61 protein-coding genes and 2 riboswitches (2 of these 63 cut by a window edge) are annotated in these 56462 nt (G+C 49.7%); of the genes, 19 read left to right on the top strand and 42 right to left on the bottom strand.

The window, feature by feature from the left end:
- The 5 genes in view from N3Z11_RS09970 to N3Z11_RS09950 are tightly spaced (at most 25 nt apart) and all read left to right on the top strand, a layout consistent with a single transcriptional unit that may run on beyond the window.
- Window positions 1–1267, top strand: the 3' portion of a protein-coding gene (locus N3Z11_RS09970) for an RNA polymerase factor sigma-54 (protein WP_409566863.1). 179 nt of this gene lie to the left of the window's left edge; only the last 1267 of its 1446 coding nucleotides appear in the window; its start codon lies off the left edge, out of view; the stop codon is at window positions 1265–1267.
- 25 nt (window positions 1268–1292) lie between these two features.
- Window positions 1293–1580 (top strand): ribosome hibernation promoting factor, encoded by a 288-nt coding sequence (hpf, locus tag N3Z11_RS09965; protein ID WP_260657028.1) that lies wholly within the window; start codon window positions 1293–1295, stop codon window positions 1578–1580.
- A gap of 10 nt (window positions 1581–1590) precedes the next feature.
- Window positions 1591–2061, top strand: a complete 471-nt coding sequence (gene ptsN, locus N3Z11_RS09960; protein WP_260657027.1) for a PTS IIA-like nitrogen regulatory protein PtsN — start codon at window positions 1591–1593, stop codon at window positions 2059–2061.
- Complete coding sequence (rapZ, locus tag N3Z11_RS09955) at window positions 2058–2915, top strand: RNase adapter RapZ (RefSeq protein ID WP_260657026.1); 858 nt, start codon at window positions 2058–2060, stop codon at window positions 2913–2915. Before ptsN ends, rapZ begins: the two co-directional genes overlap by 4 nt.
- Window positions 2905–3180: an HPr family phosphocarrier protein gene (locus N3Z11_RS09950; RefSeq protein WP_260657025.1), complete on the top strand. Its 276-nt coding sequence runs from the start codon at window positions 2905–2907 to the stop codon at window positions 3178–3180. The genes rapZ and N3Z11_RS09950 overlap by 11 nt, the downstream gene beginning before the upstream one ends.
- A 13-nt stretch (window positions 3181–3193) precedes the next feature.
- Here N3Z11_RS09950 and N3Z11_RS09945 read toward each other — a convergent pair whose 3' ends face one another.
- The 8 genes from N3Z11_RS09945 to N3Z11_RS09910 all read right to left on the bottom strand — a co-directional run bounded on the left by N3Z11_RS09945 (window position 3194) and on the right by N3Z11_RS09910 (window position 13278).
- Window positions 3194–3550: a Na+/H+ antiporter subunit G gene (locus N3Z11_RS09945; RefSeq protein ID WP_260657024.1), complete on the bottom strand. Its 357-nt coding sequence runs from the start codon at window positions 3548–3550 to the stop codon at window positions 3194–3196.
- 9 nt (window positions 3551–3559) lie between these two features.
- Window positions 3560–3829 carry a K+/H+ antiporter subunit F gene (locus N3Z11_RS09940; RefSeq protein ID WP_260657023.1) on the bottom strand — a complete coding sequence of 90 codons (270 nt, stop codon included), beginning with the start codon at window positions 3827–3829 and terminating at the stop codon, window positions 3560–3562.
- On the bottom strand, window positions 3823–4344 hold the full coding sequence (locus N3Z11_RS09935; protein ID WP_260657022.1) for a Na+/H+ antiporter subunit E: 522 nt from the start codon (window positions 4342–4344) through the stop codon (window positions 3823–3825). Before N3Z11_RS09935 ends, N3Z11_RS09940 begins: the two co-directional genes overlap by 7 nt.
- A gap of 1 nt (window position 4345) precedes the next feature.
- Entirely contained in the window at window positions 4346–5842 is a 1497-nt protein-coding gene (locus N3Z11_RS09930) for a monovalent cation/H+ antiporter subunit D (protein WP_260657021.1), read from the bottom strand.
- Complete coding sequence (locus N3Z11_RS09925; RefSeq protein WP_260657020.1) at window positions 5842–6192, bottom strand: Na+/H+ antiporter subunit C; 351 nt, start codon at window positions 6190–6192, stop codon at window positions 5842–5844. The genes N3Z11_RS09930 and N3Z11_RS09925 overlap by 1 nt, the downstream gene beginning before the upstream one ends.
- Window positions 6192–8990: a monovalent cation/H+ antiporter subunit A gene (locus N3Z11_RS09920; protein ID WP_260657019.1), complete on the bottom strand. Its 2799-nt coding sequence runs from the start codon at window positions 8988–8990 to the stop codon at window positions 6192–6194. Before N3Z11_RS09920 ends, N3Z11_RS09925 begins: the two co-directional genes overlap by 1 nt.
- A 208-nt stretch (window positions 8991–9198) precedes the next feature.
- The gene (gene nhaB / locus N3Z11_RS09915) at window positions 9199–10779 is read right to left on the bottom strand and encodes a sodium/proton antiporter NhaB (RefSeq protein ID WP_260657018.1); all 1581 of its coding nucleotides are present in this window, start codon (window positions 10777–10779) and stop codon (window positions 9199–9201) included.
- Window positions 10780–11169: 390 nt separating this feature from the next.
- Window positions 11170–13278 carry a S9 family peptidase gene (locus N3Z11_RS09910; RefSeq protein WP_260657017.1) on the bottom strand — a complete coding sequence of 703 codons (2109 nt, stop codon included), beginning with the start codon at window positions 13276–13278 and terminating at the stop codon, window positions 11170–11172.
- A 225-nt stretch (window positions 13279–13503) separates the two neighbouring features.
- On the opposite strand from N3Z11_RS09910, the gene N3Z11_RS09905 reads away from it, so the two are divergent.
- Entirely contained in the window at window positions 13504–13686 is a 183-nt protein-coding gene (locus N3Z11_RS09905; protein ID WP_260657016.1) for a helix-turn-helix domain-containing protein, read from the top strand.
- Between the two features lie 7 nt (window positions 13687–13693).
- Here the strand turns inward: N3Z11_RS09905 and N3Z11_RS09900 are convergent, their stop codons facing one another.
- Genes N3Z11_RS09900 through N3Z11_RS09885 form a run of 4 tightly spaced genes read right to left on the bottom strand, consistent with a single transcriptional unit; the run spans window position 13694 to window position 17488 of the window.
- Window positions 13694–14563: a phosphotransferase gene (locus N3Z11_RS09900; protein WP_260657015.1), complete on the bottom strand. Its 870-nt coding sequence runs from the start codon at window positions 14561–14563 to the stop codon at window positions 13694–13696.
- Window positions 14503–15144, bottom strand: coding sequence for a nicotinamide riboside transporter PnuC (pnuC, locus tag N3Z11_RS09895; protein ID WP_260657014.1), 642 nt, complete (start codon window positions 15142–15144; stop codon window positions 14503–14505). The genes N3Z11_RS09900 and pnuC overlap by 61 nt, the downstream gene beginning before the upstream one ends.
- Window positions 15141–15389: a thiamine-binding protein gene (locus N3Z11_RS09890; RefSeq protein WP_260657013.1), complete on the bottom strand. Its 249-nt coding sequence runs from the start codon at window positions 15387–15389 to the stop codon at window positions 15141–15143. The genes pnuC and N3Z11_RS09890 overlap by 4 nt, the downstream gene beginning before the upstream one ends.
- An 11-nt stretch (window positions 15390–15400) precedes the next feature.
- The gene (locus N3Z11_RS09885) at window positions 15401–17488 is read right to left on the bottom strand and encodes a TonB-dependent receptor (protein WP_260657012.1); all 2088 of its coding nucleotides are present in this window, start codon (window positions 17486–17488) and stop codon (window positions 15401–15403) included.
- 43 nt (window positions 17489–17531) lie between these two features.
- A riboswitch (TPP riboswitch) is annotated at window positions 17532–17628 on the bottom strand.
- Window positions 17629–17769: 141 nt separating this feature from the next.
- Between N3Z11_RS09885 and N3Z11_RS09880 the strand changes: the two genes are divergently transcribed.
- Window positions 17770–18099: a hypothetical protein gene (locus tag N3Z11_RS09880; RefSeq protein WP_260657011.1), complete on the top strand. Its 330-nt coding sequence runs from the start codon at window positions 17770–17772 to the stop codon at window positions 18097–18099.
- A 146-nt stretch (window positions 18100–18245) separates the two neighbouring features.
- The gene (locus N3Z11_RS09875) at window positions 18246–19868 is read left to right on the top strand and encodes a BamA/TamA family outer membrane protein (RefSeq protein WP_260657010.1); all 1623 of its coding nucleotides are present in this window, start codon (window positions 18246–18248) and stop codon (window positions 19866–19868) included.
- Window positions 19869–19929: 61 nt separating this feature from the next.
- On the opposite strand, the gene mutM is transcribed toward N3Z11_RS09875, so the two are convergent.
- From mutM to radC, 5 genes are all read right to left on the bottom strand, one after another.
- Window positions 19930–20739, bottom strand: coding sequence for a bifunctional DNA-formamidopyrimidine glycosylase/DNA-(apurinic or apyrimidinic site) lyase (gene mutM / locus N3Z11_RS09870; RefSeq protein ID WP_260657009.1), 810 nt, complete (start codon window positions 20737–20739; stop codon window positions 19930–19932).
- A 9-nt stretch (window positions 20740–20748) separates the two neighbouring features.
- Window positions 20749–21225, bottom strand: coding sequence for a hypothetical protein (locus N3Z11_RS09865; protein ID WP_260657008.1), 477 nt, complete (start codon window positions 21223–21225; stop codon window positions 20749–20751).
- 239 nt (window positions 21226–21464) lie between these two features.
- A complete protein-coding gene (rpmG, locus tag N3Z11_RS09860; protein ID WP_031566726.1) occupies window positions 21465–21620 on the bottom strand; it encodes a 50S ribosomal protein L33 in 156 nt (51 codons plus the stop codon).
- A 10-nt stretch (window positions 21621–21630) separates the two neighbouring features.
- On the bottom strand, window positions 21631–21867 hold the full coding sequence (rpmB, locus tag N3Z11_RS09855) for a 50S ribosomal protein L28 (protein ID WP_260657007.1): 237 nt from the start codon (window positions 21865–21867) through the stop codon (window positions 21631–21633).
- Between the two features lie 166 nt (window positions 21868–22033).
- Window positions 22034–22708, bottom strand: a complete 675-nt coding sequence (gene radC / locus N3Z11_RS09850) for a RadC family protein (protein ID WP_260657006.1) — start codon at window positions 22706–22708, stop codon at window positions 22034–22036.
- 70 nt (window positions 22709–22778) lie between these two features.
- Between radC and coaBC the strand changes: the two genes are divergently transcribed.
- From coaBC to slmA, 3 genes are read left to right on the top strand one after another with little or no spacing between them, the layout of a single operon-like run.
- Window positions 22779–24008, top strand: a complete 1230-nt coding sequence (gene coaBC, locus N3Z11_RS09845; protein ID WP_260657005.1) for a bifunctional phosphopantothenoylcysteine decarboxylase/phosphopantothenate--cysteine ligase CoaBC — start codon at window positions 22779–22781, stop codon at window positions 24006–24008.
- Window positions 24005–24463, top strand: a complete 459-nt coding sequence (dut, locus tag N3Z11_RS09840; RefSeq protein ID WP_260657004.1) for a dUTP diphosphatase — start codon at window positions 24005–24007, stop codon at window positions 24461–24463. The genes coaBC and dut overlap by 4 nt, the downstream gene beginning before the upstream one ends.
- A 44-nt stretch (window positions 24464–24507) precedes the next feature.
- Window positions 24508–25098: a nucleoid occlusion factor SlmA gene (gene slmA, locus N3Z11_RS09835; protein ID WP_260657003.1), complete on the top strand. Its 591-nt coding sequence runs from the start codon at window positions 24508–24510 to the stop codon at window positions 25096–25098.
- Window positions 25099–25118: 20 nt separating this feature from the next.
- Here the strand turns inward: slmA and N3Z11_RS09830 are convergent, their stop codons facing one another.
- The 3 genes from N3Z11_RS09830 to rph all read right to left on the bottom strand — a co-directional run bounded on the left by N3Z11_RS09830 (window position 25119) and on the right by rph (window position 27012).
- Window positions 25119–25493 carry a diacylglycerol kinase gene (locus N3Z11_RS09830; RefSeq protein WP_313771352.1) on the bottom strand — a complete coding sequence of 125 codons (375 nt, stop codon included), beginning with the start codon at window positions 25491–25493 and terminating at the stop codon, window positions 25119–25121.
- 150 nt (window positions 25494–25643) lie between these two features.
- Complete coding sequence (gene pyrE, locus N3Z11_RS09825) at window positions 25644–26291, bottom strand: orotate phosphoribosyltransferase (RefSeq protein ID WP_260657002.1); 648 nt, start codon at window positions 26289–26291, stop codon at window positions 25644–25646.
- 7 nt (window positions 26292–26298) lie between these two features.
- Complete coding sequence (gene rph, locus N3Z11_RS09820) at window positions 26299–27012, bottom strand: ribonuclease PH (protein WP_260657001.1); 714 nt, start codon at window positions 27010–27012, stop codon at window positions 26299–26301.
- Between the two features lie 274 nt (window positions 27013–27286).
- Between rph and N3Z11_RS09815 the strand changes: the two genes are divergently transcribed.
- The 4 genes from N3Z11_RS09815 (at window position 27287) to N3Z11_RS09800 (ending at window position 31221) form a co-directional block, all read left to right on the top strand.
- A complete protein-coding gene (locus N3Z11_RS09815) occupies window positions 27287–28135 on the top strand; it encodes a YicC/YloC family endoribonuclease (protein WP_260657000.1) in 849 nt (282 codons plus the stop codon).
- Between the two features lie 182 nt (window positions 28136–28317).
- A complete protein-coding gene (locus tag N3Z11_RS09810) occupies window positions 28318–28926 on the top strand; it encodes a class I SAM-dependent methyltransferase (RefSeq protein WP_260656999.1) in 609 nt (202 codons plus the stop codon).
- Between the two features lie 15 nt (window positions 28927–28941).
- Window positions 28942–30066 carry an HNH endonuclease gene (locus N3Z11_RS09805; protein ID WP_260656998.1) on the top strand — a complete coding sequence of 375 codons (1125 nt, stop codon included), beginning with the start codon at window positions 28942–28944 and terminating at the stop codon, window positions 30064–30066.
- 207 nt (window positions 30067–30273) lie between these two features.
- Window positions 30274–31221 carry a nuclease-related domain-containing protein gene (locus tag N3Z11_RS09800; RefSeq protein WP_260656997.1) on the top strand — a complete coding sequence of 316 codons (948 nt, stop codon included), beginning with the start codon at window positions 30274–30276 and terminating at the stop codon, window positions 31219–31221.
- 193 nt (window positions 31222–31414) lie between these two features.
- Here the strand turns inward: N3Z11_RS09800 and N3Z11_RS09795 are convergent, their stop codons facing one another.
- Genes N3Z11_RS09795 through flgB form a run of 12 tightly spaced genes read right to left on the bottom strand, consistent with a single transcriptional unit; the run spans window position 31415 to window position 41314 of the window.
- On the bottom strand, window positions 31415–32422 hold the full coding sequence (locus N3Z11_RS09795; protein WP_260656996.1) for a hypothetical protein: 1008 nt from the start codon (window positions 32420–32422) through the stop codon (window positions 31415–31417).
- 12 nt (window positions 32423–32434) lie between these two features.
- On the bottom strand, window positions 32435–33331 hold the full coding sequence (gene flgL / locus N3Z11_RS09790) for a flagellar hook-associated protein FlgL (protein ID WP_260656994.1): 897 nt from the start codon (window positions 33329–33331) through the stop codon (window positions 32435–32437).
- Between the two features lie 10 nt (window positions 33332–33341).
- Complete coding sequence (gene flgK / locus N3Z11_RS09785; RefSeq protein WP_260656993.1) at window positions 33342–34676, bottom strand: flagellar hook-associated protein FlgK; 1335 nt, start codon at window positions 34674–34676, stop codon at window positions 33342–33344.
- The gene (locus tag N3Z11_RS09780; protein WP_260656992.1) at window positions 34673–35149 is read right to left on the bottom strand and encodes a rod-binding protein; all 477 of its coding nucleotides are present in this window, start codon (window positions 35147–35149) and stop codon (window positions 34673–34675) included. Before N3Z11_RS09780 ends, flgK begins: the two co-directional genes overlap by 4 nt.
- On the bottom strand, window positions 35149–36249 hold the full coding sequence (locus tag N3Z11_RS09775) for a flagellar basal body P-ring protein FlgI (protein WP_260656991.1): 1101 nt from the start codon (window positions 36247–36249) through the stop codon (window positions 35149–35151). The genes N3Z11_RS09780 and N3Z11_RS09775 overlap by 1 nt, the downstream gene beginning before the upstream one ends.
- An 11-nt stretch (window positions 36250–36260) precedes the next feature.
- Complete coding sequence (locus N3Z11_RS09770) at window positions 36261–36929, bottom strand: flagellar basal body L-ring protein FlgH (RefSeq protein ID WP_260656990.1); 669 nt, start codon at window positions 36927–36929, stop codon at window positions 36261–36263.
- Between the two features lie 14 nt (window positions 36930–36943).
- On the bottom strand, window positions 36944–37729 hold the full coding sequence (gene flgG / locus N3Z11_RS09765; RefSeq protein ID WP_260656989.1) for a flagellar basal-body rod protein FlgG: 786 nt from the start codon (window positions 37727–37729) through the stop codon (window positions 36944–36946).
- 18 nt (window positions 37730–37747) lie between these two features.
- The gene (locus N3Z11_RS09760) at window positions 37748–38476 is read right to left on the bottom strand and encodes a flagellar basal body rod protein FlgF (RefSeq protein ID WP_260656988.1); all 729 of its coding nucleotides are present in this window, start codon (window positions 38474–38476) and stop codon (window positions 37748–37750) included.
- Between the two features lie 10 nt (window positions 38477–38486).
- A complete protein-coding gene (locus N3Z11_RS09755; RefSeq protein ID WP_313771351.1) occupies window positions 38487–39827 on the bottom strand; it encodes a flagellar hook-basal body complex protein in 1341 nt (446 codons plus the stop codon).
- A gap of 11 nt (window positions 39828–39838) precedes the next feature.
- Window positions 39839–40510 (bottom strand): flagellar hook assembly protein FlgD, encoded by a 672-nt coding sequence (locus tag N3Z11_RS09750; protein WP_260656987.1) that lies wholly within the window; start codon window positions 40508–40510, stop codon window positions 39839–39841.
- Window positions 40511–40520: 10 nt separating this feature from the next.
- A complete protein-coding gene (gene flgC / locus N3Z11_RS09745; RefSeq protein WP_260656985.1) occupies window positions 40521–40937 on the bottom strand; it encodes a flagellar basal body rod protein FlgC in 417 nt (138 codons plus the stop codon).
- A gap of 2 nt (window positions 40938–40939) precedes the next feature.
- On the bottom strand, window positions 40940–41314 hold the full coding sequence (gene flgB / locus N3Z11_RS09740; RefSeq protein ID WP_260656984.1) for a flagellar basal body rod protein FlgB: 375 nt from the start codon (window positions 41312–41314) through the stop codon (window positions 40940–40942).
- Between the two features lie 79 nt (window positions 41315–41393).
- Between flgB and flgA the strand changes: the two genes are divergently transcribed.
- The 4 genes from flgA to N3Z11_RS09720 all read left to right on the top strand — a co-directional run bounded on the left by flgA (window position 41394) and on the right by N3Z11_RS09720 (window position 45359).
- Window positions 41394–42152, top strand: a complete 759-nt coding sequence (flgA, locus tag N3Z11_RS09735; RefSeq protein WP_260656983.1) for a flagellar basal body P-ring formation chaperone FlgA — start codon at window positions 41394–41396, stop codon at window positions 42150–42152.
- A gap of 69 nt (window positions 42153–42221) precedes the next feature.
- Window positions 42222–42503, top strand: a complete 282-nt coding sequence (gene flgM / locus N3Z11_RS09730) for a flagellar biosynthesis anti-sigma factor FlgM (RefSeq protein ID WP_260656982.1) — start codon at window positions 42222–42224, stop codon at window positions 42501–42503.
- Window positions 42500–42940, top strand: a complete 441-nt coding sequence (locus tag N3Z11_RS09725; RefSeq protein WP_260656981.1) for a flagellar protein FlgN — start codon at window positions 42500–42502, stop codon at window positions 42938–42940. The genes flgM and N3Z11_RS09725 overlap by 4 nt, the downstream gene beginning before the upstream one ends.
- Window positions 42941–43370: 430 nt before the next feature.
- The gene (locus N3Z11_RS09720) at window positions 43371–45359 is read left to right on the top strand and encodes a sensor domain-containing diguanylate cyclase (protein ID WP_260656980.1); all 1989 of its coding nucleotides are present in this window, start codon (window positions 43371–43373) and stop codon (window positions 45357–45359) included.
- A gap of 79 nt (window positions 45360–45438) precedes the next feature.
- On the opposite strand, the gene N3Z11_RS09715 is transcribed toward N3Z11_RS09720, so the two are convergent.
- The 10 genes from N3Z11_RS09715 to flhB form a co-directional block, all read right to left on the bottom strand.
- A complete protein-coding gene (locus N3Z11_RS09715; protein ID WP_260656979.1) occupies window positions 45439–45789 on the bottom strand; it encodes a hypothetical protein in 351 nt (116 codons plus the stop codon).
- Window positions 45782–47125, bottom strand: coding sequence for a FliI/YscN family ATPase (locus N3Z11_RS09710; protein ID WP_260656978.1), 1344 nt, complete (start codon window positions 47123–47125; stop codon window positions 45782–45784). The genes N3Z11_RS09715 and N3Z11_RS09710 overlap by 8 nt, the downstream gene beginning before the upstream one ends.
- Complete coding sequence (locus tag N3Z11_RS09705) at window positions 47112–47750, bottom strand: flagellar assembly protein FliH (protein ID WP_260656977.1); 639 nt, start codon at window positions 47748–47750, stop codon at window positions 47112–47114. Before N3Z11_RS09705 ends, N3Z11_RS09710 begins: the two co-directional genes overlap by 14 nt.
- 2 nt (window positions 47751–47752) lie before the next feature.
- Window positions 47753–48772 carry a FliG C-terminal domain-containing protein gene (locus N3Z11_RS09700; protein WP_260656976.1) on the bottom strand — a complete coding sequence of 340 codons (1020 nt, stop codon included), beginning with the start codon at window positions 48770–48772 and terminating at the stop codon, window positions 47753–47755.
- Entirely contained in the window at window positions 48753–50504 is a 1752-nt protein-coding gene (gene fliF / locus N3Z11_RS09695; RefSeq protein WP_260656975.1) for a flagellar basal-body MS-ring/collar protein FliF, read from the bottom strand. Before fliF ends, N3Z11_RS09700 begins: the two co-directional genes overlap by 20 nt.
- A gap of 11 nt (window positions 50505–50515) precedes the next feature.
- A complete protein-coding gene (locus N3Z11_RS09690; protein WP_260656974.1) occupies window positions 50516–50836 on the bottom strand; it encodes a flagellar hook-basal body complex protein FliE in 321 nt (106 codons plus the stop codon).
- Window positions 50837–50854: 18 nt separating this feature from the next.
- Window positions 50855–52165, bottom strand: a complete 1311-nt coding sequence (locus N3Z11_RS09685) for a sigma-54 dependent transcriptional regulator (protein WP_313771350.1) — start codon at window positions 52163–52165, stop codon at window positions 50855–50857.
- 13 nt (window positions 52166–52178) lie between these two features.
- The gene (locus N3Z11_RS09680) at window positions 52179–53111 is read right to left on the bottom strand and encodes an OmpA family protein (RefSeq protein WP_260656973.1); all 933 of its coding nucleotides are present in this window, start codon (window positions 53109–53111) and stop codon (window positions 52179–52181) included.
- Between the two features lie 102 nt (window positions 53112–53213).
- Window positions 53214–53306, bottom strand: a riboswitch (cyclic di-GMP riboswitch).
- Between the two features lie 323 nt (window positions 53307–53629).
- A complete protein-coding gene (flhA, locus tag N3Z11_RS09675) occupies window positions 53630–55702 on the bottom strand; it encodes a flagellar biosynthesis protein FlhA (RefSeq protein WP_260656972.1) in 2073 nt (690 codons plus the stop codon).
- Window positions 55699–56462, bottom strand: the 3' portion of a protein-coding gene (flhB, locus tag N3Z11_RS09670) for a flagellar biosynthesis protein FlhB (protein WP_260656971.1). 391 nt of this gene lie beyond the right edge of the window; only the last 764 of its 1155 coding nucleotides appear in the window; its start codon lies beyond the right edge, outside the window; it ends in the stop codon at window positions 55699–55701. Before flhB ends, flhA begins: the two co-directional genes overlap by 4 nt.

Raw genomic sequence — 56462 nt, 5'->3', positions numbered from 1 at the left:
AGACAGCTATTCCAGTGACGAACATTTTGACCCGGAAGTGCCCGATACCAGTGAGGCCATGACGGAACAAAATATCAAAGAAGACCTGCCGCTCGACAGCAACTGGGACGACTTAGTCAGCGCCGCGCCTGTGGCAAATACCTACAATGGTGACGAAGACAACGTGTTTCAGGGTGAAACCAGCGAAACCCTGCAGGATTATTTGCGCTGGCAGATGCGCCTGACACCTTTTACCGAAACCGACCTCGCCATTGCCGAAATTATTATCGAAGCCATTGATAGCAATGGCTTACTCACCATCAGCAATCAGGATATTCTCGATTCGCTTGGCATGCCCGAAGTGGAAGCCGACGAAGTCGAAGCTGTGATCAAACGTATTCAGCTGTTTGACCCGGTGGGTGTGGGTGCCCGCACTATTCAGGAATGTTTATTGGTACAGCTGCGCCAGTTTGACCCCGGTACACCTTTTCTGACCGAAACCTGCGATATTATCCGTGACTACAGCGAATATTTAGCCAACAGAGATTTCCGTTCTCTGATGCGCGTGACTAAACTCAAAGAAGATGATTTACGCGAAGTGATGCGGCTTATTCACAGCCTGAATCCGCGCCCCGGCGCCGATGTGATCCGTGAAGAGCAGCAATATACTATTCCGGATGTATCGGTGAAAAAAATCAAAGGCCGTTGGATGGTTGAACTCAATCCAGACGCCTTTCCAAAAATCAGGATCAACGAGCAATACGCCGCCATGTCGCGCAGTGCCAGAAACTCGGCCGACAGTCAGTTTATCCGCTCCCACTTGCAGGAAGCCAAGTGGTTTTTAAAGAGCCTGGAAAGCCGCAACGAAACTTTATTAAAGGTTGCCAACTGTATAGTGCAGCAGCAACAGGCATTTTTTGAGCACGGGGAAGAAGCGATGAAACCCATGGTGCTCAATGACGTGGCAGAGATGGTGGGTATGCATGAATCCACTATTTCCAGGGTCACCACACAAAAATTCATGCACACGCCCAGAGGAATATTTGAACTTAAGTTCTTTTTCTCCAGTCATGTAAGTACAGAAAGTGGCGGCGAATGTTCGTCGACCGCCATCAGGGCTTTTATAAAAAAATTGGTGGCAGCGGAGAATCCTGCAAAGCCGTTAAGCGATAGCAGGATGGCAGAAATTCTTTCTGAACAGGGCATCAACGTAGCAAGGCGGACCATCGCCAAATACCGTGAATCTCTGTACATTCCGCCGTCAAATCAGCGCAAGAGCTTGCTATAAGTGCTCATCAAAGAAGGAAATGTCTATGCAAATCAATCTAACTGGTCGTCATGTTGAAATCACTGAAGCACTGAGAGACTATGTAGACAGCAAGTTTTCAAAACTTGAACGGCATTTTGACCACATTAACAACGTACATGTTGTGCTGAACGTGGAGAAATTAAAACAAATTGCCGAAGCAAAACTGCATTTAAACGGCGGAGAGGTGTTTGCAGTCAGCGAAGATGATAATATGTACGCTGCTATTGACCAGCTGATCGATAAACTTGATCGACAAGTCATTAAACACAAAGAGAAAATTTCTCGTCATTGATTACGGACTTATGAACTTAAGCTCAATGTTATCGAAGGACTGCACAAAAAGTGCGGTCCTTTTTAATAGTAAAAAACGCATTCTGGAATATATTGCCGAGCTTGCGCACCAGCAATTACCGCAATTAGCAGAATCCACTATTTTTGAAGCCCTGATGGCCCGGGAAAAACTGGGCTCTACCGGCATTGGCGGTGGTATTGCCATTCCGCACGGTAAACTCAAAGACGTCACCAGCCCGGTGTTAGTTTTTGTGGTCAGTCAGGATGCCATTCAGTTTGACGCTATTGATAACCAGGCGGTGGACATCTTCTGCGCCATCCTGATCCCGGAAAATCAATGCCAGACGCACCTGACCACCTTAGCCGGCATCGCAAGGTTACTCAGTCAGAAAGATTTAACCCGCAAAATCCGTCATACAGCTTCAGATCATGATCTATACCAGTTGTTGCTGACCCACTCTGATCTGGCGGCCAGCAAATGAAACTCCTTGTCGTCAGTGGTCGCTCAGGTTCCGGCAAATCAGTTGCCCTTCGCGTGATGGAAGACCTGGGTTACTACTGTGTCGACAATATTCCGGTAAATCTGCTGCCCACCCTGGCCAATGCTGTGATGGGCCAGTATGAAAGGGTGGCCGTCAGTATTGATGTGCGCAACCTGCCGCAGGAGCCGGAAGAGCTTACCGACATTCTGTCGTACCTGCCGCGCAAAGTAGAACTCACCATTTTGTATCTGGATGCTTCCCACAGCAGCCTGATCAAAAGATTCAGCGAAACCCGCAGGTTACATCCGCTGTCGCATCAGGCCATGTCGCTGGATGAAGCGATTCAGCGTGAACAGCAGCTGCTGGACCCTATATCCAGCCGCGCCGATTTATATATCGATACCACAGACTTAAATGTGCATCAGCTGACCGAACAGCTGCGCGAACGTATTCTCGGCCAGAAAACCGGCCGGCTGGTGATCCTGTTTGAGTCTTTTGGTTTTAAATACGGCATTCCAAAAGACGCCGATTATGTGTTTGATGCGCGTTTTTTGCCAAACCCACACTGGGAGCCAGAGCTGAAAATTCTGACCGGCCTTGATCAGCCGGTGAAAGATTACCTGGCAGCGCAGGATGTGGTCGGTCAGTATACCGAGCAAATTAATCAGTTTATCGGCACCTGGTTGCCTCATCTGGAACGCAATAACCGCAGTTATCTGACCATAGCCATCGGCTGTACCGGCGGTCAGCATCGTTCTGTTTATATTGTTGAAGCGCTGGCGGCACGTTTTAAAGAATTGCGGGAAGATGTGCAAATCCGCCACCGCGAACTGGTACGTCACCATGGCAAATAGCTTTTCCCAAACCGTCACTATCGTCAATCAATTGGGTTTACATGCCCGTGCTGCCACCAAACTGGCGCAGCTGTGCCAGAAATTTGATGCCAAAATTGAGCTGCAGCAAGAAGGCAAAACCGCCGATGCCAGCAGTGTGCTGGCGCTGCTGATGCTGGCCAGCAGCAAAGGCAAAAATGTTGAGGTGCTGGCACACGGCACAGAAGCAGAAGCGGCGTTAAAATCTGTGGTTGAATTGATTAACAACGGTTTTGACGAAAACTAAGCAGCCCTCTCCTTTATTCCCCTTTGGCTAATTTGTCTCTTTGTTTCATCAGCTCTTGCTGCTGGGTGCCTGCTGCTGGCGTCAGCTTCTGATGTAAACCAGCTTTGATCAGCATATAAGCGGTGACAGGGGCGGAAATAAATAAAAACAATGCTATCAGCAGCTGCTGCAGATTCAGTTGTTGCTCGATAAAATTAAAAAATACCATAGACGCCAGCACCAGACTCCCCAACCCCAGCGTGGTTGCTTTGGTTGGGCCGTGCAGCCTGGTGTAAAAGTCTGGCAGTTTAATCAGCGCAACAGAGCCAAGCAGCACAAACAGGGTACCCGCTATCACCAGCAACGCAATAATCCATTCCAGCACGGTCATCACCTTCTCCTATTCAATAATGTCGCCGCGTAACATAAATTTGCACACTGCGACTGTGCTGACAAAACCCAGCATGGCAATCAAAAGTGCGGCTTCAAAATGCAAACTACTGGCGGCATAAATGCCGTAACAGAGCAATAACGCGATGCTGTTGATATACATGGTATCAAGCGCCAACAAACGGTCCGGCACACTGGGGCCGCGCAGCAACGCCCACAAGTTCAGCAATAAGGCGATGCCGATGCCAATCATCGCAATCAGCACTATCTGATTTAACATTGGAATATCTCCTTCAGTGGCTGCTCATAACGCTGCTTGATACTGGCAATAAGCTCAGTTTCATTTTGTAAATCAAGCACATGTAATAGCAGATACTTAGGTTTGGCGCTGTTTTCGTCCAGCTGATAAGGCAAAATTTCAGCGCTGACAGTGCCGGGCGTTAATGAAACTGTGCCCGCCAGTATCGTCAGCGGCAAAGCTTCGGTAATTGCCAGCGGCACCAGCACAAAACCAGGACGCAGATTCTTATTAGGCCCCAGCACCAGCTTAATCACCTGTAAGTTGGCCAGCACAATATCGAGCAGCACCCGGCCGATATAACGCAGAGCCAGACCCCAACGCCGGATCGGCGGCTGCGGATCACGAAAGCCTGCTGTTAGCTGTGGGATTAACACCGCAAGTAATGCAGCAACAATTAAATGAATTGGCGCAACACTGTTATTGAGCAGTAACCAGACTACAAACAGCAATAAACTTCGGGCAGGGGTTGGCAACAAAGCATGGATAAAATTCATGTTATGCACCTCCTACTGCACGCACATTCGGTAAAAACTGCAGCTGTGTTGCTGCCTCTACACAAAATTGCATCACAGGCTCACCAAACAGCACCAGAACCGGACTTGCCAGCAGTAACAGACCCACAGCCGCAAACTGTACGGCATCAGCACGCTGCGCTGTCACCGCCTGTGCTTTTACCCGCCAGAACAAGGTGCTGCCGGCTCTGGTTAATGCGATCAACACCAGCAGGCTACAGAACAGCAACACCGACCATAACGCAATACGACTGTGCAGATCAGTGGCGGCCTGCATTAACCAGATCTTTGCCACAAAACCAGACAAGGGCGGCATTCCCACCACGGCCAGCGCTGAGATAACAAAAAGCACACCCAAAGGCCAGGCTTGTTGTAAAGGCCGGCCGGCCACTAACCTGTCCTGTACTGTACCGCGCTGGGCGGCAATTAAATCTGCCAGTAAAAATAACGCTGCTGCCACCAAGGTGGAATGCAGACTGTAATAAAGTACGGCGGCAACAGCACCGGTATGACCAAGCGCCAGCGTGGCGAGCAGACTGCCGGCTGATAACAGGACAAGATAAGCCACCAGCAATTTCAGATGTTGTGCTGCCACCACACCCACTGCAGCCAACAGCATAGTGGCCAGCCCGGCAATCCATAATAAATCCCGGCCAAAACCAGCCAGCTCAGCGGCATTGTCACCAAACAGGCTACCAAAGACCCGCATCACACAATAAACACCCACTTTGGTCATCACGGCAAACATCGCAGCCACTGCTGCCGACGCATTGGCATAAGCGGCCGGCAACCAGAAATGCAATGGCAAGAGCGCCGCTTTTAAACCAAATACCAGCAATAACAAACCTGCAGCCGCTTTGACAATTAACACCTGCTGCGGTGCCAGACTACTGATACGCAGTGCCATATCCTGCATATTCAGACTGCCCAGCATGGCGTACAACAGCGCCAGTGCCAGTAAAAACAGCGCGGAGCCTAACAGGTTTAATAACACATAATGCAAGGCCGCTTTGGTGCGCCCTTTGCCGCCACCGTGCAGCAACAAGCCATAAGAGGAAATCAGCAGCACTTCAAAAAATACAAAAAGGTTAAATAAATCAGCCGTCAAAAAGGCGCCGTGAATGCCCATCAGCAAAAACTGTAACAAAGGCTGGAAATAAGCACCACGTTCATCTTCACCAGCCAGACTGTACAGCCAGCAACAACAGGCCAACACTGTGCTTAACAACACAAAAATGGCCGATACTTTATCCTGCAGCAGCACAATGCCAAAAGGCGCCGGCCAGTTCCCCAGCAGGTAAAAGTTTTGTACACCGCCAGCGCTTTGCCAAAGGCCATAACAGGCGCTGAGTAACAGCAGCAACAAACCAAGCCCCCCCAGCGCCCGCCTTTTATTTACAGATGCCTGCAGCGGTGGTAACAACAATAAAGCCCCGGTAATTAACGGAACTAAAATCGGAAAAATCACTGCATGTTGCATCAAAACCGCGACTCCTGCTGTTGCCGCGAACCACTGTGGCCATCCACATGGTCATTGCCCAGTTCAGCCCGGGCACGAATGGCAAGGATCACTAAAAACGCCGTCATGGCAAAACCTATCACAATAGCGGTCAGCACCAGCGCCTGAGGTAAAGGGTCAGCATAGATGTCCGTTACGCCCAATACTGCGCCTTTACCTGCGGTTAAACCGCCACTGGCAAAAATAAACAAATTGACCGCATAAGACAGCATGGTTAACCCCAGCACCACAGCAAAGGTATGGGCACGCAATACCAACAACACACCGCAGCTGGTTAATACGCCGATCACAATTGCCATCACCAGTTCCATTATGATTGCTCCTTATGTACAGGACGGTAACGGGTGGTGACTTTGCCTAAGTTCGCCAGGATCAATAAGGTTGACCCCACCACCGTCAGATAAACACCCAGGTCAAACGCCATGGCACTGGCCAGCTCAACAGTGCCCACCAGCGGCAGGTCAAAATAATCAAACCAGGATGTTAAAAACGGCCGGTCAAACAGCCAGCTGGCGAGACCCGTTATAGTGGCGCATAAAATCCCTAAGGAAATCAGCGTGGAATATTCAACTTTTAACCTGGGTTTGACCCAGTCCACGCCCTGCGCCACATACTGCAGGATCATCGCAACAGCGGTGATCAGACCGGCGACAAAACCTCCGCCAGGCATATTGTGGCCACGGAAGAAGATATACACAGAAACCAATAACGCCAGCGGCAATAACGCCTGTGACACCACCGCCAGCAACAGTGGATGGCTGTCCAGCGCCCAGCGCCGGCCTTCGCCATCGGCACCTGACATAAAACGAGGAATGCCGGTCAGCATTTTAAAAATTCCCAGAGCGGCGATACCTAACACGGTGATTTCACCCAGGGTGTCAAAACCACGGAAATCAACAAGAATGACATTAACCACATTGGTGCCACCACCGCCGGTTTTGGCATTTTGCAGGAAATAGCCTGAAATAGTGTCGGTTTGCTGGGTCAGCATGGCAAAAGCCAGACTGCCTATCACCACCCCAACCCCTGTTGCCAACGCCAAATCCCGCACCAGATGACCAGGTGAAGATTGTTTCACCGATTTATGCGGCAGGAAATACAACGCCAGCATCAGCAGCACAACAGTTACCACTTCCACCGATAACTGAGTCAGTGCCAAATCCGGTGCCGAAAACCGGACAAAAGCCAGGCTGACCATTAACCCCACCACCGAAATCATCACCAGCGACAATAAACGTTGCCGGATGGTGAGTACAGTGGCGATGGCAGCAATACATAAAATAGCGGCGCCGGCCAGCACCAGCATATCCAGCGGCAAGGTCGGCCTGTTGCCTTGTAATGAAGCAAGCTCCAGCAAAGGCGCTCCGCACAACCACAACACCAACACCAACATCAGACCGGCAAATCGCTGATAACGGCCATTGTCGATAGCCGCAGTCAAACTGCGGCAACGCTGCACAAAACGCTGCAACACATTTTCAAAACGGTAAATTGCCGGTTGTTCGGCAAAACCGGCCTGGAACACAAATAAATGTTTGCGGTTGATATAAAGCACAATACCACCGGCCAGCGCCAGCACGCTCATCAGCAGCGGTATATTCAGACCATGCCACAACGCCAGACTGTATTCCGGCGCCGCACCGCCCAGCACTGCCACAGCCGCCTGTGATAGTAAATCACCGATAAACCATTGCGGAAACACCCCAACCAGCACACAGAGCGCCACCAGAATTTCCATTGGTACCCGCATATAACGAGGCGGTTCATGCGGTGTTTTAGTCAGGCCAATAGGTTCACCGTTAAAAAACACGTCGTGGATAAAACGGGCGGAATAAGCAACGGCAAAAATCGCAGCCACTGTCGCCAGCAGCGGAATGAGCCAGCTTAATGATCCCAACACGCCCTGATGCAGGGTTTGTGTAAAGAACATTTCTTTGGATAAAAAACCGTTTAACAGCGGCACGCCGGCCATTGACGCCGAAGCCACCATAGCCAGAGTGGCAGTAACCGGCATATATTTCCATAAACCATTGATTTTTCGCATATCGCGGGAGCCGGTTTCATGGTCAATAATACCCGCGGCCATAAATAATGATGCTTTAAAAATGGCATGGTTAATTACATGGAAGATGGCGGCTACTGCAGCCAAATCTGTATCTAACCCAAGTAATAAGGTAATCAAGCCAAGGTGGGAGATGGTTGAATACGCCAGCAATCCCTTTAAATCATGCTGAAATAACGCAAAATAAGCGCCCACCAGCAAAGTGGTTAAACCGGCCAGGGTCACCGCTAAAAACCATAATTCGGTACCGGATAACAGCGGATATAACCGCGCCAGCAGGAAAATACCGGCTTTCACCATGGTAGCCGAATGCAGATAAGCGCTGACCGGCGTTGGTGCAGCCATGGCATTGGGTAACCAGAAATGAAAAGGAAACTGCGCTGATTTGGTAAAAGCCCCCAACAACACCAACGCCAGCACCACAGGATAAGCCGCATGTTGTTGTAATTGTTCAGTTTGTGTCAGAACCACAGCTAATTCATAACTGCCGGTGATTTGCCCAAGCAGCACAATACCGGCTAGCAGCGCCAAACCGCCGGCCGCAGTGACAGTTAACGCCATTCTGGCGCCTTTACGGGCATCGCCCTGCTGCGACCAGAAACTAATCAGTAAAAACGAGCTGATACTGGTCAGCTCCCAGAAAAACCACATTTGCAACAGATTGCCAGATAACACTACACCCAGCATCGCAAACATAAATAACATTAAAAACGCATAAAACCTGACCATCGAATCCTGTGCCGACAGGTAATAGCGCGCATAAAGAATGACCAATAAACCGATGCAGAGAATAAGCAGGCTAAATAAAAATGATAAACCATCCAGCTGCAGGCTGAAATTCAGCCCAATCATCGGTAACCACTGCAACTGATACCTTAGGACTTCGCCGGAATAGATAGCACTGCCCATGGGTAATAACAGCAACAACGCCAGAGCAGGGAAAGCGGCCACAGCCAGCGCCAGATAACTGCGCTGCCATTGCCGAACTGTCGTAACCAAAACACTGGCCAGCAGCGGTAATATCACTATCCATAATAAAGTGCTCACCAGACTCAGTATCCTCTTTTGTTAAGTGGGCCTATACCATTCACATTACGTTGCTTCGGGCCAAACCGGTCACAAGGAGATCATCTGCAAAACCAAAAACAGATGAGGTGATAATGCTGCAGGGATCTGATGCCTGTCCTGCATTTTTTAAAGCAGAGATCGGATAAATGGGGTTTTATCTAAGATAAAACCCCGCCTTTTTGTCACATCAGTGTCCGGATACAGCCGCCGCACCAGGTACATAATGGTGGATCCAGCCGGCGTCATAAAACCAGTGTGTCACTTCAGGCAACACAAACACAGTGCAGGTTAAACCAACAACAGTTAACACAATAGTGTAAGGAATTGCCATCCACACCATCTTGGCATAAGACAGACGGATCAGCGGTGCTAAGGCACTGGTCAACAGGAATAAAAACGCCGCCTGACCATTAGGTGTTGCTACGCTTGGCAGGTTGGTGCCGGTATTAATAGCAATGGCCAATAACTCAAACTGTTCACGGCTGATACGTCCTGCTTCCCAGGCCGCTTTGACTTCATTGATATACACAGTGCCAACAAAGACGTTGTCGCTGACCATGGATAAAGCACCGTTCGCCAGGAATAACATCGCCAACTGCAACTGACCATCAAAGGTCAGTACCCAGGCAATCACCGGCGTAAACAAATGCTGGTCGATAATCACCGCCACTATAGCGAAAAACACCACCAATAAAGCGGTAAAAGGCAAAGCTTCTTTAAAAGCATGGCCAATCGCATGTTCGTCAGTCACACCGCAGAAGGTGGTGGCCAGAATAATCACCATCAGGCCAATCAGACCCACTGACGCAATATGCAGGCTCAGACACAGGATCAATAACACCGCAATAATGCCCTGCACCCAGAGTTTTGCGATGTCGGATGAAGTGATTTTGGCAGTCTGGTATTTATCGTATGCAATAAGTACGTCCTGCACTGCGGTTGGCAGGCGCACACCAAAATCAAAAATACGGAATTTCTCTACCACCACTGTGGTTAATAAACCGCAGATCAGAATAGGCACACTCACAGCACTCATCCGCAGCGCAAATTCAGCAAAATCCCAACCTACAGCAGCAGCAATAATCAGGTTTTGAGGTTCGCCCACCATAGTGGACACTCCACCCAATGCGGTACCCACCCCGGCGTGCATCAGTAAGTTTCGTAAAAAACCACGAAATGCATCTAAATCGGCTCGCGATAATTCGGCCACTTCAGTGTCCACACTGTGATCATGTGGGTCGACAAAGCCCTTACCAGACGAAATTTTGTGATAAATCGCATAAAAACCAATACCAACAGCGATAACCACTGCCACCACTGTTAAGGCATCGAGGAATGCCGACAAAAATGCCGCCATAAAAGTAAAAGCCATTGAAATACCAATTTTTGACCGCACCCGGATCAATAATTTGGTAAACACAAACAGCAGCAGATCTTTGACAAAGTGAATGCCAGCCACCATAAACACCAACAGCAAAATTACCTCAATGTTCATAGTCACTTCGTGCATCACTTTGTTGGTGCTGGTCATGCCCATCGCAATAGCCTGAATGGCCAATAAACCGCCCGGCAACAGTGGATAACACTTCAACGCCATCGCCAGGGTAAAAATAAACTCAATCACAAGTAACCAACCGGCCAGATAAGGATGGTTGATAAAAACCAGTGGATTGATAAACAGAAACATAATGATGGTCAGTTTGTACCAGTTCGGTGACTGACCGAGAAAGTTGTTAAAGATGGCGAGCGCGGTGCCGGATGCTTTCATAGTTTGTACCCATAGTTTTTATTATGACCTTCAGCGGAGCAGAATTTGTCCTGTCCGTTCAAAGATAGCGTACCTTGGCAACACTGCGTTGGTCTGAGCGGGTATAAATGGGCAAAATGCTCAAAAATGCTATCTATGTCAGCTTCTTATACCGAGTTCACTGCAGAATGTCCATGACAGCCCGATGAACAAATAGCAGAAATCGGATAGACAACGGAAAATTTAACTAAAGCAGCAAAGCGGAAAATAACCGCTAAAACAGAGCTAACATTTGTTCCTGTTGCCGCAGTGCCACAACATGCCACCAGAGAAAGAATAGCCGGACAAATTGCAGGCAAAAAAACGCCTGCTCGATGCAGGCGTTTGTGCTGAACAATGCTGGCTTAACGCTTAGGGCTGTGCCAACAGCGACAAGACAAAAGCGTATTCATCGGCAATTTCGTTCAGGCGGGAGAAACGGCCCGATTTACCGCCATGACCCGCTTCCATATTGGTGCGGAATAACAACGGGTTGTTATCGGTTTTGTGGGTGCGTAACTTAGCCACCCATTTGGCCGGTTCAAAATACTGCACCTGTGAATCGTGCAGACCTGTGGTCACCAGCATGGCCGGATAAGCCTGTTTTTTCACCTGATCATAAGGTGAATATGACAACATATAGTCATAAAAGGCTTTTTGCTTTGGGTTGCCCCACTCATCAAACTCATTGGTAGTTAATGGGATAGACTCATCCAGCATAGTGGTCACCACATCGACAAAAGGCACATGCGCCAAAATGCCGCGGTATTTTTCCGGCGCCATATTGGCAATGGCCCCCATCAGTAAACCACCGGCACTGCCGCCCATCGCAAAGACTTTATCTTTGGCAGCATATTTTTCAGCAACCAGATAATCGGTAACGGCGATAAAGTCGGTGAACGTATTGATTTTATTCAGCAACTTGCCGTCTTCATACCAATGCCGGCCCATTTCCTGGCCACCCCGGATATGAGCGATTGCATAAACAAAACCACGGTCGACCAGGGACAACACCGGCGCTTTAAAGCTTGGGCTGCTGGAACTGCCGTAAGAGCCATAGGCATATTGGTACAAAGGCGCGGTACCGTCTTTTTTCAGGCCTTTTTTGTACAGCAAACTGACCGGAATTTTGGTGCCATCTGTTGCTGTCGCCCACACCCGCTCAGTTTGATAATTGTTTTTATCAAAACCACCCAGCACTTCCTGCTCTTTTAACAGGCGTTTTTCGCCGGTGCGCATATTCATTTCATAGATAGACGAAGGTGTGGTTAACGAGGTATAGCTGTAACGCAACCATTCGGTGTCTTGCTGATAATTGACGTTAGTGTAAGCCACATAAGCTGCTTCACCTGAATCGATGTAACTGGCTTTTTTCAGATCAACCCAGGGCATCACCTGCACTTTATTTAAACCATCATTGCGCACATTCACCGCAATATAGTCTTTAAATAACTGAAAAGACTCGATAAACACTTTAGGATCATGCGCCAGCAATTCCTGCCAGCGCGCTCTGTCACCTATCTGGTCATCGGCCACTGTCATCAGCCGGTAATTCGGCGCATTCCAGTCGGTTCTGATCACCCAGCGGTTACCCATATGCTCAATGTCGTATTTAAAATCGCGCTGACGCGGCGCCACAGTGCGGAACTTGCCACTCTTGTCGTCACTTTTCAGCACCAGCATTTCATTCGACACTGTGCTGCCAAGCCATATCACCACATACTGGTCATCGCCGCTGTTACCAACCCCCATATAAAAGCTGGTGTCTTTTTCTTCATATAACAGCTCATCTTTGCTGTTATCCTGGCCAAGCTGATGGCGTTTTACTTTGTTGCCAAGTAAAGTTTGTTTGTCTTTTTCAATATAAAACAAAGATTGACTATCAGCCGACCAGGCAAGAGATGCATCCATACCGGTCAAGGTGTCGGGCAGATCCTGCCCGGTGCGTAAATCGCGGATTTTCAGTGTGTAATTGCGACGACCCGTGGTGTCTTCGGCATAAGCCAGCAGTTGCTGATTGGGGCTTACCTGATAATTGCTGACCTGATAAAAGTCTTTGCCTTCAGCCATTTTATTGACATCCAGCATAATCTGCTCGGCGCCACCGGCCTTAGGTTTGCGGGCATAAATCGGGTACTGTTTACCTGTCTCAAAGCGGCTGTAATAAGAATAATCCCCTTTGATCGCAGGCACTGCACTGTCATCCTGCTTCACCCTACCGATAATTTCTGCTGACAGCTGCTTGTTCAGCTCAGCGTATTTGGCTGCATAATCCTGATAATATTTATTCTCGGCATTGAGGTAAGACAACACTTCAGGCGCCTGCCTTTTGTCATCCCTGAGCCAATAATAAGGATCAACCCTGTCACCATTGGGTGATTTCACCACATAAGGTTTTTGTGCAGCCACAGGAGCTGCGGTTTCAGCCCACGCCATTTGCATTACCCCAAATACCATGATGCCGGAGCATATGGTTTGCATTATTTTTGCCATCAGAAGTTCTCTTAATTAATGTGCTTCGTGCAGTTATTGCTTTTACGACACCAAAAGTTAACACAGTGCATACAATTGCTCTAGCCTTTGCGTCAAATACACAAGCTGCTGCGAAAGCGTTTATCCTGTAATGGCAACAAGCACTTATAAGCTATTCACAAACAGCAAATTTTAGGCTTATATTATAAAGCTCAATAACGTAGAGACATGATCATGGCATTAATGACAGTAGCTGAAGTGGCCGCTTTTCTGGCAATTCAGGAAATTCGGGTAGAACGACTGGCAAGGGAAAATCTGCTGGTCGCCGCAGGTAAAGACGCCAACGGCAAACCAATGTTTGAAGAAGACGATGTAAAACGTTACAAAACGCTGGCCGAACGTCTGGGTGGGATCTAATCACCAATCATTGCGGCAACAACAGTTGCCGCAGTTTTTTCAGCGCCTGCTCCGCCTTGTCACTGTGGTCCGGCAACGTCAGATACCATAACCAGCAAAATCCGCTATACAACTGTTTTGCCAGCTTTAACCTCTGATGTAACCCAGTGGCTGCCTGCGGCCGGTACTGCAGATAAAAATCCAGCATCGCCTGCTCTTCGGCTGCACTCATCTGTAAATTCAGCGCCAAAGCCGCCAAATCAAAACTGCTGTCTGCCCGCTGGCAATATTCAAAATCAATCAACCAGATGCGTTGTTGCTGCAACAAAATATTTCCGCTGTGCAAATCCATATGACAAAGCACAATGTCAGTGGGCAGCTGTATAAATTCCCCGGCGGCTTGCTGTAACAAAGCAAATATATCCTGTGGCAACTGCAGCCTGTTAGGCTCGGGCAAGTCGTCGTATAACTGCTGCAAATACAACAAAGGTTGTAACTCAGGGGTTTGCACTGTAAGCCGGTGTAACCGCACCAGTTTTTCTACCAGTTGCATCAGTTCACCATGATGCAAAGTCCAGTCAAAATGCCGGCTGCGGGTTAAAAATTCACTGACCAGCATGCGCTGATGATTATTCAGACAAAGGGGGGCCGGAGCAACGCCAACAGCGGCAGCAGCGTGCTGACAACGCAGCTCCTGCTGGCGGCACACCCCTTCCACAAAAGGGGCATAATGCCGAAGCAAATAATGGCCACGCTGGGTGTGAATATAATAGTTATCGTTGGTACTGCTGGTGGCGAGTTTTTGCAGCGCCAGCGGCAGATGATAAGCAAAAAATTCTAACCGCTGACACAGATGCCAGATTTGTTGTTCTGCTGAACTTGATAGCTGCTGCGCCATGCTAGGTACCCTACCGCTGCGATGACGGTATAAATAACAAAAAGTGCACTGAAAAAATACAAATCTTTTTGCAGATAGATATAAATAGACACCGCATCAATCACTACCCAGTACAGCCAGTTCGACACCACTTTTTGTGCCACCAGCCAGGTGCTGACCACGGCAAAACAACTGACCTGAGCGCCCAGATAGGCAAAATCAGTACTGGTGTAATTTGCCATCAGATAACCCAGCAACAAACCGGCACTAAAAGTACCGCCTATCAGCAGCAAGTGTTGTGACAGCCGCCATTCCACCACAGTTTGTGGCACGCCATGGCTGTGCTGGCGCATTTTCTGCCAGTTCCACCAGCCATACAGCGCCATACCGGCATAATACAGCTGCAACAAAGCGTCGGTAAAAAGCCGTGACTGCAGCATAATTTGCAGGGTTAATAAGGTGCTGATCAATGCCGCCGGCCAGCACCATAAACTGTGGCGAATGGCCAGCACTGTGTAAGCCAGCGCCAGCACAGTTGCAAGCAATTCAATGCTGGTTTGCAGTTGCCAGCCAGCAAGAATACCGCTTACCAGCTCATTCATGGCCGTAAATCACCATGAATAAACTTCACCACAAACACCACTTTGCCATAACGTTCAAAGGACCATTTAATACAACGCTGCAGCGCCGCCATCACGGTGTCGTATTCGCCAAATATCTGAGTGCTCATGGTATTGGTCACCACAATCAAGCCGGGTTCACGGTTGAGCTCAGCAATAAAACCAACAATAGGTTCGATATATTCAGCGGTGAGCGGGTATTTACTGATTTCGATAGAAAGTTGCATCAACTCACTCCTTAAAACTGATAACTGGCACTGACGCCAACACGGCGCGGTTCGCCAAACTGTTCGTACACATGGTCTTGATAACCATCCCTTGGGTCGTTGCCAAAATAAAATCCACGTACGCCATATTCTTCATCCAGCGCGTTGCGGCTCCACAGCGCAAGCTCTAATGCATCCAGCTGATAACTCAGTTTCAGGTTCAGCAATGTCATGTTGTCTGCTTTGGCGCTGTGGGAATCTGAATAAAAATACCCGGCTTTATGTTGCAAGCCAGTGTTCAGCTGCAGGTTATCCAGCATGGCCCATTCCAGTGCCAGGCTATATTGAAAATCCGGCGCATGCGCTTGCTCGCGACCCGTCTGATCAATGCCCTGTTCGGTAACAAAATCACGGATCTCGCTGTGCAGCACGCTGGCGTTGGCAAAAAGCGTCAGCGTCGGCAACAGCTGCAGGCGGTTTTCCATTTCAATACCATAGTTACGGCCACTGCCGGCATTACTTAAATAACCAATAAACTTAGTGCCACGATTGACCCAGCCATTTACCTGCATATCGTCACGCCACATATAAAATGCAGCAACACGACTGACCAGCATCTGCTCTGCAGTGGCGGCCTTCACACCAAACTCAGCATTCCACAAAGTTTCAGGCGAAAAAGTTGGACGGGCTTTTAAAAAGTCAGCAATGCTGCTGTTTTTTGGATCCATCGCTTTGGCAAGCGCCTCACCATTAATACCACCGACTTTATAACCACGGGAACCCAGCAGATACACCATGCTTTGTGGTGTCAGCTGGTAATCCAGGCTTAACTTGCCGCCCCACATCCAGTCATCACCGTCCTGCATAATCAGGTTACTGTCCTGATAGTCATCCTGATAACGCTCGGCTCTGAGTCCAGCCGTCAGCTTCACGTCAGGAGCCAGCTGATGCTGACTTTCCAGATACCAGGCGATATTCTGCCGTTTCAGCTCGCTGAAAAACGGATAAATTTCTTTGGCAAATGAGTCGCCATAATTGCGGTTTAAATCGGTTTCTTGTGAACTCAAATAAACGCCGCTAACCCAGCTTTGGTCCAGCGCCACAAAACGATGGTCCAGGCTGTAATTTTGCCGCTCGCGCAGGTATTGATCAGTCGTCGCATAACCATCAGGGTGAATGCCCTGAAAACTCCAGTCTTCGTCAAAACCATAGTCGCTGTCAGCGTGCAGCACACTGAACTGCGTCACAGACTCGGCAAATTGCCAGCCGGTATAACGGGCTTTGAGCATAGCTGCGGCAATATCCTGATTATCCTGCCCTGGCTCGTCCGACAAAGTGGTTCTGTTTCTGTCCAGTGAAAAGGCATCATAGCCATTGTTGATATCGTGCAGATTCAGCACTGCATCCAGCGTCAGCTGCTCTGACACCAGATAACGGAATTTTGTATGCAGATGATTTTCATCAATATTGTTGGTGTCATCGCGGTTTAAAAACTGGTTGTTGATAAAACCATCAGATGACTGATGTTCAGCCGCCAACCTGAAGGCAAACTGTTCCGACACACTGTTGTTATGCACCAGGCTCAGTTGATTGCTGCTGTAGTTGGCAAGGCTTGCCGACAAACTGGTACTTTGCTCAAATACCGGCTCGCTACTGACAAAATTCAGCATACCTGCCATGGCATTGGCACCAAAACGGGTGGCTTCAGGGCCGCGAAACACCTCAAGCTGCTGCGCATCCAACAACGAAGGTAACCCCAGCAGCGAATAATCAATGCCGTCCACCAGCACACCCACAGACGGGTTAATACTGTCAACAAACTCACTGCGCTCACCTATACCGCGCATCTGCAGATAACGGCCGCGTGATGCACCAGCAGCAAAATTAACGTTGCCCAGTTGCTGCAATACATCGTCCAGATGCTGCGCGTGCTGACGTTTAATGTCCTGCTCTGAAATCAGCGCCACACTGCCGGGTAACTGGTTCAGTGAAGACTGACGAAAATCCCCTTTAATGCTCAAACGTTCAATAGCTTGCTCGGCCGCATCGGCAACAGCATAAGGGGCAACGACAGTGGAAACCGCAACGGCAATAACAGAAACAGCAGATTTCAGACGCATCGACAGATGACTCCAGTGAGAAAAATGGATCATCTGCGTATAAGGAAGTCAAAGACACCATCCCTCCGCCGGCATGATCCGGATCAGGTTCATAGGGTTTGCCTTTAGGCATCTCAGCTTTCGCACCCCTTGGTTTTGCGGCGGCAGTGTATCGGCTTTTTTTCGGCCATGCAATCAGCACCAGGTAGAACCAGCAAAAGCCTCTGGCTGGCGCTTGGCTGAAAGTGAGCTAGGTTTAAAACAACGCCGCTCAGGCGTGGTTGACTAAGAAGAGGAAAAATATGAAAAAAAGTCTGTATCTCTGTTTAATTGCGGGACTCCTGGTAACGTCAAATCTCAAGGCAGAAGACTCTGAAGAAGTGGTGTATTCCACAGAGGGGTATTGTGTGCTGGCCAATGAAGGCGTCAGTGATGATTATTTAAAAGCTTATGTCAAAAAGCTCGGCAGCAAACCTTCCACAAAAGTCTGCAATAGTTTTAAAGAAGTAGTGGCTGAGTCCAGACCAAAAGATTGGGACTATCCGGCAGGCCGGGTTTATCCGGGCAGCGTGATCCGGCTCAGTCCCTCTCAGGTCGCTTTACTGAAATCGCTAAAAAAAGCCGAACAATAAAATCTGCTGTATTGCTCTGCTAAACTTTTAGCAGAGCTTTTCCCACCGCTTTGATATTTCTTGATTTTTTAACAGCAAAAACGACAAGATGAACCAAGCGCTGATATGATGGGTCAACCTCTGATGCAGTTTGTGAGGATACAAGAATGATCAGACGATGTGTCACACTCCTGTTGTTAATCTGCCAGCAACTGCAGGCAGCTGATTGTATTGCAGTGAATGCTGAACAGCCGTTACCGGGGAAAACTGCGGACTGGACCATTGCTGCCATTGAACTGCAACGCAACGACATTTTTGATCTGAACAAACATCACGTGGTCTGGTTTCATTATCTTGCCAACGACTACCATGTGATCACCAGCGAACAGGCCATCCGCGACGATTTATTGTTCCAAACCGGTCAGCGGCTTGATCCGGCTTTATTAAATGAAACCGAACGGTTGCTGCGCAGCCGCCGCTATCTGCGTCATGCCGAAGTCAGCGTCAGCCACTATTGCCCGGCCGACAACACAGTCAAAGTAAAAGTCAGCAGCTGGGACAACTGGTCGTTATTGCCAAAAATTTCGCTTGGCCATGAAGGCGGCGAAACCAAAACTAATCTGGGTTTTGCCGAAGACAACTTGTGGGGCACCGGCAATCAGCTGATGGTGGAGTATTTCAGCGACAGCGAACGCCATGGTTACAAAACCCGGTTTTTATCGCCCAATATTGGCGGCAGCCACTGGCAGACTGCGCTGCAATATGCCGACAATTCCGACGGTGAAACTTACCAGTTCCGGCTGAACAAACCTTTTTATCAGCTTGGCAGCGAGCGCAGTTATGGTTTTGAAGTTTTTAAAGATATCAAAGACATCAGTGAGTATCAGCGCGGAGACGTCTACAACGAATATCAGAGCAAAGTACAATATCTGTCGGTCGATACCGGCTGGAAACTCAGCCAACAGGGTCATACAGTGCAAAGGCTTAGTGTGGGGGTAAAGCTGGACGACCGCCACTTTGACGCCAATGAATATTCCACCCTGGCGCCCCCACCGGACCGGGATTTATCCCAGGTCTGGCTCGGTTTTGAATGGTTTGAATCCAACTACCAGAAACTACATAATTTTTATCTGTTTAATAGAGTAGAAGATATTAATTTTGGCTGGCAGTTTGGCGCCCGGGTCGGCGCGCTCAGCACAGGTCTGGGCGCTTATAGTGCCGGTATGCAGTATCAGCTGTTCCTGAATAAAACCTGGGCTGTGGGGCAAAGCAGCTGGCTGGTGCTCAATAGCGATGTAAATCTGCTGGACGCCACTGAACTGCCGCAACAGCGTTTATTCAACACTCAACTGCGGTATATCAAACATCTGAGTGACAATCAGGTGTGGCTCAGTCAGCTGCGGGTAGCCTTTGGTGAAAATTTGTTTCGCGATGAACGTATTGCTATTGGCGGTGATGAAGGCATGCGGGCTTTCCCGCTCTATTATCAAACCGGCGATAAAGCCATAATTGCCAGCAGTGAATACCGCTACATTACCCCCTGGCATGTATATCAGCTATTTGATGTGGCCATTGCCGCTTTTGTTGATGCCGGCCGCGCCTGGGATAATCCGGATCAGCAAATTGAACTGGACCAGGGGCGTTTATACGGTTATGGCATCGGCCTTCGGCTGCTGCCAAGCCACGCCAGCCGCGGCAGCATTATCAGCATCGATTTATCCAAACCTGTCACCAACAACCCGGAATTATCCGGCTGGCGCTGGCGTTTTATTGCCAAAAAAGAGTTCTGACCGACCGCAAAATAGCCCGGGGTGGAACTAACCTTGCTGACCCCACGCCAAAATACCACCGTTAACGCTGACAATCCGGGCAATACACAGTACTGCGTTGCCCCAGCCGCACTTCCCGCAATTCTGTGGCACATGCGGTGCAGGCTTCACCACCGCGGCCATACACCAGTAATTCCTGTTTAAAATAACCGGGTTTGCCATCCACCTGACTGAAGTCTTTTAACGTGGTGCCACCCTGAGTGATGGCAAACTGCAAGGTTTGTTTTACCACTTCAGTCAGCACCGCACATTCCGCCAGCGTCAGGCTATTGGCAGGTCGTGTTGGCAAAATACCGGCTTTAAACAGAGCCTCATTGGCATAAATATTACCAACCCCAACCACCACATGATTGTCCATCAGCACCAGTTTGATAGCGCTGCTGCGTTTCTGGCAGCAAAGGTGCAAATGTTCAGCAGTAAACTCATCTGTTAACGGTTCTGGGCCAAGTGCCGCCAGCATCGGATGCAAGCTGCCTTTGGCTTGCCATAACACAGCGCCAAAACGGCGGGTGTCATTGAGGCGCAGCAAGGTCTGGTTGTCGAGCAGCCAATCGACATGGTCGTGTTTGCCGGGCGCTGTTGCCGCGGGCAATAGTTTCAGATTCCCCGACATACCCAGATGAACCAGAATGTCACCGGCACTAAGATGGATCAGCAGATATTTAGCCCGGCGCGATACCCCCAGGATGGGCTCATTGCAAAGCGCTATCACTTCATCCGGCACCGGCCAGCGTAACTGGCGCTGGCGCACCTGCATGGCAACAAGAGTCCGGCCCTGTAAATGCGGGCTTATCCCCAAACGGGACACTTCAACTTCTGGTAATTCAGGCATCAATCACACTCACTGGACTGGAAGCTGCGGAAACAGCTGCTGATATTGCACTTCGGTGATGGGGTATAACGCAGACTGCCCCTGACGCTGCAAATAATATTGCTGCTGATGCTGATACAACCACCAATGCTGTGCGCTGTCTGCTCCGGCTAACAGCAGCACCACAGTGGCAAGCGGCGGCGCTTCCAGTGTGACGGGCTTCACCGCAGCCTGCAGTTGCAGCTGCTGCCAGGCACTGGCAATTTCAGCGGCGCTGTTTTTGCTTGGCAGCTGCGGCTGAAAATGCCAGGCAGTGCCGGCTTGTTGCACATTGGTTTGCGCAAACTGCAATTGCAGCAAACTAAAACCGTCAGCGATCACCTTTTCGGTCTGCTGCTGTTGCTGTTTTAACAAGGCCAATTGTTGTGGCACGATAAAAAACAGCAACATCAGCCCCAGCACGGCAAAAATGATGATGTTGTTCCAGTCGCGTCGGCTCAGCGCCATAACCTGCTCACCTTCAACCAAAAAAATGCAGTGTAATGCATGCCACAACACAAGCCTAGTGCAGCAGCGGCTTTTGCCGGGACGCAGGCAGTGGACAAAAACAGCGTGGGGGAAAATGACAGCAACAGCCATCTGCGGTATTTAACGGGCAGGACGGGCAACAGCACGATCATTGTTGGCGGCGCTAAAAAACAAAAACCCGGTACAGGACCGGGTTTTGCTTTTGGAAATAAATCCGATTATTTGATTTTCGCTTCTTTGAAAATCACGTGCTTGCGCACTTTAGGATCGAATTTTTTGATTTCCATTTTTTCTGGCATGGTGCGCTTGTTTTTATCAGTTGTATAAAAAAAGCCGGTACCAGCAGAAGAAACTAAACGAATTTTATCGCGCATTTTCTAATCCTTAAACCTTTTGACCTTGCTTACGCAGATCAGCTAAAACTGCATCGATACCATTTTTATCGATGATACGCATAGCGCGTGTTGAAAGACGCAGCGATACGAAACGGTTTTCGCTTTCAACCCAGAAACGGTGAGTTTGCAGGTTAGGCAGGAAACGGCGCTTAGTTGCGTTGTTGGCGTGTGAACGACGGTTACCTACCATCGGACCTTTACCAGTGATTTGGCACACTCTAGACATGTCAATGTTTCTCCAAAATTACTTCAGCTCGAGCTATCGTCATCCTTCTGGCCTGGAAGAATGCCCCGGATTTCTGAAAGGGCGCAATTTATACAGGATCCCAGGCTAAAACTCAAGGTAATTCTGCCTTGAATTTAACCGATCTTGTTTGCGATCCGATCAGATCTTAAAGCCAGCCGCGTTCTGCAAAGGAAATGACCTCTGCGTCGCCGACCACAAAATGATCCAATAACTTGATATCGACCAAAGCCATGGCTTGGGTCAGGCGCTCCGTTATAGCTCTGTCAGCGCGACTCGGCTCAGCAACTCCGGATGGATGATTGTGAGCCAAAATAACGGCGGCGGCATTATGCGCTAAAGCGCTTTGAACTACAATACGCGGATACACAGGTGACGCATCTATTGTGCCGTAAAACAGCGGTTCTGCTTTAATCAGCCGGTGCTGGCTGTCTAAATACAACAACATAAAAACTTCGCGCTTTTCCATGCCGATGCTGTATTGCAGATAATTTTTTACCAGCGCCGGCTCGCTGAACACCACATCCCGTTTTAAATCTTCATATAAAGAGCGCCGGCATAGCTCAAGCACCGCCTGAGTTTTGACATAACGTGCTATGCCCAAACCACGGCGCTGACAGAATTTCTGCGCACTGGCACTGAAAAACTGCTTCAGACTGCCAAATTCGGTTAACAGCTCCCGCGATAAAGCCAGTGCATCCACCCCTATCAGGCCGTTGCCTAAAAATACTGCCAACAGCTCGGCGTCGGTTAAGGAAGCCGCGCCATGCGCCAGCAATTTTTCTCTGGGTCTTTCGGCCTGTGGCCATTGTTTGATGCTCATCATCTCTCGTCCTTGAGTTGAAGTTCGTGTTATCTTAGCGGCCACTTTGTCGACTCCGGGCCTGTTTTCCATGACCACAGCTGCCAATTTGTTGCCGCTTCAGGGCAAAAACATTCTGTTAGGGATCAGCGGCGGTATTGCCGCTTATAAAAGTGCGGATTTAGTCAGGCGCTTAAAAGAGCGTGGCGCCGAAGTACGGGTTATTCTGACACCGGCTGCCAGCGAATTTATTACGCCGCTAACATTACAGGCGTTGTCGGGTAACCCTGTTGGCCAATCTTTATTAGACCCCGCCGCTGAAGCTGCCATGGGTCATATTGAACTGGCGCGCTGGGCTGATTTTATACTGGTGGCGCCAGCTTCTGCCGATGTGATTGCCCGTATCACACACGGCATGGCGAATGATCTGCTGACGACCTGCATTCTGGCGGCCAATGCGCCTTTTGCCATAGCGCCGGCAATGAACCAGCAGATGTATAAAAACATAGCCACCCAGAGCAATTTAGCAACTTTAATTTCACGAAATATTCACATCTATGGCCCGGCAGCCGGTGAGCAAGCCTGTGGTGATGTGGGCATGGGCCGCATGTTAGAACCGCTGCAACTGGCTGAATTGGTAGTGGCGTTTTTTCAGCAAAGCCCCAAACCTTTAACCGGCTTAAAAATTGCCATTACCGCAGGCCCAACCCGCGAAGCGATAGACCCCGTGCGTTACATCAGTAACCACAGTTCAGGCAAAATGGGTTATGCGCTGGCGGATGCCGCTGCCAAACTTGGTGCTGAAGTCACGCTAATCAGCGGCCCGGTGCAGCTGACAACGCCGGCAGGTGTTAACCGTATTGATGTGGTCAGTGCCCAGGACATGTATCAGGCTGCGCTTACTGCAGCGCCAGAGCACAACATTTTTATTGGCTGCGCCGCAGTGGCTGATTACCGTATGGCGGAAGTGTCGGGCCAGAAACTGAAAAAAACCGCAGATAAAAACGAACTGACACTGCAACTTGTGAAAAACCCCGACATTATTGCGCAAGTATCAGCTTTAACCGAAAAACGCCCTTTTACCGTGGGTTTTGCCGCCGAAACTGAAAACGTGCAGGCTTATGCCCTGCAAAAACTGCAAAGCAAAAAACTCGACCTGATTTGTGCCAATGACGTTTCAGTGGCAGGTCAGGGTTTTAACAGCGAACAAAATGCCGTCACTGTTTTTGGTCACAATCTGCAGCAATCGCTGACGCTGCAGGACAAAACCACATTAGCAACTGCCCTTATTCAATTAATTGTTGAGCAATATAAAAAATGAAAAAAAGCATCGAACTGAAAATTCTGGACCCACGCATTGGCACCGAATACCCACTGCCAGCTTATGCCACACCTGGCTCGGCCGGTCTGGATTTACGCGCTTTGTTAGACGCGCCGCTGGAACTAAAACCAGGTGAAACCTTTTTAATTCCAACCGGTATTGCCATTCATATTGGCGACGCGAATTTATGCGCCACCATTTTGCCACGTTCAGGTTTAGGCCATAAACACGGCATAGTGCTGGGCAATCTGGTGGGTTTAATTGACTCGGATTATCAGGGTCAGCTGATGGTTTCTACCTGGAACCGTGGCTCCGACAGTTTTACCATTCAACCGGGTGACCGTATTGCGCAACTGGTGTTTATGCCGGTGGTACAGGCTGACTTTAGCCTGGTGCTGGATTTTGAGCAAAGCGAAAGAGGTGAAGGTGGTTTTGGCCATTCCGGTAAACACTAAGACCCGATGAGAGCTCTGCCAGATAAACCTCAGGGTTGGATGCTATGAGTACAGTACGCAGTCACAACCGCAAAGATGAAATTCTGCAGGCGCTGGCCGCTATGCTGGAAAACCATCCGGGGCAACGTATTACCACAGCGGCCCTGGCCGCTCAGGTTGGCGTGTCGGAAGCGGCTTTGTACCGGCATTTCCCCAGCAAAGCGCGGATGTTTGAAGGTTTAATAGAATTTATTGAAGCCACTTTGCTTGGCACCATCAGCAAAATTCTGCAGGAACACAAACAAACCGAACAGCGTGTGGAGCTGATTTTGCAAATGCTACTGGTGTTTGCCGACCGCAACCCCGGCATGTGTCGTATTCTGACCGGCGACGCCTTACAAGGCGAGCAGGAGCGGCTGCGGGAAAGAGTGGCGCTGCTGTTTGATAAACTGGAGCTGCAGCTGCGCCAATGCCTGCGCGAGCGTAAATTACGCGAAGGCAAAGGTTTTGTGCAGGATGAGGGCGAACTGGCCAACTTATTATTGGCGCTGTGTGAAGGCAAAATTCACCAGTTTGTGCGCTCTGGTTTTAGCCGGTTGCCCAGTCAGCATTTTGCTGCACAGTGGGCGTTATTGCGCCAGAGTATGTTTCAGTAGAGGCCGATATAACAGCGGCTTTAGCTCAGTTTTTGCCAGAGCGCCACGCCCCAGACAATAGCCACCACAGTTAAACTTAAAGTCACAGCGGCAGAGCCTAAATCTTTGGCGCGGCCCGACAATTCATGGCGCTCCAGGCTTACTCTGTCGGTCAGGGTTTCAATGGCTGAATTGAGTAATTCTACAATCAGCACCAGCAATAACACCGATACCAGCACAGCCCAATGCTGGGCCGACTGTGCCAGCCAGAACGACAAAGGCAACAGCAGCAACGCCAATAATGCTTCCTGCCGGAACGCCGCTTCAAAACGCCAGGCGGCGACAAAACCTTTGCGTGAACATTCGGTTGCTTTAACAATGCGGCCCAAACCGCTGCCATTGGGTTTATTGATCACGAATTTTCCTGCCTGTTCGCAAAAATTTGCTGCTGTTGTGTTTACTGATGCCTTTTAATTTCAGGCTTCATTGCGCTCTGACCAAAAGGGCCAGCATGCTGGCCCTGTGCTGTTATCGCAAATTTAGCTGAAGATAGTCTGAAAAGCCTGTTAAAGCGTGACACCATATTGCGCCCGGTAAGCCCGCACCGCATCCAGATGTTCTGCCAGCTCAGGTTTGCCCTGCAGGTAGTTAATCAGGTCATTCAGGCCAATAATTGACACTACTTTAGTGCCAAAATCGCGTTCAACTTCCTGAATGGCCGAGAGTTCACCCTGCCCCCGCTCCTGCCGGTCCAGCGCAATCAGCACACCGGCAAGTTCAGCGCCCTGCGCCTGAATAATCTGCATCGATTCACGAATGGCCGTGCCTGCGGTAATTACATCATCCACCAGCATAATTTTGCCGTTAAGCGGTGAGCCCACCAAATTGCCGCCTTCACCATGGGTTTTGGCTTCTTTGCGGTTAAAACAATAAGGCACGTCGCGCTGATGATGGTCATACAGCGCTACTGCCGTAGTAGTGGCAATAGGAATACCTTTATAAGCCGGGCCAAACAGCACGTCGAACTCAATGCCGGAATCCTGCACTGCAGCGGCGTAAAAACGGCCTAATCTGGCTAAATCGCCGCCGGTATTAAACAAACCGGCATTAAAAAAGTACGGGCTGGTACGGCCTGATTTTAACGTGAAAGAGCCAAATTTCAGCACCTGACGGCTCAGCGCAAACTCAATAAATTCAATCTGAAAAGCTTTCATCATTACCTCAGGCTAAAACACGTTTTTGTTCGTCGATAATTTCACGGATAGCAGTTTTGGCCAGCGCCATCATGTCCTGCATTTCTTCAAAGCTAAAAGGCTCAGCTTCAGCAGTGCCCTGAATTTCAATCAGTTTGCCGGTTTCAGTCATTACCACGTTCATATCGGTGTCGGCAGCAGAGTCTTCGGTGTATTCCAGGTCGGCTACTGCTTCGCCTTTATAAATACCAACCGAAACCGCAGCCACCATATATTTCAGTGGATTGGTTTTAATGCTGCCTTTGGCACGTAAAAAACTTAAAGCGTCACATAAAGCGACACAGGCGCCGGAAATAGCAGCAGTGCGGGTGCCGCCGTCGGCCTGAATCACATCACAGTCAAAAGTGATGGTGTTTTCACCCAGCAAAGATAAATCCACAGCGGCGCGCAGCGCACGGCCAATCAGGCGCTGAATTTCCATAGTGCGGCCGCTTTGTTTGCCGCGGGCAGCTTCACGGTCGTTACGGGTGTGAGTGGCGCGTGGCAGCATGCCGTATTCAGCGGTGATCCAGCCTTTGCCTTGTCCTTTCATAAAACGTGGCACACCTTCTTCAATCGAAGCGGTACAAAGCACCTTGGTGTTGCCAAACTCAACCAGCACCGAACCTTCGGCATGAGCGGTAAAATTACGGGTGAAACTGATAGGACGGATTTGACTGGCTGTTCTGCCGCTTGGACGCATGAAGGACCTCTGTTTACTGGGTTGGCTGAAATTTCAGCCGGTCATTATAGTGGCTTGTGCGCGGCAAAGCCATCCACAGCTTGCGCCCTTCCAAAATGCGGCTGAACGATTCAGCTATTGCAGTTTTGCCCTGGCGTAGCGTTATCTGAAGCCGCAAAAGCTACCAAAATGGCAGGCTACACCAAGCAGCAGCAACACAAATTTCGCTATTATGCCGCTTCTGGGTATACTCAGTTTTTTGTAGTTTTTAAAGGACAGTTGCATGATCCATAGCATGACCGCATTCGCCCGCCACGAAATTAAAGCCGCCTGGGGCAACGCAGTATGGGAAATCCGCTCAGTTAACCAAAGATATCTCGAGAGTTATTTTCGGTTACCTGAGCAATTCCGTGGTATAGAAACGCTGTTACGCGACAAACTGCGGCAAAACCTGAACCGCGGCAAACTGGAAATTAACCTGCGTTACAGCGCCGCCAACAGCACCGGCGAGCTGAAAATTAACGACACTTTTGCCAATCAGCTGCTGCAATCTGCGCAGCAACTGCTGGATAAATGCCCGCAAGCCCAACTGAATGTGGCCGATATTCTGCGCTGGCCAGGTGTGATGGAAACCCAGGAAGCCGATATGGACAGCCTGCAGGCCGAGTTACTGGCCGGTTTTGATATTGCCCTGAAAGACTTCCAGGCCGGCCGTGGCCGCGAAGGTGCCGCTATTGAACAAATGCTGCGCGACCGCCTCGACCAGATTGCCGGCCACGTAGCCACCTTACGCACCCACCTGCCACAGGCACTGCAGTGGCAACGCGACAAAATGCTTACACGTTTGCAGGAAATTAAAGCCGACCTCGACAACAACCGTCTCGAACAGGAAATGGCCTTCCTGGCACAAAAGTCTGACGTGGCTGAAGAGCTCGACCGCCTCGACGCTCACATTAAAGAAACCCGCCACAGCTTAAAACAAGGCGGCGCCGTAGGCCGCAGACTCGATTTTATGATGCAGGAATTTAACCGCGAAGCGAATACCTTGTCTTCTAAAGCGATTTCTACCGAGATTACTAATACGGCTGTTGAATTGAAGGTTTTGATTGAGCAGATGAGAGAGCAGATCCAGAACGTGGAGTGATCGCAATCATTAGTTATCTACACTGGTAAAATCAAAGCATTATAAATTACAATCAGATACCATAATCCTCGCACGCACATGACCCACCAATCACTGGTGGGGTCATGTTTAAAAACACAGCGCTTTATATCCTTGCAGGTGTTGCCGCCAATAACTGCATTGAGTAGTTACAGGACATGAAAATGAGTCTTTACCACGACAAGGCACATGAATTTGTCCAACAGTACGAAGCTGTTACTGCTCAGGATGTGCACGGACAATGGTTAAAACTACTAAGTGATCTAGCTCCAGGGAACGCATTGGATATTGGCGCAGGCTCGGGACGCGACGCCCGCTATTTAGCCGAAGTTGGTTTTACAGTCACGGCAGTGGAACCAGCTGATGCTTTGCGTGAGCAAGCGATTAACCTGTGCAATCAACTGCCTGAACACCAAAATATTAAATGGCTTGCGGATGAACTGCCCAATCTGCCAAGGCTTAAAGATCAGCAAGGTCGTTTTGAAATAGTGTTATTGTCTGCGGTCTGGATGCATTTAACACTCACTGAACGGTACCAAGCGCTGCCGGTATTAAATCGCCTTCTGGCCAGCGACGGTTTGCTTGTTATCACACTGCGCCACGGCACCTTTACCGATGGTCGCCTAAGCTACACGGTCAGTAGCGATGAAATCCTACAACTTGTTTTGCAGCACCAATTACCACTTTCCCCACTACAGATAACCCATTTAGAAACTGATGCCCTTGGCCGCAACGATGTCCTGTGGCAGACTGTGGTTCTAAAAAAGGGATGACAGGGTAAGTCACGGATGAGCCTAGAGTTTTATCTACATAAGTTTCAGGATTTAAACACACTGAGACAAAACGGCCACAACAAACCGCATAAGGTATGTCTGTTGCTTGCGGTAATGGACTTAATAAGCATCGGTGCAATTCAGCGTAACCGTATTGAGCTAAATGCTGAGCTTAAGCATTGTTTTAGTATTCATTTTATGCGACTAAGGGCTGGCAATGACGCCGATACACCGGAAAACCCTTTTTTTCATTTACGTTCTGAAGGTTTCTGGCATCTGCATTATCAAGCAGGAGTTGATGCCTCTACGGTTGACCGATACAGCAAAAGCAAAATTGCTTATGCATCGCTGGACGATGAATTGTTTGAGTTTTTTCAAAGTAGCATTATTAGCGCTGATCTACGTTTAGCTCTGACAATGAACTTAACACGCTTACCTGAACTTTATCAGCGCTGGGCACAGCAACTTGGCAAATCGGAAAAAACTGCCCGCAATTATCTCGGTGCAGTCCAAGGCAGCCTCAGTGAGATGGCCAAGCAACATGGATTAACAGATAAAATCCTTACCGACATCGGCTCTTATCACCACTACCAACGCACCGTAACACCACTGCGTGAACTTGCTGAATTTAAAGCCAAAGATGCTCGCGGCAAAGCCATGTACAGCAATGCTCTAAAAAATTATGGCGAGTTTCTGGCCGACTTAGGTCAGGTTGATGTGACTGCTGACCTTGATGAAATTCAAGCCTCTGTAAATCTATCGCCAACAGAAAAATCAGTCCTTATTAATACAAGGCTTGGTCAAGGCCGCTTTCGTGAGCATTTATTGCAACAATGGCAAGGTTGCGCTGTTACTGGCTATCCAATGCCTGCCATGCTGGTTGCATCCCATATTAAGCCATGGCGCGCTGCGAATAATATCGAACGACTGGACCCACATAACGGCTTGTTATTGTTGGCTAATATCGACAAAGCTTTTGATAAAGGTTTTATAACGTTTGAAAAAAATGGGGCCATTTTGCTGTCATCGGTATTGGAGCAGCCGAACGTACTCGGCATCAGCCCTAAAATGTATTTAAAAGTACGAGACGCACACCAACCGTATTTGGCTTATCACAGAGAAAGAGTGTTTGCAGGCTAAACAAAAGCCAACAACCACAAAGTGAAGCAGGGTAATTAAACTCGATACAGACAACAAAACCGCTGCAAAGGATTGCAAATGAGCTTTTTAGCCCAGAATTTTTCTAATTTTTTTCAAAAAAATAACCTCAAACATCTCCGGTCATACGCCTTATTGTTTCTGACTTTTAATAGTCATAACCTGCAAGCCGGTGCCCCCACAAATTATGTGCAATATTCCGAAAGTGCCTGCCTGTTAATTGCCGGGCAGATATCACGCTTTAAGCAACATCAGCACTTACCGTCCTATCAGGATGCGGTAAAAAGTTATGGCCGTCATTGCCAACAGCCTGTACCACCACAACCCCGGGAGTATTTTGCTGCGCCCAGCCAGGCTACAGTTGCTCAACAAGCAGTCACTACTCAGGTCACCGCTCCGGCAGTGGGTTCCCCTGTGTTGTTACCCAAAGCAGAGCCGTCAAGATTGAGCAGCGTGTCGCAACAGTTGCTCTGGCTGGTGGCCGCTTTGTTTGTATTCTTCCTGTTTAGACTGCTGTTCCAAACCCCTTGGGGAATGAGTCGCAGCGAGTACCTGGGTTTTATCGCAGAGCGGCAACTAGCGAAGCTTCTGAGCAATCGGCTATCAGACGACTACCGGCATTATCACAATGTGATCCTAAAAACAGCCCAAGGCGACTTAACCGAAATTGATCATTTGCTGGTGAGTCCTTTTGGCATTTTTGTGATCGAAGTGAAAAATTACCAAGGCTGGATTTTTGGTGGGCAACATCATGCACATTGGGTGGTGCAGCACTATCGCAGAAAAAATCAGTTCCCAAGCCCAATCAGACAAAACTACAAACACACCGAAGCAGTGGCGCATTTTTTTGAAATCGACAGCACTATTAAAACGGAGAAAATTTTCTCTATTATCGCCTTCAGTGACAGAGCCGAATTTAAAACAGCAATGCCCGACAATGTGCTGCATATTGAAGATGTTGGCCGATATATTGAAAAAATCAGTGCTTTTGGCCGCAGAATCAGTGACGAATCTTTGCTTCGTTACAGATCACGATTGAATCTGCTGATACCGCAGGCAGAAGAACTACGTAAACAGCACAAACTGCAGCTACAGGGGCAAGAATTGTTGCGGGAGCTAAATCAGCGCAATGGCTAAAGCCTTTAAACCTCTAGTTGTAGCTGTTTTTTAGCTTCACCTAATCCTACTAGCAGTCTATACACAGACTGAGAGTCGGCATGTTGCCAGGCTAAAAATTGGTAATGTTTTTTGCGTAAGTCTGATGCGGGATTGATACTGCTTTGCAAAATGTTTCAGGCTACTCTTTTGGCGAAAAAGCCCCCTGCTAACCCTACTGCGCCAAAGCAAACTCAACCAAACCGCGGGTGACGTTGCCTTGCGCCATAATGGCGGACATGGATGAGGCGGCGCCCATTTGCATCTGTTGTTTTAATTCCTGACTGACAACATAAACGTCGTCTTCGGTTTGGCGGGCGCCGGCAAGACGCAGGCTGTTTAGTTTGGCCACCAGCATTTGGCGTTCTGCCTGCACCTGACGCAGCACCTGCTGAATTTTTTGCTGGGCAAGTTTAATTTCGCTTTGGTAAACCTGCTGGTTTTCGACCTGTTGTGACAGCTGCGCCAGCGTGCTTAATGTGCCTGGCGCTTCCTGCAGCTTTACAGTGACCGGGTTACCGGCAGCAATACGAATGCCCTCACCCTGCAACTGCCATGGCTGGCTTAATTTACTGCCCTGATTGGCGGGGGTGCTGAAAATTAACTGGTTGTGCTGTTGGCGCACGTCAATTTGCAGCGGCGCAAACGCAGTTTTTATGGCGTCCAGATTGCTGTCCTGGCTTTGATTGGCCGGAAAATTCAGCTGTACTTTGCTGCCATCGGACAGGTTGATTTGCAAACGTTCGGCTTGTTTGCGCGGGCTTAATAAATCAATTTTGTTATTCAGCTGCGCACTCACTTTCTGCCCGGGCTGCTGCGCCAGCTCAAAATTCTTAGTAATGGCACTATCTTTATGTTTGAGCTGCGCTTCCATCTGCTCCATTTGCGCGACGATTTGTAAGCGTTGTTCAGCAGATTGCGCCTGATGCAGTTGTTTTTTTAATTGTTCCAGTTGCTGATAAAGCTGCCTGAGCTGCTGTTCTGCCTGTTGATTTTTTGCCAGCTGGCGTGACACATCGGCATTCACACTCCACTGGCTCAGCGTATTAAGCTGTTGTTGTAACTTAGGATGTTGCGGTTGGGTTGTCTGAGCACGTTCAGTGGTAGAGGCAGCAGCCTTTGCAGCGGCACCGGTGATGCTGCTGGCAAGTGAACCACTTTGTTTCAGACTATCAACTAACATAAAGCCCCTGCCTTAAAGCTGACGGAACAAACTAAGTTGCGACACTGAACTGTACACCTTCAGGGTCGACTCATAAGCGGCCAGCGCATTATTCATTTCAATGTAAGCGGACGGATAATGCACCACCGACAAATCATTGCGCAAATTTTCGGTAAAGAGTGAAATATCGCTGTTGGTAAATTCCAGCGATTCCAGTGAACTGACAATACCACCGATTTTAGTGATAGCGCTGGTGGTATTGGCCAGTACTTCTGTCAGTTTTACCATCATATCGCGTGATTCAGTGCCCACACCGGCGGCTGGTGGCGCTTGTAACAAAGCGACGTAATCTTTTAAATCATTTAAAAAGGTGGCGCCCGGCACTAAGTCGCTGCCAACAATATTGGCATCCACCAGGGTGTTTTCTGCCACCGACACTTTGCGCACCAGCGCATCGCCCTGATACGAATAAACACCGGCCAAATCGGTAATAAAAGGTTGTTTGTCAATTTCACTGCCGGCAAACAGGTAATTGCCGTTGCCGTCTTTGGCATTGAGTAAGTCGACAATGCCCGGCATTAATACCGCCATTTCGTTACCCATCGCCTTTAATTCTGCTTCACCATAAGAAGCATCCGCCGCTGCTGTTGTCAGTTCCTGCAATGAAAACAACAGGTTGTTAATACTGGTTAGCTGGGTTTCCTGCTGCCTGAGCGTGTAGGTTACAAGCTCCATGTTCTGGCCATATTGTGCCAGTGAGGTTAGTTCAGAATTGAGCCGCAATACCAGCACACTGCCCAGTGGATCGTCTGATGGCCGGGTGATGCGTTTGTTGGTAGCCATCTGCACTGAAAGCTGGCTGTATTTGGCACTGCTGTCCTGAATATTCCGGATGGTGCTGTCATGAAACTGGCTGCTGCTGATCCGCATTGTGTTATCCTCAGAACATCGCCATTAAAGTCATAAACATTTGATCTGCCGTACTAATTACCTTGGCATTTGCTTCATAAAGCTGCCGGTAGTAGGTCAGATTTGCCGCTTCTTCGTCCAGGTTCACCCCGCTGACACTGGCACGGGCCGCGATTGCTTTGTCATGCAGCACTACCGAAGTTTTGATACTCGACTGCACTTGTTTGCTCTGAATGGCCAGCTTACCAATCAGGGTGTCATAACCGCCGGCCACACCTTTCATGGAGTCGATAATATTAATCAGGTTGCTGTTGTCACCTTTGCCACCTGCCGGTAACCAGCCACCAAAACCATCCGGCACCCGGCCACGAAACGCCAGTTGGTCAACTGTGAGCGTCGTGTTTACTTCAATAGAACCGAGCGGATCGGCGGCGTTATAAACAAAAAGCGGCACACCGGCATTGCCATTTAAATCAAAACCTTCTGACAGTGCGGTATTCAACGCATCAGCAATACCAGACACCAGAGTATTTAGTTCAAGCCGGCTCGGCTCCAGCACCTCGGCATTTACTTTTAACAATCCGCCTAAACTGCCCCCCACTCCGGTTGGAATGGAGAAGGTTTGATTATTAAACTTAAGCGTAACATCTGTGCCAGCCACACTGAGGGTGGCAGCTTTGCCGGCCATCACCAGCGGTGAGCCGTTCAGTGTGGTGATATGTAAACTGCCATCAGCCTGATTGGTCACATCCACCTGGATATAACCGGATAACTCAATAATGGCCTGCTCGCGGTTATCCATCAGCACCGAAGTATCGTGGCCCAATGCCGTGGCTTCACTTATTTTGGCATTTAATTCAGCAATATCTGCCAGTACAGTGTTGGTGTTACCGGTTAGCGCTGTCAGTTCAAAACCCAGTTTTTCCACCTGGCCGGTTAAAGCGCCATTGAGCTGTTGTAAGTTTTGCACCATAGCGCTGGCAGACGAAATGACCTGCTGGCGATAGGCTGGCGACTCAGGCGAGGATAAAGCAGCATTAAATGCAGAATTCAGTTTGGCAACGGCGTCATTCAGATTCAGTGAATCTGTGCCCAGCACTTCTTCGAGATAACCCAGATAATCCTGATAACTTTCGTAATAATTCAAATCTGATTTGGTGCGCCAGATATCGTCGTTGAGAAAACCATCCACTATCCGTTCAATTTTGGTGATTTTTACGCCATTCAGTGCGCCATCATTAGTTTGCAGAATAACGGTTTGCCGGCTATAACCCGCCACTTTGGCATTGGCCACGTTCTGACTGACAATTTGCAAGCCAGCGCTCGACGCGTTTAAACCGGATACACCGTTATATAACATGCTCATTCGTTATTCTCTTTAAAGACCACCGGTCTTTGCAGCGGCTGACTCAGCGCCATTGAACCCGACATAACGCTATAGTCCTGATACTGTTGTTCAGCGACCGTTTCCGGCGGTAACTTTAATACCGGAGGAGAAAAATTTTCGGTGTTATCAACAAGGGCATTGTTTTGCTGCGCTGAGAACTGCCGCACTATCTGTTCAGCCAGGCCGGTCTGGCTGTTGGCCGCCATCTGTTGCGCCATCTGGCTGTCGTGCATATCACGGAACATTTGTTGTTCATGACTACTGAACATGCCCTCTTCCCCTGCTATTGCATCACTGGCTGAACGCATATTTTTCAGCACCATCTGCAAAAACAAAGTTTCAAACTGCTCGGCAACCTGCACGAGCGACTGCTCTTCCGTCAGGTTTTTCTGCACCTGAGTCGCTTGTTGCGGGTCAAAAGCTAACTGTTGGGAATTGTCGATTCTCTGCATCAGATCACCACCACATCAGCATCAAGGGCGCCGGCTTTATCCAGCGCCAGTAAGATGGACATCAGTTCGGCCGGGGTTGCCCCCATGCTGTTCACTGCCTGAACTATAGTGTCGAGCGAGGTGCCTTCAGGCCACACCATCATATTGGCGGTTTGCTGGCTGACATCTACACCACTGCTCTGGGTTGGTACTGTTCGTCCCTGACTGAAGGGTAACGGCTGAATGGCGCCTTCCTGCTCACTGATGGTGATGGTGAGGTTGCCATGACTGACGGCCGCCCGTTTTACCCGGACTTCATCACTGATCACCACAGTACCGCTGCGGCTGTTAAAGACCACTCTGGGCCGCTGCGCCCCTTCTTCCACCACTAAATCCTGTAACATCGCCATAAAAGTATTGCGGCTGTCGGCATCACGCGGTGCACTAATCACCAGCTTAGACCAGTTTTCCGCTCTGGCGACCTGAGGGCCAAAAGTACTATTAATGGCGGTCACCACATTACGTGCAGTTTTATAGTTGGGCTTTTTCAGATTCAGCACTAAATCGCCATTCTGCTCCAGGCTTTCCACGCTGCGCTCAATAATGGCGCCGCCAGGAATAATGCCCGCTGTTGGCACGTTCACAGTCACAGAAGAGCCATTTTTACCTTCGGCATTAATGCCACCCACCACCAGATTGCCCTGCGCCAGTGCATACACTTTGCCGTCAACTCCGCGCAGCGGCGTTAGCATTAAACTGCCACCATGCAAGCTTTTGGCATCACCCAGCGACATAATAGTGACATCAATGGCCTGACCCGGACTTGCCATAGGTGGCAAGGTGGCCTGCACCGCAACTGCTGCAACGTTTTTGGACTTGGGCAAGGTACTTTCATCCAGCTGCACACCAAACTGTTTCAGCATGTTGTTCAGTGACTGAGCAGCAAACTTCACCTGAGCTTTGTCACCTGAGCCGGGCAAACCAACCACCAGGCCATAACCCACCAATTGGTTGTCGCGCACCCCCTGAATATCCACAATATCCAATAAAGGCCGGCTGCCGGCATAAGCAGCCGAGCTAAACCAGCAACAACCGATGATCAACAGCGATAAAATACGCATCTGAACACTCGCTAAAACAGGTTAAGGTAAGTGGAAAATAGCTTGCTAAGCCAGCCTTCTTCCGCCGCATCGGCCAGCGTGCCTTTACCGGCATAACTGATACGGGCATCGGCAATACGCTGCGACGAAATACGGTTAGTGACATCAATATCTTCCGGGCGCACCACACCTTGCAGCCGGATATATTCATCACCGTGATTCAGCTTGATCCATTTTTCACCGCGGATGGTTAAAGCGCCGTTGGCCGCGACATCCATCACCCGCACTGTAATGGCACCACGTAAAAAATTCTGCTGACTGGCGCTGCTTTCGCCTTCAAAATTTTGACCATTATTGATACGCAACGACAAATCCGACACATTGGCATTACCGGCCAGCGGCACCCCCAGATTCACGTTGGTGTTTCTGTCCAGCGCAGTGTCGGCGCTTTTGCTTGACTGAGTGCGCTCGTCCAGCTGCACCGTCAGAATATCACCCACCCGGTACGCCCTTTTGTCAGCAAAAAGGGTGAACATATAAGATTCTGTGTACAGACTGCCGGCACTGGCGGGCTGCGCTTCCTGCGTCACCAGAGGTGTTGCCGAACGCTCCCAGTCGTCTTCATCCGCCAGCGGACTATCGGGTTTACTGCTGCAGGCACCAAGCAGCAATAACAACAGCAAAGATGCAGCCTGTTTCATCAGAAAATCCTCAGTTACATACTTTGAGTGACAAAGTTCAGCATCTGGTCGGCAGCTGACACCACTTTGGCATTCATTTCATAAGCGCGCTGTACGGCAATCATATTCACCATTTCATCCACTACGCTGACGTTTGAACCTTCCACTGTGTACTGCTGCAGCTGGCCAAAAGCATCTTCACCCGGCACCCCTTCCAGTGCTTCACCAGAACCGGCGGTGGCGCGGTATAAATTACCGCCCAGCGCTTCTAAACCTGCCGGATTAACAAAACTCACTGTCAGGATCTGGCCAAGTTCCAGTAATTGCTCCTGCCCGGCAACCTGTGCCGACACAGTACCGTCACTGCCAATGGTCACTTTGGTGGCTTCAGGCGGAATAGTGATGTTTTGTGCCAGCGGTAAACCATTGGCATTGGTAATTAAACCGTCGGCATTCACATGAAACTGGCCATTGCGTGAATACAGCAGCTCACCATCCGGGCTTTCCACCTGGAAAAAACCCTGACCGGCTATAGCAACATCCAGCTGGTTATTGGTGGTTTCAAAACTGCCTTCGGTAAATACTTTTTGTGTACCATTCACCCGCACACCAGTGCCGAGCTGAATACCGGCCGGCACCTGATTCACTTCATCGGCCTGGGTACCGGGCTGGCGCTGCACCTGATAAAACAAATCTTCAAACACCACCCGGTCTTTTTTAAAACCGACTGTGTTGACGTTCGCCAGGTTGTTGGAGATGGTGGTCATCCGCATATCCTGCGCTGCCAAACCGGTTTTGCTTACCCATAATGCTGAATTCATACAATTAATTCCTGTTGCTTAAGCGCTGATCAGTTTGTTACCGGACACCGCCAGTTCGTCGGCTGCTTTCATCATCTGGATGTTCAGCTCAAACTGCCGGCTAATGTTCATGGTATTCACCATCTGCTCCACTGCATTCACATTCGAGCCTTCCAGCGCACCACTGCGCACTGTCACTGCAGGGTCAGCCTCCAGCGGGTTGCCATCTTCAGCGCGGAACAAACCATCATCACCTTTGACCAGCACCACATTATTGGCACTGACCAGTTTGATGCGCTCGTCCTGCTCAATGACCCCACCGCCTACCGGAAGCAGGTTGATAGTGCCGTCGGCACTGATATCGATGTCACCAAATTCGGGCAGCACTATGGCACCACCACCACCCTGCACCCTGAAACCATGCACCATCAGGCTGCCATCTGCGGCTACCTGCAGCTCTCCTGCTCTGGTGTAAGCTTCATTGCCATCGGTGTCCTGCACTGCAATAAAACCATTGTCACTGACAGCAATATCCAGATCCCGTCCCGTTTCCATCACGGCACCGGCGGCAAGATCGGTGGACACCGGCATCAGCTGGGCCTGAAATCTGGTGCGAAAACCTTCACCGGTAATTTGCATGGCCCTGGCTTGTTCCATATCCGCTTTAAAACCAACGGTATTGATGTTGGCCAGATTGTTGGCGGTAATGCGCAGTGCGGTCTGGGCCAGGTCGGCGCCGGACACTGCGGTGTGGATCAGACGTTCCATGCTTTAGTCCTTACACTGCGTTAAACAAAATTTGCATCATTTCATCAGCAGTGCTGATGGTTTTGGCGTTGGCCTGATAACTTTGCTGGAACGACATTAAATCAACCAGCTGGGCACTGATATCCACATTCGACCCCATAAAAGAACCAGCGAGAATGCCACCAAAACTACCTTCAGAAGGCGCACCGATAATGGCAGCACCTGAAGCTTCACTGGCATACCACACAGTGTTATTACCAGATTCCAACCCCTGCGGATTGGCAAAATTGGCCAACGCAATCTGGCCTTGCAGCTTGGATTCGCCATTGGAGAAAGTGGCCAGTACCTTGCCATCCTCAGCCACTGCCACACCGGTAAACTCACCCGAGGTGTAACCGTCGGAATTGTTTTCATACAAACCAAAAGCACTGCCAAACTGGGACGATTTCACCATATCCACTTTAATCGCCATCACCGAAGCACCGGCCGGTGCAAAATCCAGTGTCAGTTCACGCACGTTGTAGGGGTCATTCACGTTGTTATCTGCCGGTACCAGCGGAGGAGCCGGTAAGGTGCCCATAGGTTCTAACTGGCCGTCCGTATTAAAAGTGATGGTTAAAGCTGTTGCTGTGGTAATAACACCTGCATCATCTGTGGCCTCAACGCTGCTCACCACAGCGCCGGCCGGTGGATTAATATCTGCAGCCGGTAATGGCTTGCCGTCGATGTAATAAAGCACCTGCCAGGTATTCACGCCTGTGTGGTTAAAATACTGCGTCAGGGTATGGCTATTGCCTAATGAATCAAAAACTTCGGTTGATTGTGAATAGTTAAAAGCTGTGCCATCTGCCGGGTCAAAAGCCGCTGGCGCCACCGGATATGGGATCAGGTCACTGGCTGAATTCAGGTTCAGTGAAAAAGCAATATTTTCTGTGGCTTTGGCCGGAATATTGGCCGCTTCAACTTTTAAATCAGTCAGAATACCTGGGATCAAACTGCCATTTTCATCTATACCAAAACCCTGCAATTTGCTGCCGTTGTTATTGACGATATTGCGGTTTTCGTCCAGACCAAATTGTCCGGCCTGGGTAAATGCCAGCCGGCCATTTTCAGAAACCACAAAAAAACCTTTGCCGGTAATCGCCAAATCCAGGCTCTGACCTGTGCTGACCAGCCCGCCGGTTTTTTCAAAGTTTTCATTGGTGGCCGCTACCTTCACACCACTGCGCTGGCCGCCGTTATAAAGCGCCGAAAATTCTGTGCTGGCCGTTTTGTAACCTGCGGTGCTGGCGTTGGCGATATTGTTGCTGGTGACTTCCAGCGCCTTCTGGGTCGAAGACAGACCACTGAGGCCAATGTTAAACATAGACATATCTGATCCTTTTAACTTTTTGTTGCCTTCGACAACTGATTGATATCAAAGAGGTAGTGATTACCTAAACCGTTCACTTGCAGAATGATGTCATCCGGACCTGCGCCAACCGACACCCGCTCCACTTCATTGGTCAGATAAGTGGGGATCTGCTGTTTGCTGTTATTGACGCTCACTTCGGCCTGCACCTGATAAGCACCGGCGTCCTGCTCAGGGAAGCTAAAACGTAAAGTGCCTATGGTTGGATTCTGCAGTTTAATTTCGTCAACCAGCTTGCCGCCGGCGTCATAAAGCCGCACTGTCACGCTGTCTACCTGTGCGCCCAGATTCACGGCGCCGCTAATAGTTGCAGGCTGCTCCAGCGACATAGTGTCGGCTTTTACATCCACTTTCTGCCCCACCAGGGCAGTGGCTTCCAGCGCCTGCAGGCTTTTCATATACCCCAGTTGCTGCTGCGACTGCAGATTGAGTTTTTCCAGGCTTTCAACACTGCTGAATTCCGCCAGCTGGCTGACATATTGGGTACCGTCCATTGGATTCAGTGGGTTCTGATGGCTGATTTGCGCCACCAGTAATTCCAGAAACATGCTGGATAAGGCCGCAGCATCGGGCTTGCCATTGCTGGCAATGTTGTTGCTGTTGTTCAGCGTCGGGGCAGAAAAATTATTATCAATCGCAGACATCAGAAACTCCTTATTGACCCAGCTTCAACAGGCTCTGCTGCATGCTGGACACCCGCCCCATCACTTCGACTGAGGTTTGAAAAGCACGGGAAGCAGACATCATGTCTGCCATCTCAGCTACCGGATTTACGTTGGAATAAAACACATAACCTTCGGCATCGGCCAAAGGACTGTTGGGTTCGTAGCGGCTTTCAACAGTGCGGTCAGACTGCACCACGCCCATGGTTTGCACCTGGGCCGACATACTACGGTTATCAAAATCCTGGCTGTACAAAGCAGAAAAAACCGGCTTAATGGCTTTATAAGCTTCAGCGGCACTGGAAGCCGCAGTGTCGGCGTTGGCCAGATTCGAGGCCACAGTATCAAGCCGCATCACCTGCGCCCGCATTGCACTGCCACCAATGTCATAAATAGTGGTAAATGACATCGTTATTCTCCTTTAATGGCTTTATGTAAGCCGCTGATTTTCATATTTAAAAAGGTCAGGCTAGTCTGAAAATCCATGCTGTTGGCAGCAAAATTCGCCTGCTCTACACTGAGTTCAGAGGTGTTGCCATCCGCTGAGGGCTGAAATGGAATACGGTATTTATGCTCAGCTTTGACATCTGCGCCGGTCAGCACAGGGCCCTCACCAAATTTCAGATTACTTTCTACCTGCTGCAAAATGCTGGTGTAATCCAGATCGCGTGCCAGAAAACCGGGCGTGTCGACATTGGCCAGATTGCCTGAGATAATCTCTGCTCTGTCCAGGCGTAATTGCAGCGAAAATGGATGTACGCCTAAAGCTTTATGAAAAATGTCCATCTTTGTACCCTGTAATAAACCGCAGCAGCTGAGGCTGAATTACAAGCTTTGTGCCACTATCAAAAGGCTCTATGATTGAATGAGTTACCACACCAGGTTGTCACAGAAAATCAGCAAAACGGAAGCATTACTTCCGCTGTGGAAGTGGTTATTTTTCCTCCTGCTGGCGCTTCCGCTTAAGCTCAGCGCCAGTACAGAACAACAAATCAGAAGTCATATCAGCGCTGAAGTGCAGCGTTTTGCCCGTCAGTTAGGTGCCACGGGGCAGGTCAAACAACAGATAGACTTGTCGTTACCGCCTGCGCTGCAGAAAAAACCAACCTGTAACAAACTCATTATCAGCCGCAGCAATTCACAGCAGGCGCCCTGGGGCCGCACCAGCTATAGTGTGGAATGCCGTGACCAAAAAAGCTGGCAAAGCCGGGCCACCGCCAAAGTGCGGGTCTGGTTGCCGGTGGTGGTGGCCAGCCGGCAAATTCAGCGGGACGAAGTGCTGAGCGCCGATATGCTGAGCACCCGCCTGACGGAGCTGGAACAAAGTAAACTGGGCGTTGAACTCAAACCCGAAGCGCTGCTTGGGCTGCAGGTCAAACGCCGAATTGCGGCGGGGCAAGTGCTGAGCAGGCAACATCTGACAGCACAACTGCTGGTAGAAAAAGGCAGCCATGTGCTGATCACAGTGCAAAGCGAGGGTTTTTCTGCCAGCACTAAAGGGCTGGCGTTGGAAGATGGTCAGCTTGGACAACGGATTAAGGTGCAGAACCTGTCGTCCGGTGTGGTGATTGAAGCTGAGGTAGTGGCAGAAGCCAGGGTGCAAACTATTTTTAAATCACATTAAAGTTTCAGCGGCTGTTGGTCGCTGATTATGCTTAACAGCAGATTTAGCTTTTATCGCGTGGTAGGCAACATGATCAAGATAGACCAATCAAAACAAATTCTGCCGGTACAAAAAACCGAGCAGCAAATACAGCAGGTGACGCAAAAGACGTCGCAACCTGCGAGTCAGGTACAACAAAGCGAAATCAGCAGCACCACTCAGGCAATACAGCAGGCGTTTAATACTCTGGCGCAACATGGTGAAGTTGACTTTGATAAAGTAGCGCAAATTAAAGTCGCGCTGGCCAATGGTCAGTTATCAATGGACGAAGACAATCTGGCTCAGGCCATTCTGGACTTTCACAGAAAATGAACCAGCAAGCGCTGAAAGTGGTGATCGCCGGTTTACAGCAGGACACTGAACTGTTGGCTGAACTGGGTAAAGTATTGCAACAACAGTATATTTTAATGAGTTTGCGTCAAAGCGAGCAGCTGGAACAGCTGAATCAGCAGGCGCATCAGTTGTTGGCAAAGTTACAACACAACGCCACAGAACGGCAAAACGCTATGCAGCAAATGCAGTTACCTTTGTCTGAGCAAGGCATCGAAACTTTATTGGCGATGTTGCCGGAAAAAGTACGGAACGCCAGTCGCCAATTGTTTGATAAGGTGCAGCAACATACCCAAATTTGTCAGCAATTGAACCGGAAGAATGGCGAACTGCTGGCTTATCAGCGCGGCCTGATGCAAAAACTGCTGGGTCTGGACGACAAAACCCAATATCCGCAACTCCAGATGTCTTCCCGCTAATCATTGGATTCACATTTTTTATTGATGCAAGCTGTTAAAAAGCTGGCTCCCATCTGAACTTACAGCTATAACTTGTTGTGTTAAAAAATAATTGTGCATAAACAACTGTACAACAACATGTCGACAGCGCAGCTGTCTGAGTGCAAGCCAGAACGAACTTTACCCGCCTGCAAAAAGCATGCTGTTCACTGGATTTGCTGCCGGGGTAATAGCAGCCGTTACCCCGCAACAACAGCGGAAGGATCTTATGCAAAGTGTGCAGATGCTAAGTTCAGGTATCAGTAGTTCCGGTATAAATAGTTCAGCTTTACCAGGCTCAGATCGACAAAACTCAGCTAAATCCGGCTTCACAAAACAAAACCCGGCACAGAAAAATCCAGATACACACACAAAGCATCAGCCCAAAAAACCAGCATGGCTTAGCACAACCTTGTCACTGTTGTTGTGCGGCTTGCTGTTTGTCACGCCGGCAAGTGCTGTCACAGAACCGCAGCACAACATCAGCGCCGCAGACTTAAAGCAACTGCCGCCACTGCCTGACGAATATCAGCAGTTGTCTTATGCAGAACGGCTTTCATGGCTGACGCAGCAATTGCAAAAGGCGAACAGCGCAGCCCGGCGTTATCAGCTCAATAACGAAATGGCTTACCAGCACTTTATTAATTCCGACAATGTGTCTTTACTGCAAATATGCAAAGCAGCCAAACCGCTCGATTTTGACCTGCACTATCGATACATGTGCGCCACCAGCAACAGCGAAAACTTAGAACAAAGTGTCCGTGAGTATATGCAGCTGTATGACGATGCCATCAGTGCGAAAAACATTGATCTTGCCACTCAGGTGGTATCGGGCCTGGCCTGGTTACAGTCGACTCATGGCGATATTGCCAGCGCTTTTCGCAGTTATGAACTGGCCATGTCACTGGCTAAACAAGCCAGCCCTGAAGCACTGAATGATGTGATGCTCAACACAGCGGCACTTTATGTGATGTACGGCGACAAAACTTATGTGCAAAAAGGCGTGCAGCTGCAACAGGACACCATCAAACGGCTTCGTGAGTTACCAGCACAAAACCCGGAGACAACAGCTTATGTCAATGACATCCTCGCGCTGACTCACCACAATATCGGCGTGGCTTTTGCGCTGCATCTGCAGGACTATCAGCAGGCGCTGCACTGGTTTTTGCAGGTCGACCCGGCTCATAAAGAGCTGCGTCGCTCTTCGTTACTGTTTTCCGCTTTATCAGCTGCTGAGTTACAGCAAAAAGCCGAGGCGCAGCGTTTACTGATGGACGCAGCAAAGGCGCCCAGAAGTGCGGAACCGACCACCAATCTTTATCTCGACTGTTATCAGCAACTGGTGCTGCAGAAAATTGCCGAGCCTGCCAATTTACAGCTCTGTCAGCAACTCAGCGTGCAGACACCGCTTGAAGTCAGATTGGATCTGTACAAAAGAATGGCACTGCTGGAGCAGGCCGACTGGCGCCTGGTGGGCCTTGAAAAACTGCATCAGTTATTTATCAGCAAACTGGAATCCCAGCTGAAACAAAGTGCCACCCAGTCGGCTTCAAATGCTGAACTGAGCAGGTTACAGCTGGAGTCGGAGCTCAAAACCCAACTGCTGGAAAAAGAACAATCACTGAAAAAAGCCGAACAGGAACAGCATAAAAGCCAGATGATGCTAACGGTGGCTGCTGTCGCCATTTTGTTGCTGGTGTTGCTGGTGATCACTATTCAGCTGAGGCAAAACCGCAAACTGGCGAAACAATTTGAATCACTCAGTGTGCTCGATGGCCTGACTGGTCTGCATAACAGACGTTATTTTGAACAAAATATCCAGCGGGAACTGAATTATGTCCGGCGTTCACAACAGGATGGCACAGGCCACACCATCGCCTTTTACCTGCTGGATATCGACCATTTTAAAAAAATTAACGATAACTTCGGCCATGATGCCGGCGATGAAGTGCTGGTTGAGTTTGCCCGCCGTATCAAACAGGCCATTCGGGAGACCGATATGCTGATCCGCTGGGGTGGCGAAGAGTTTTTACTGGTCGCGAGGCTGGAACAAAAGACCGATCACCACCATATTGCCGAGCGTATCCGCACTGTGGTGAACGACCAGCCTTTTGTTCTGGCCAACCAAAACCCGCTTGTGGTGTCCTGTACTATAGGTGCTGTGGTGTATCCGCAAGCAAAAAATGAAGTGGTGCAAATGGACTGGCAGCATCTGGTGCAACTGGCCGATGCCGCTTTGTATCTGGGTAAACACAAAGCGCGCAACTGTTGGGTTTGTGTCGACAATATTCTGGATTTAGCTGCGATTGAACAAATTTTGCAGCAGGATTTGGCATTGTCTGAGTCGCGGCAGCAGATTGTGCTGAGCAGCAGCTTTCAGTCTGTCGCGACGACACTCTGACTGAATGGATAACTGAACCGGCCCCGCAGCGCAGTTAATGCCGAGCGAACCAGCACCACTACAGCGGGTGTAACAGGGTTTAATCTTCGCGGCTTTTCACCGGTTTACGCTTTTCCAGCAAAGTGTTGAGCGCCAGATAATAAGCCCTCTGTTTGGCGGCGGCGTCCTGCTGCAGGTGCAGATCATTTGCTGTGTTGATAACCCTTTGGGTTTGAACTTCAATCACCTGCTCTACCGACGCTTTCATCGCCACCGCATTTTGATAAAACAACACTGAACTGACATTTTGCGGCGGATGAATAGAGTCACTGTGCTGCTGCAATAACGTCAGGCGTTCAAGCTCCTGCTGCTGCAGCCGCGACAGATCCCGAACCCTTTCATTCATGGCTCTGAGTTTGTCTTTTTGCATCTGGGCATAGGTTTTAAGCATGTTTTGGCCTTAGCAGCTGCGCCAGCTCAGTTTGCGATTGCTGAAAATTATGGGCTTCAGAAAGCCCCTGGCATAAAAACTTTTCCAGTGCAGGGTACATATCAACAGCCACATCGAGCTCCGGATCTTTGCCCCGCTGATAAGCACCAAGCGGGATCAGTTCACGCACCTGCTGATAACGGGCATATAACCGTTTTAATAAATAGGCATGTTTGAGCTGGGTTTCCGGCACTATTTGTGGCATTACCCTGCTGATAGAAGCACCTATATCAATAGCCGGATAATGGCCCTGCTCGGCCAGCTCCCGGGTTAACACTATATGACCGTCCAGAATGGCACGGCAGGCGTCCGCTATCGGGTCCTGTTGATCGTCCCCTTCCGCCAGCACTGTATAAATGGCCGTCATACTGCCAGCACTATCCGCACTGTTTCCTGCTTTTTCAACAAGTTGTGTTAGCTTACTAAATACAGAAGGCGGATAACCTTTAGTGGCAGGAGGTTCGCCCACTGACAAGCCAATTTCGCGTTGCGCCTGGGCATAGCGGGTCAGCGAATCCACCAGCAGCAGCACATGAAAACCCAAATCGCGAAAATAAGCCGCCAGCCGGTGACTGAGTTCGGCCGCCCGCAACCTTAATAATGGCGATTGGTCCGCCGGCGCCGCCACCACTATGGCTTTTTTTAAGCCCTGTGGCCCTAAGCTATGTTCAATAAAATCTTTAACTTCCCAGCCACGCTCCCCAATTAAACCGACAATCACAATATCGGCCTGGGTGTATCGCGTCATCATGCCCAGCAACTTACTTTTACCCACACCAGAGCCAGCAAAAAGGCCAAGCCTTTGCCCCTGGCCCACGCTAAATAATGCATTAATGGCGCGGATACCAACATCAAGCGGCTGCAACACGCCTTTTTTTTGCAGTGGATTGACCGCCGCCAGACTGGCGCTGATGGTGTCTCCATGGCGCAGCGGCGGCAAGCCATCCAGCGGCTGCATCAGACCGTCCACCACCCGGCCCAGTAAAGCAGTTGATACCAAAAGCTGATTGGCCTGAGGGGCAGCCCTCACCCTGGCACCGGCCTGCAATCCTTCGACTGTACTGAGTGGCATTAAAAAAGCATGATCGGGCTCAAAACCCACCACCTCAACGTCGTACCAATGGCCGTGCTGACTTTCGACCTGATACCTTTGTCCCATCACAAAGTCGCCACCTGAAGCACTTAACATCATGCCGTTGAGCCTGAGCAGCCGGCCAAAACTCTGCACTGCATCAGGCGGGCTGAGCTGGGTCCTGGCCTGTGCCAGGCGCTGGCTGAATGGGTCAGAGTGTTTCATGCATCAGGCTGTCCCGAACCGGTTGCAGCGCCTGCTGTAACCTTTGCTGATAATCCAGCTGATGCAACTGCGCCCGGCCGTTAAAAAACACTTCGCCCGACGCCAGCTGAGGTTCCTGCAACAAAGGGATATTCTGAATTTGATTAATACCGTCAAATAACGGCGCGTCCTCTGGGGATATCTGAATAGAGTCAATAACATCAGTTTTGCCAAGCTCAGGTAACAAAGTGTCGATGGCCTGATGTAATAAGGCTGGCTGTAATTTGAGTTCAGCTTCTATCACCAAAGATGCCAGACTTTGCACCAGCAACAGAATCTCCTGCGCCAGCTGGGCATCATTGAGCCGTAATTGCTGCTGAAATTGCTGGTTTAATAAATCTAATGCTGCTTGTTGTCTGGCGGCAGCTTCAGCTTTGGCCTGCTTTAACTCAGCACTGAGTTTGGCTTCGGCGTTCTGCTGCCCCTGCTGCATGCCGCGCTCGTAGGCTTGTTGCTGCGCTGCCGCTATGCCTGCGATATAACCTTGCTGATAATAATGTTCGTTCGGGTGTTTAAACTCCACCACACCGTCATGACGTTGTAACGACGGAAAACGGAATTCAAGATCCTGCGCTGTGCTTTGCATAATTAACCCACCGTTTCTTCAGGATACAACCGGTATTCAGTCCAGCCGCCGGCAATACGTTGTTTGACGATGGCCATAATTTCCGCTCTGGCCGCTTCCACTTTGCGTAGTGGCTGCGGTTTCATGGTTTCAATCTGCTGCCGGTACACAGCTGCCAGCCGTTTGGGTAATACCGACAAAATACTGTCTGTGAGTGCCTGGTCGGCCCCTTTAAGCGCAGTCACCCATAATTCATCCGGAATATCTGTCAGCAGGGTATTGATCACATCTTCGCTCTGCCGGCTGATACTAAAGAAGTCATACATCTTGTCTTCAATAGCCTCCGCCATGGCCTGATCATGTTGTTTCAACAGCGCCATCACTTCGGTTTTGTTCCCGCTGTAACGGTTCATTATGTCGGCAACTTTCTGCACACCATTGACTCTAGCCCCAACCTGTTCGCCCACATATTCGATACAACGTTCCAGGGTGTAGCGTAAGTCTTCAATCACATGTTCGCTGACTTCCCGCATATTGGCGATACGGTACAGGATGTCGTTGTGTTTTTCGGCCGGGTACAAACTCAACACAGCACTGGCTTGTTCCGCTGGTAAAAAGGCCAGGATCAGCGCCTGCATCTGGATATGTTCCTGCTCCATAAAACGCACCAGCAAGTCCGCCGGTACCCATTCCAGCCGACGGATATCGTCGGCTAAAGCGCCGCCATAAATATCATCCAGCATGCCACGCGCCAGTTTACGTCCCACAGCTTTATCCAGGGCGCGTTCCAGATACACTCTGGAAGCACCGCTGACACCACTTTCGTTACGGTAACAGTCAAAAAAATCAGTCAGGATCTGCGCCACATGATCCTGGGTAAAATGCGAAATTTTTGCCATACGCTCAGACAAAGCACGCACTTCATTACGACTAAGTTTTTTAATAATGCCGGCAGCATTTTCTTCGCCCATGCTCAGTAGCAGGATGGCAGCCCTGTCGAGGTCAGAAATCTGCTTGGCTGGTTCAGCTCTTGACGGATTCAATGGCCACTCCTCGTTCTATCCAATACTTAATAACTGCTGTCACCCGGTCAGACTCACGATTGGCAAGTAAATGTAAATGGCTGATTTGTTCAGCAAATTCAGAACCCACCTGTGGCAGATCTATCGGATGGGCGTGTGCAGCCTGATGCTGAGAGGCACTCTGGCCTGATGTTGCTACCGCCTGATTTTCCAGCACCGCAGGCTCTGCCGCTGCTACATTGTCATGCATTGAGGCGCCGGCCATGGCCGGGCCAAAAGCCTGTGCCGGTACCAATTCACGGTTTTTCCGGCTGACTAAATGATTTACCAAAGGACGAACACCAAAAATAATCAGTGCCAACCCCAGCAAGGCTCCGACCGCATAACGGGAATACTCTTTGACTTCAGGAAGTTGCCACCAGGGCACAGCTTCCAGCTCAGCTGCAGGGTCATATTTCACAAAACCAAAACTGCTGATATGGAACTGGTCACCGCGCTCGGCATTAAAACCTGTGGCTGTTTTGACCATTTCGCCCAGCTGCGCCAATTGCTCAGGTGTCCAGCTTTTTGCTTCCGCGCCAGCGACAGCCGTGTCATTGACCAACACAGACACACTCTGACTGCGGATGCGGCCAATTTCATAACGGGTATGAGTTACGGCTTTGCCGGTGTCATACTTTTTATTCATTTCGTTACGCTGTGAGGTGCGCTCATTGGCGTCGGCCTGCTGGGCATTTGGGTCCTGCGGGTTAGGCACAGGTGGCTGATTCGCCAGAGAACCGGGTATCCCCATCGCCAGCTGGTCCTGCATCGCGTCGGTTTTTTGCATTTCGGAGGTCAGTACAGTGTCTTTATCCAGCGATTCGCGGGTTTCTTCCACCACGTTAAAATCAACATCGGCTGACACCTGAATACGGTAATTGCCCTCACCGACAATGGGCAGCAGCATAATGGACGCTCTTTCTTCAATATTGCGTTCCACTTTTTCGATAAAAGCGAGTTTTTTGTCGGTTTCTTTGCCCACCGGCGTGGTGTCAAACAAATCACCACTGACCAGTTTGCCGCGTTGATCCACCACCGAAATCTGCCGGCTATCCAGGCCGGGAATACTGCCGGCCACCAGGCTGACAATAGCCTCCACCTGTTCAGGTTTCAGGGTATAACCAGGGGCCAGGTCCACCATCACTGAAGCAGCAGATTTTTCTTCTTCCCGTCCGACAAACAAATTCCGTTTTGGAATGGCAAGATGCACTCTGGCGTTACGCACCCCATCCATCGTAATAATGGTGCGGGCTAACTCACCTTCCAGCGCGTGCTGATATTGCATCGACTCCATAAACTGGCTGGTGCCCATAGTGACTTTGCCGTTCATTGCCGACAAACCTTCCGGCATCGCCGCTTTAATGCCGCGCGCGGCCAACGTAATACGCGCATCAGCCAGCCGGTCTTGCGGCACCATAATATTGCCGCTGTCGGTGTCTATCCGAAATGGAAACTGCTCTTTATCAAGGATCTCAACAATACCGGCTTTGTCGTAATGCTCCTGGCTGCCATACAAAGGCACATAGTTTTTGGCGGAGGTCCACAAAATGACCACTATAGTGGCGGCCACCAGTGTTGCTAACAAAGCAATGGACGCCAGGCTTTTATCACCATTAGGCAACCAATTGATTTTGTTAGACATATTAATGACACGCTCACGCAACCTGTTATCTGCCGGCAGCGGCGCTGCTTTTGCAAGTTCTGTTTTCATCGTTTACTGCCTTATAACGACATACGCATAATGTCATCAATACCGTTCATGACCTTGTTGCGCATCTGCAGCAGCATTTCAAAACTGAGCGACGCTTTCTGACTGGCCACCATAGCGCCGACTAAGTCATCACTGCGACCTGCATCTACCGCCGCCATTAACTCAGAAGCAGCATTTTGTTCGGCATTAATGCCCCGGATCACATGGGTAAAGTCACTGGAAAAACTGCTGTCCTGCACGGCGGAAGGCGCTATGACTTCATTGCTGGCGATCTGTTTCAGATCAGCAAACTGGGCAAGTAAACTTTGTTGGGTATCAATTGGAGTCATCATCGGATTTCCTTTTCTGTTTCAGGCCACTGCATCAATATCAACACCATGCTCACGCATAGCCGCCAGTTTATATCTCAGTGCTCTGGTGCTGACGCCCAGCGCTTGTGCTGCCTTGGCGCGATGGCCTTTGCATTGGCTCAACACCCCAAGAATGTAATCAAATTCAGCATTCTTTTTGCTGCGTTTTAAGTTGTTTCCTAATGCAGCATCAACAGCTTTTGGCTGCACCGGCAGATTTAAATCCATCGCCTGAACTTCAATACCCCGGGCCATCACCAGTGCGCGCTGCACCACGTTTTCCAGTTCACGCACATTGCCTGGCCAGTGGTATTGCAGCAGCAATTGCTTTGCCTCCTTGCTGAGCAGGTATTTACCATCGGCATACTTTTGAATAAAAAACTCAGCCAGCGGAATAATGTCGTCTTTGCGTTCACGCAAAGCCGGCCAGCTGAGGGGCAGAACATCGAGGCGGTAGAACAGGTCTTCACGAAATAAACCCTGTTCCACCAATAAACGCAGGTCTTTGTTGCTGGCCGTAATAACACGAAGGTCCAGCTTAATTTTCTGATTGCTGCCAAGCCGTTCCAGCTCGCGCTCCTGCAGCACCCGTAACAATTTGGCTTGCAGTGCCAGCGGCAATTCGGAAATTTCATCCAGCACCAGAGTGCCGCCATTGGCACTTTCAAACTTACCAATCTGTTGGTTAACCGCGCCGGTAAAAGCGCCTTTGTTATAACCAAATAACATGGCTTCGAGCATGTTTTCCGGAATAGCGGCACAATTCACCGCCACATATGGTTTGTCGCGGCGTGGCGATACATTGTGGATATAACGCGCCAGTTTTTCTTTGCCAGTGCCGGACTCACCATGCAGCAGCACTGTCGCGTCGGTTTGTGCCGCGCGGTTTGCCAGTTGTAACACCTGACGGCTGCCGGCTGACACCGCCACCAGTTCTTTTAAGCCCAGACTCATCGAAGCGACATTGCGTAAAATATTCTGTAACTGTTTGGTATTAAAAGGTTTTAATAAATAATCTATGGCACCGTTGTTCAGACTCTGTGCCGCCTGCTGATGTTGGGTTTTATCCACCAGCACAATAATCTGGCAAGCGGGATAACGTTTTTTCAGCAGCAACACCAGGTCCGGCATTTGCATTTGTGGCAGTTCAGTTGCCAGAGCCACAATTTCCGGTTGTTGCTGGCTGCAACAATTAAGTAAAGCGGTTAAATCGGCGGCATGTTGCACCTGGTAACCTTCGGCTTTGATACATTGCTGCACTTCCGCAACCGGCCTGCATGGCTCAATCCACAATAAATGTTTCATGTTCATGTGCTGTCTGTCCTTAAGCTGGGGTACGGATCAGGCGGATCATCACCCGTCTGTTGTGTTTAGGCCCACCATGGCCAACGGCCTGGGGATATCTGTTACCGTGCGCGCGGATTTCTATTTTTTGTTTATTGACACCAAATTCAATCAGTCGGGATGCCACTTCATCGGCACGCTCTTCCGACAGTACTCTGTTGGCCAGGCTGGTTGGTGCGTCATCGCTGTGACCATCAATCAGAATTTTGCGGACTTTTTTATCCTGCTGGATGTAACTGGCGAGCAAACGCAGGTAAGCGATGCTGTCGGCATCGGCCAAGCGTTCACCTGAGGGATAAATCACCTGATATTCCCGCGCCTGTTCCCAGCGCAGCGGCAATAAACCGGCGATACAAGCCTGGAACTGCTGCAAAGCAGGTTCAAATTTCAGATTGGGCACTGTCAGATCAATGGCTTGATCAGGCAGATCCAAACTCAGTTTCAGCCAGTAGCCTTGCTGTAACTGCTGCATGATAAGCGGAACTTGTTCGGTAAAACGTGCCAGTCTGGCTGAGGTAAAAGAAGGCGAAAAACGTACTGCTGGCGCAGTCTGAACCGGCTGCCAGCCTGCAGTGACAACCTGCCCCTGCACATCCTGCAATTCCAGGTGCACGGCATCCAGCTGCAGTTGCATCTCAATCGGACGCCCTGGTTCTTTGGTAAAAGCCAGGGTAGCCATAGCCCCCAGGGATTGCGACATACGGCACAAAAACTGGTCGCCACTGATTTGCCAGTGGGATTGATCAACAGCAGGCAGATACTGCTGGTCAGCATTGATTAAAGCTGGCGCGAGCCAGAGGCTCATCAGAAGATCAATCACTATATTGCCGTCCTTTAAATCTTTATCAATTGCAACAGGCAACAAATGCCGGCAACAAACCAATAACAAATTAAAAGCAACGCGCAGGAGCAAGTAGCAATATCCGGTACTATATCCGGAATATCAACTTACTTTGACAGGCAAGCTGTTGATTTTATGCAAAAACCAACAGTCCACCTCAAAGATGCTGCTTACTAATGCAACCCCGCTATCGATAGGATCCTAGCAGATCCCTTAGACCGGAGGCTTTGCGTCCTGACCTTTCGGCACAGTTTGCCTTTTAATTTTTAAGCCTGATTAAAACGTCTTCAAATTGTATGAATCTGAACTGACGCTTAACCGCAAAAAAAATGACTAAAAAAATCTGGTTATTCTTTAACCTAAATTTCAATCAGTTAAAAACGCTTGTTTACAACAGATTGGTGTTAAAGCAACCAGACTCCGTACCCGAATTAACTAAATTTATCATTAGCTTTCGTTAAAGTACCTTGGCAATATACCACGATTTTTTTAAAATGCTCCAGCAATTTGTTTTGTAAAATGCGACAAAACAACATTTTTTAGCGACGAAATGCGGTTAATAAATTAAAGTTTTTGTGTTTTTGGTCGCTTCATCCCAAAGTGCCCAAAATATTCACCCGTACCGTTTCCGGGATTTCATTATAAGACAACACCACCAGACTGCCCTGAGTAAAGGTTCTGGCATAACGGGCTAATAATGGCCGTAATTGAGGCAATACCACCAGCACCGGCTGATAGCCAAGCCGCTGCATTTTTTCTTTGACCTGCGGCATGGCCTGCTGGAACTGACTCAGTAAATTGGGGGCAACGGGGAAGCTATCCAGCGCAACTTTACCCGACTGCATGGCCTGATTCAGCGCACTCTGTAAAGTTTGCTCCAGCTTCTCATCCAGACTAAAAGCCGCCAGTTCTTCATGTGAACCAAGCACCTGCTGCATCAGTGCTCTTTGCAGTGCACAGCGTACATCAGACACCAGCAAAATCGGATCTTTGGTCATCTCGGCACTGTCGACCAGCGCTGTGGCGATGGTCACCACATCGGTTAATGCTACCTGCTCTTTCAGTAACAGTCTGAACACTTTTAACTGCAGGTTGGCGCTCAGGACTTTATCCAGATTCTCTGCCAGCGTTGGTGACACCTGCGCCAGTCTTTTATTCAGCTGTTTAATGTCTTCAAACATAAAGAGCTCGGCCAGATTTTCTTTCACCACTTTGCCGACATGAGTGGCAATCACAGTGGCGGTGTCCACCACCGAATAACCCAGATTCAGCGCCTTGGCTTTTTCTTCTGGTTCGACCCAAACTGCATCCAGACCATAAGCCGGATCCCTGGCCACCTCACCATCCATCTGACCATAAGTGTCACCAGTATTGAGCGCCAGCAACTTTTGCGGTTTTAACCGCCCGCCGCCCACAGCCACACCGGCCAGTTTGATTTGGTACTCCTGTGGATTCAGTTTCAGGCTGTCACGCACCCGCACTTCAGGCAATAAAAAACCAGCCCCTTCCGACAGGGTTTTGCGCACGCCACGCAGAGTCTGTAACAGCGCTTCGCCCTGGCTTTTATCGGCCAGATACACCAGCCGGAACCCCAGTTCAACCGACAACCTGTCGGTATAAGGAATATCCTCCCAACCGAGTGGCACCGGTGCCTGACTGATTTTTTCCGTCAGGGTTTCCACCTCGGTATAGTTTTCCCGTACCAGTTTTTGCTGCATGCGCCAGGCGGCAAACAATAAAGGCGCGGCAAAACCTAAAAAGGCAGCGGTTGGCATACCAGGCACCAGCCCCAGCACCGTCATCACTGAACCGGCAGTCAGCAGTACCCTGGGTTCGGCTAATAGCTGCCGGCCAACCTCATCTGACATCTCGCCTTCATCATTCATCCGGGTGACGATAATAGCGGCGGCAACCGACATCAGCAGCGACGGAATTTGTGCGACCAAACCATCACCTATGGTCAGGAGCGCATAACGTTGGAAGGCTTCACCCAAACTCAGGCTGTGCATAAACACACCAATGGCCACACCACCGAGCAGGTTAATGATCAGGATCACCAAACCGGCAATGGCGTCACCCCGGACAAACTTGGAGGCACCGTCCATCGAACCGTAAAAGTCTGCTTCTTTGGCAATCACAGCGCGGCGCTCTTTCGCCTGCTCCGGCGCTATCAGCCCTGAGTTTAAATCAGCATCAATGGCCATCTGTTTGCCGGGCATCGCATCCAGGGTAAAACGGGCAGATACTTCAGAAATACGTTCACCCCCTTTGGTGATAACAACAAAGTTCACCACCATCAGGATGACAAACACCACCATACCCACAACATAGTTGCCGCCAATCACCACCTCACCAAAAGCCTGGATCACCCGGCCAGCCACATCTGTACCTTCATGGCCGTTCAGTAATACCACCCGGGTGGATGCAACGTTCAGTGTCAGCCGCATCAGCGTTGCCACCAGCAGCACTGTTGGAAAGACGGAAAAATCCAGTGGTTTTTTTGCGGACACTGCCACCAGCAGCACCACAATGGACAACACAATATTAAAAGTGAACAGGATATCCAGTAACCAACCCGGCAGCGGCAAGACCACCATGGCCAACACAGCCAACAGCAACACGGGAATAGCAGTGTAAGGTTGCGACAAAGTACGCCAGTTCAAGATTCATTTCCTCGTTCTTTTGCCCGTTTTAGCAGGCTGGCCGGTATGGAGAGTTCGGGCAGTGGTGCCGGCTTGTAACCACGGCCTTGTTTATAAGCTTTTAACTGCATCACATAGGTCAGCACATAGGCCACTGCGGTATACAAACCCCGGGGCACTTCCTGATCGACCCGGGTCGAAAAATAAATGGCGCGGGCCAGAGACGGCAGTTCAAGAATCTCCAGCTGATGCTGGCTTGCCACTTCGCGGATACGCTGCGCTATCTGATCAACCCCTTTTGCCACCACATAAGGTGCCTTGGCTTTTTTCTCTGAATATTTAATTGCCACTGCATAATGGGTTGGGTTGGTGATAATCACATCTGCGGTCGGCACCTTATCATCAATACGACGACTGGCGATCTGATACTGGATTTGCCGGATCCGGCCTTTAATCTCGGGATTACCTTCGGTGGATTTACGTTCGTCTTTCACTTCCTGCTTGGTCATTTTCAGCTGACTGCTAATTTTGTGTTGCTGATAAGGCACATCAATCACAGCAACCAGAATTAACGCCACTGCCATCACCATCAGACTAAAAGACACCAGCTCCAGCCCTTGTGTGACGGCGATGGTAAAATCCATCCGTTGCAAAAACATCAAACGCTCAGCCAGGTGACTCAACAGACCCCACAAACAACCACCGAGCAGCACCACTTTGATAATCGACTTGGCCAGCTCCACCAGGCTTTCAGAGCCAAACATGCGGCCAAAACCGGCAA

The organism is Rheinheimera sp. 4Y26 (assembly GCF_025245835.1).
In the GTDB taxonomy this organism is placed as follows: domain Bacteria; phylum Pseudomonadota; class Gammaproteobacteria; order Enterobacterales; family Alteromonadaceae; genus Pararheinheimera.
This window is presented reverse-complemented; position numbering and strand designations above follow the sequence as displayed.

Bases quoted from the DNA above. Each gene is read 5' to 3' on its own strand.
- hpf (WP_260657028.1), top strand. From the start codon at position 1,293: ATGCAAATCAATCTAACTGGTCGTCATGTTGAAATCACTGAAGCACTG.
- ptsN (WP_260657027.1), top strand. From the start codon at position 1,591: ATGAACTTAAGCTCAATGTTATCGAAGGACTGCACAAAAAGTGCGGTC.
- rapZ (WP_260657026.1), top strand. From the start codon at position 2,058: ATGAAACTCCTTGTCGTCAGTGGTCGCTCAGGTTCCGGCAAATCAGTT.
- N3Z11_RS09950 (WP_260657025.1), top strand. From the start codon at position 2,905: ATGGCAAATAGCTTTTCCCAAACCGTCACTATCGTCAATCAATTGGGT.
- N3Z11_RS09945 (WP_260657024.1), bottom strand. From the start codon at position 3,550: ATGACCGTGCTGGAATGGATTATTGCGTTGCTGGTGATAGCGGGTACC.
- N3Z11_RS09940 (WP_260657023.1), bottom strand. From the start codon at position 3,829: ATGTTAAATCAGATAGTGCTGATTGCGATGATTGGCATCGGCATCGCC.
- N3Z11_RS09935 (WP_260657022.1), bottom strand. From the start codon at position 4,344: ATGAATTTTATCCATGCTTTGTTGCCAACCCCTGCCCGAAGTTTATTG.
- N3Z11_RS09930 (WP_260657021.1), bottom strand. From the start codon at position 5,842: ATGCAACATGCAGTGATTTTTCCGATTTTAGTTCCGTTAATTACCGGG.
- N3Z11_RS09925 (WP_260657020.1), bottom strand. From the start codon at position 6,192: ATGGAACTGGTGATGGCAATTGTGATCGGCGTATTAACCAGCTGCGGT.
- nhaB (WP_260657018.1), bottom strand. From the start codon at position 10,779: ATGAAAGCATCCGGCACCGCGCTCGCCATCTTTAACAACTTTCTCGGT.
- N3Z11_RS09910 (WP_260657017.1), bottom strand. From the start codon at position 13,278: ATGCAAACCATATGCTCCGGCATCATGGTATTTGGGGTAATGCAAATG.
- N3Z11_RS09905 (WP_260657016.1), top strand. From the start codon at position 13,504: ATGGCATTAATGACAGTAGCTGAAGTGGCCGCTTTTCTGGCAATTCAG.
- N3Z11_RS09900 (WP_260657015.1), bottom strand. From the start codon at position 14,563: ATGGCGCAGCAGCTATCAAGTTCAGCAGAACAACAAATCTGGCATCTG.
- pnuC (WP_260657014.1), bottom strand. From the start codon at position 15,144: ATGAATGAGCTGGTAAGCGGTATTCTTGCTGGCTGGCAACTGCAAACC.
- N3Z11_RS09890 (WP_260657013.1), bottom strand. From the start codon at position 15,389: ATGCAACTTTCTATCGAAATCAGTAAATACCCGCTCACCGCTGAATAT.
- N3Z11_RS09885 (WP_260657012.1), bottom strand. From the start codon at position 17,488: ATGCGTCTGAAATCTGCTGTTTCTGTTATTGCCGTTGCGGTTTCCACT.
- N3Z11_RS09880 (WP_260657011.1), top strand. From the start codon at position 17,770: ATGAAAAAAAGTCTGTATCTCTGTTTAATTGCGGGACTCCTGGTAACG.
- N3Z11_RS09875 (WP_260657010.1), top strand. From the start codon at position 18,246: ATGATCAGACGATGTGTCACACTCCTGTTGTTAATCTGCCAGCAACTG.
- mutM (WP_260657009.1), bottom strand. From the start codon at position 20,739: ATGCCTGAATTACCAGAAGTTGAAGTGTCCCGTTTGGGGATAAGCCCG.
- N3Z11_RS09865 (WP_260657008.1), bottom strand. From the start codon at position 21,225: ATGGCGCTGAGCCGACGCGACTGGAACAACATCATCATTTTTGCCGTG.
- rpmG (WP_031566726.1), bottom strand. From the start codon at position 21,620: ATGCGCGATAAAATTCGTTTAGTTTCTTCTGCTGGTACCGGCTTTTTT.
- rpmB (WP_260657007.1), bottom strand. From the start codon at position 21,867: ATGTCTAGAGTGTGCCAAATCACTGGTAAAGGTCCGATGGTAGGTAAC.
- radC (WP_260657006.1), bottom strand. From the start codon at position 22,708: ATGAGCATCAAACAATGGCCACAGGCCGAAAGACCCAGAGAAAAATTG.
- coaBC (WP_260657005.1), top strand. From the start codon at position 22,779: ATGACCACAGCTGCCAATTTGTTGCCGCTTCAGGGCAAAAACATTCTG.
- dut (WP_260657004.1), top strand. From the start codon at position 24,005: ATGAAAAAAAGCATCGAACTGAAAATTCTGGACCCACGCATTGGCACC.
- slmA (WP_260657003.1), top strand. From the start codon at position 24,508: ATGAGTACAGTACGCAGTCACAACCGCAAAGATGAAATTCTGCAGGCG.
- pyrE (WP_260657002.1), bottom strand. From the start codon at position 26,291: ATGAAAGCTTTTCAGATTGAATTTATTGAGTTTGCGCTGAGCCGTCAG.
- rph (WP_260657001.1), bottom strand. From the start codon at position 27,012: ATGCGTCCAAGCGGCAGAACAGCCAGTCAAATCCGTCCTATCAGTTTC.
- N3Z11_RS09815 (WP_260657000.1), top strand. From the start codon at position 27,287: ATGACCGCATTCGCCCGCCACGAAATTAAAGCCGCCTGGGGCAACGCA.
- N3Z11_RS09810 (WP_260656999.1), top strand. From the start codon at position 28,318: ATGAGTCTTTACCACGACAAGGCACATGAATTTGTCCAACAGTACGAA.
- N3Z11_RS09805 (WP_260656998.1), top strand. From the start codon at position 28,942: ATGAGCCTAGAGTTTTATCTACATAAGTTTCAGGATTTAAACACACTG.
- N3Z11_RS09795 (WP_260656996.1), bottom strand. From the start codon at position 32,422: ATGTTAGTTGATAGTCTGAAACAAAGTGGTTCACTTGCCAGCAGCATC.
- flgL (WP_260656994.1), bottom strand. From the start codon at position 33,331: ATGCGGATCAGCAGCAGCCAGTTTCATGACAGCACCATCCGGAATATT.
- flgK (WP_260656993.1), bottom strand. From the start codon at position 34,676: ATGAGCATGTTATATAACGGTGTATCCGGTTTAAACGCGTCGAGCGCT.
- N3Z11_RS09780 (WP_260656992.1), bottom strand. From the start codon at position 35,149: ATGCAGAGAATCGACAATTCCCAACAGTTAGCTTTTGACCCGCAACAA.
- N3Z11_RS09775 (WP_260656991.1), bottom strand. From the start codon at position 36,249: ATGCGTATTTTATCGCTGTTGATCATCGGTTGTTGCTGGTTTAGCTCG.
- N3Z11_RS09770 (WP_260656990.1), bottom strand. From the start codon at position 36,929: ATGAAACAGGCTGCATCTTTGCTGTTGTTATTGCTGCTTGGTGCCTGC.
- flgG (WP_260656989.1), bottom strand. From the start codon at position 37,729: ATGAATTCAGCATTATGGGTAAGCAAAACCGGTTTGGCAGCGCAGGAT.
- N3Z11_RS09760 (WP_260656988.1), bottom strand. From the start codon at position 38,476: ATGGAACGTCTGATCCACACCGCAGTGTCCGGCGCCGACCTGGCCCAG.
- N3Z11_RS09755 (WP_313771351.1), bottom strand. From the start codon at position 39,827: ATGTCTATGTTTAACATTGGCCTCAGTGGTCTGTCTTCGACCCAGAAG.
- N3Z11_RS09750 (WP_260656987.1), bottom strand. From the start codon at position 40,510: ATGTCTGCGATTGATAATAATTTTTCTGCCCCGACGCTGAACAACAGC.
- flgC (WP_260656985.1), bottom strand. From the start codon at position 40,937: ATGTCATTTACCACTATTTATGACATTGGTGGCAGTGCAATGCGGGCG.
- flgB (WP_260656984.1), bottom strand. From the start codon at position 41,314: ATGGACATTTTTCATAAAGCTTTAGGCGTACATCCATTTTCGCTGCAA.
- flgA (WP_260656983.1), top strand. From the start codon at position 41,394: ATGAGTTACCACACCAGGTTGTCACAGAAAATCAGCAAAACGGAAGCA.
- flgM (WP_260656982.1), top strand. From the start codon at position 42,222: ATGATCAAGATAGACCAATCAAAACAAATTCTGCCGGTACAAAAAACC.
- N3Z11_RS09725 (WP_260656981.1), top strand. From the start codon at position 42,500: ATGAACCAGCAAGCGCTGAAAGTGGTGATCGCCGGTTTACAGCAGGAC.
- N3Z11_RS09715 (WP_260656979.1), bottom strand. From the start codon at position 45,789: ATGCTTAAAACCTATGCCCAGATGCAAAAAGACAAACTCAGAGCCATG.
- N3Z11_RS09710 (WP_260656978.1), bottom strand. From the start codon at position 47,125: ATGAAACACTCTGACCCATTCAGCCAGCGCCTGGCACAGGCCAGGACC.
- N3Z11_RS09705 (WP_260656977.1), bottom strand. From the start codon at position 47,750: ATGCAAAGCACAGCGCAGGATCTTGAATTCCGTTTTCCGTCGTTACAA.
- fliF (WP_260656975.1), bottom strand. From the start codon at position 50,504: ATGAAAACAGAACTTGCAAAAGCAGCGCCGCTGCCGGCAGATAACAGG.
- N3Z11_RS09690 (WP_260656974.1), bottom strand. From the start codon at position 50,836: ATGATGACTCCAATTGATACCCAACAAAGTTTACTTGCCCAGTTTGCT.
- N3Z11_RS09685 (WP_313771350.1), bottom strand. From the start codon at position 52,165: ATGAACATGAAACATTTATTGTGGATTGAGCCATGCAGGCCGGTTGCG.